The sequence below is a fragment of the Kordia periserrulae genome (assembly GCF_003054265.1).
Lineage (GTDB): Bacteria > Bacteroidota > Bacteroidia > Flavobacteriales > Flavobacteriaceae > Kordia > Kordia periserrulae.
Genome location: NZ_QBKT01000004.1, coordinates 461,371 through 505,119, shown reverse-complemented (window position 1 = coordinate 505,119; position 43,749 = coordinate 461,371). Strand labels below are relative to the sequence as shown.

32 protein-coding genes and 1 pseudogene (1 of these 33 only partly in view) are annotated in these 43,749 nt (G+C 36.6%); 18 read left to right on the top strand and 15 right to left on the bottom strand.

Annotation, left to right across the window (positions count from 1 at the left end):
• Positions 1-215: 215 nt before the first annotated feature.
• Positions 216-734, top strand: a complete 519-nt coding sequence (locus tag C8N46_RS11090) for a hypothetical protein (protein ID WP_108114958.1) — start codon at positions 216-218, stop codon at positions 732-734.
• Here C8N46_RS11090 and C8N46_RS11085 read toward each other — a convergent pair.
• From C8N46_RS11085 to C8N46_RS21105, 3 genes and pseudogenes are all read right to left on the bottom strand, one after another.
• A complete protein-coding gene (locus tag C8N46_RS11085) occupies positions 727-951 on the bottom strand; it encodes a DUF6095 family protein (protein ID WP_108114957.1) in 225 nt (74 codons plus the stop codon). The two genes, C8N46_RS11090 and C8N46_RS11085, sit on opposite strands and share 8 nt — an antisense overlap.
• The gene (murQ, locus tag C8N46_RS11080; protein WP_108114956.1) at positions 932-1,753 is read right to left on the bottom strand and encodes an N-acetylmuramic acid 6-phosphate etherase; all 822 of its coding nucleotides are present in this window, start codon (positions 1,751-1,753) and stop codon (positions 932-934) included. The genes C8N46_RS11085 and murQ overlap by 20 nt, the downstream gene beginning before the upstream one ends.
• A 218-nt stretch (positions 1,754-1,971) precedes the next feature.
• Positions 1,972-2,197 (bottom strand): annotated as a pseudogene (locus C8N46_RS21105) (IS982 family transposase); the annotation flags it as partial.
• Between the two features lie 268 nt (positions 2,198-2,465).
• Between C8N46_RS21105 and C8N46_RS11070 the strand changes: the two are divergent.
• Positions 2,466-3,839: an alpha/beta hydrolase gene (locus C8N46_RS11070; protein ID WP_108114955.1), complete on the top strand. Its 1,374-nt coding sequence runs from the start codon at positions 2,466-2,468 to the stop codon at positions 3,837-3,839.
• 118 nt (positions 3,840-3,957) lie between these two features.
• On the opposite strand, the gene C8N46_RS11065 is transcribed toward C8N46_RS11070, so the two are convergent.
• Genes C8N46_RS11065 through C8N46_RS11055 form a run of 3 tightly spaced genes read right to left on the bottom strand, consistent with a single transcriptional unit; the run spans position 3,958 to position 8,111 of the window.
• Entirely contained in the window at positions 3,958-4,935 is a 978-nt protein-coding gene (locus C8N46_RS11065) for a type I phosphomannose isomerase catalytic subunit (RefSeq protein WP_108114954.1), read from the bottom strand.
• Between the two features lie 10 nt (positions 4,936-4,945).
• Positions 4,946-6,523 carry a sulfatase family protein gene (locus tag C8N46_RS11060; protein WP_108114953.1) on the bottom strand — a complete coding sequence of 526 codons (1,578 nt, stop codon included), beginning with the start codon at positions 6,521-6,523 and terminating at the stop codon, positions 4,946-4,948.
• Between the two features lie 7 nt (positions 6,524-6,530).
• Positions 6,531-8,111, bottom strand: a complete 1,581-nt coding sequence (locus tag C8N46_RS11055) for a sulfatase family protein (RefSeq protein ID WP_108114952.1) — start codon at positions 8,109-8,111, stop codon at positions 6,531-6,533.
• 282 nt (positions 8,112-8,393) lie between these two features.
• Here C8N46_RS11055 and C8N46_RS11050 point away from each other — a divergent pair, with 282 nt between their 5' ends.
• The 11 genes from C8N46_RS11050 (at position 8,394) to C8N46_RS11000 (ending at position 28,682) form a co-directional block, all read left to right on the top strand.
• Entirely contained in the window at positions 8,394-9,419 is a 1,026-nt protein-coding gene (locus C8N46_RS11050) for a glycoside hydrolase family 130 protein (protein ID WP_108114951.1), read from the top strand.
• Positions 9,420-9,436: 17 nt separating this feature from the next.
• Entirely contained in the window at positions 9,437-11,065 is a 1,629-nt protein-coding gene (locus C8N46_RS11045) for a sodium:solute symporter (protein WP_108114950.1), read from the top strand.
• A 79-nt stretch (positions 11,066-11,144) separates the two neighbouring features.
• A complete protein-coding gene (locus C8N46_RS11040) occupies positions 11,145-12,677 on the top strand; it encodes a sulfatase family protein (RefSeq protein ID WP_158269136.1) in 1,533 nt (510 codons plus the stop codon).
• Between the two features lie 45 nt (positions 12,678-12,722).
• Positions 12,723-16,526: a hybrid sensor histidine kinase/response regulator transcription factor gene (locus C8N46_RS11035; RefSeq protein WP_108114948.1), complete on the top strand. Its 3,804-nt coding sequence runs from the start codon at positions 12,723-12,725 to the stop codon at positions 16,524-16,526.
• Positions 16,527-16,858: 332 nt separating this feature from the next.
• Positions 16,859-18,088, top strand: coding sequence for a hypothetical protein (locus tag C8N46_RS11030; protein WP_146169801.1), 1,230 nt, complete (start codon positions 16,859-16,861; stop codon positions 18,086-18,088).
• A complete protein-coding gene (locus C8N46_RS11025) occupies positions 18,085-19,320 on the top strand; it encodes a hypothetical protein (RefSeq protein WP_146169800.1) in 1,236 nt (411 codons plus the stop codon). Before C8N46_RS11030 ends, C8N46_RS11025 begins: the two co-directional genes overlap by 4 nt.
• A gap of 4 nt (positions 19,321-19,324) precedes the next feature.
• Positions 19,325-21,766: a T9SS type A sorting domain-containing protein gene (locus C8N46_RS11020; protein ID WP_108114945.1), complete on the top strand. Its 2,442-nt coding sequence runs from the start codon at positions 19,325-19,327 to the stop codon at positions 21,764-21,766.
• A gap of 32 nt (positions 21,767-21,798) precedes the next feature.
• The gene (locus tag C8N46_RS11015; protein ID WP_108114944.1) at positions 21,799-25,014 is read left to right on the top strand and encodes a SusC/RagA family TonB-linked outer membrane protein; all 3,216 of its coding nucleotides are present in this window, start codon (positions 21,799-21,801) and stop codon (positions 25,012-25,014) included.
• 11 nt (positions 25,015-25,025) lie between these two features.
• Entirely contained in the window at positions 25,026-26,609 is a 1,584-nt protein-coding gene (locus C8N46_RS11010) for a RagB/SusD family nutrient uptake outer membrane protein (RefSeq protein ID WP_108114943.1), read from the top strand.
• A 228-nt stretch (positions 26,610-26,837) separates the two neighbouring features.
• On the top strand, positions 26,838-27,170 hold the full coding sequence (locus tag C8N46_RS11005; RefSeq protein ID WP_146169799.1) for a hypothetical protein: 333 nt from the start codon (positions 26,838-26,840) through the stop codon (positions 27,168-27,170).
• A gap of 18 nt (positions 27,171-27,188) precedes the next feature.
• Complete coding sequence (locus C8N46_RS11000) at positions 27,189-28,682, top strand: T9SS type A sorting domain-containing protein (RefSeq protein ID WP_108114941.1); 1,494 nt, start codon at positions 27,189-27,191, stop codon at positions 28,680-28,682.
• 234 nt (positions 28,683-28,916) lie between these two features.
• Here the strand turns inward: C8N46_RS11000 and C8N46_RS10995 are convergent, their stop codons facing one another.
• From C8N46_RS10995 to C8N46_RS10960, 7 genes are all read right to left on the bottom strand, one after another.
• On the bottom strand, positions 28,917-31,145 hold the full coding sequence (locus C8N46_RS10995) for an NADP-dependent isocitrate dehydrogenase (protein ID WP_108114940.1): 2,229 nt from the start codon (positions 31,143-31,145) through the stop codon (positions 28,917-28,919).
• 738 nt (positions 31,146-31,883) lie between these two features.
• Positions 31,884-32,237: a 50S ribosomal protein L19 gene (gene rplS, locus C8N46_RS10990; RefSeq protein WP_108114939.1), complete on the bottom strand. Its 354-nt coding sequence runs from the start codon at positions 32,235-32,237 to the stop codon at positions 31,884-31,886.
• 268 nt (positions 32,238-32,505) lie between these two features.
• Positions 32,506-32,700, bottom strand: a complete 195-nt coding sequence (locus C8N46_RS10980; protein ID WP_108114937.1) for a hypothetical protein — start codon at positions 32,698-32,700, stop codon at positions 32,506-32,508.
• Positions 32,701-33,085: 385 nt separating this feature from the next.
• On the bottom strand, positions 33,086-33,763 hold the full coding sequence (gene trmD, locus C8N46_RS10975) for a tRNA (guanosine(37)-N1)-methyltransferase TrmD (protein ID WP_108114936.1): 678 nt from the start codon (positions 33,761-33,763) through the stop codon (positions 33,086-33,088).
• Positions 33,763-34,374 carry a tRNA (guanine-N1)-methyltransferase gene (locus C8N46_RS10970; RefSeq protein WP_108114935.1) on the bottom strand — a complete coding sequence of 204 codons (612 nt, stop codon included), beginning with the start codon at positions 34,372-34,374 and terminating at the stop codon, positions 33,763-33,765. Before C8N46_RS10970 ends, trmD begins: the two co-directional genes overlap by 1 nt.
• Positions 34,375-34,507: 133 nt before the next feature.
• Entirely contained in the window at positions 34,508-35,956 is a 1,449-nt protein-coding gene (locus C8N46_RS10965; RefSeq protein ID WP_108114934.1) for a glyceraldehyde-3-phosphate dehydrogenase, read from the bottom strand.
• A gap of 563 nt (positions 35,957-36,519) precedes the next feature.
• Positions 36,520-37,941 (bottom strand): S1C family serine protease, encoded by a 1,422-nt coding sequence (locus tag C8N46_RS10960; protein WP_108114933.1) that lies wholly within the window; start codon positions 37,939-37,941, stop codon positions 36,520-36,522.
• Positions 37,942-38,112: 171 nt separating this feature from the next.
• On the opposite strand from C8N46_RS10960, the gene dapF reads away from it, so the two are divergent.
• The 5 genes from dapF to C8N46_RS10935 all read left to right on the top strand — a co-directional run bounded on the left by dapF (position 38,113) and on the right by C8N46_RS10935 (position 41,599).
• Positions 38,113-38,892, top strand: a complete 780-nt coding sequence (gene dapF, locus C8N46_RS10955; RefSeq protein ID WP_108114932.1) for a diaminopimelate epimerase — start codon at positions 38,113-38,115, stop codon at positions 38,890-38,892.
• Positions 38,886-39,407, top strand: a complete 522-nt coding sequence (locus C8N46_RS10950; protein ID WP_108114931.1) for a GNAT family N-acetyltransferase — start codon at positions 38,886-38,888, stop codon at positions 39,405-39,407. Before dapF ends, C8N46_RS10950 begins: the two co-directional genes overlap by 7 nt.
• On the top strand, positions 39,408-39,923 hold the full coding sequence (locus tag C8N46_RS10945) for an endolytic transglycosylase MltG (protein WP_108114930.1): 516 nt from the start codon (positions 39,408-39,410) through the stop codon (positions 39,921-39,923).
• Positions 39,924-39,937: 14 nt separating this feature from the next.
• A complete protein-coding gene (locus tag C8N46_RS10940) occupies positions 39,938-40,846 on the top strand; it encodes a DUF2279 domain-containing protein (RefSeq protein WP_108114929.1) in 909 nt (302 codons plus the stop codon).
• Positions 40,847-40,954: 108 nt separating this feature from the next.
• Positions 40,955-41,599 (top strand): hypothetical protein, encoded by a 645-nt coding sequence (locus C8N46_RS10935; RefSeq protein WP_108114928.1) that lies wholly within the window; start codon positions 40,955-40,957, stop codon positions 41,597-41,599.
• A 137-nt stretch (positions 41,600-41,736) separates the two neighbouring features.
• On the opposite strand, the gene C8N46_RS10930 is transcribed toward C8N46_RS10935, so the two are convergent.
• Together C8N46_RS10930 and C8N46_RS10925 are read right to left on the bottom strand one after the other, a co-directional pair.
• Positions 41,737-42,450: an SAM-dependent methyltransferase gene (locus C8N46_RS10930; RefSeq protein ID WP_108114927.1), complete on the bottom strand. Its 714-nt coding sequence runs from the start codon at positions 42,448-42,450 to the stop codon at positions 41,737-41,739.
• A gap of 31 nt (positions 42,451-42,481) precedes the next feature.
• Positions 42,482-43,749: the 3' portion of a PQQ-dependent sugar dehydrogenase gene (locus tag C8N46_RS10925; RefSeq protein WP_108114926.1), read on the bottom strand. 124 nt of this gene lie beyond the right edge of the window; the window shows 1,268 of its 1,392 coding nt (coding positions 125-1,392); its start codon lies off the right edge, out of view; its stop codon occupies positions 42,482-42,484.

Below are 43,749 nucleotides of genomic sequence, written 5' to 3'. Positions count from 1 at the left end.
GCAGATGGTACTGCAGCAATGTGGGAGAGTATGTCGCCGCCTTTTTTAATTAAGTCCTTACTTTTTAAAGTAAGGACTTTTTTTATACCTGAAATTTACCTTCTTAAGTAAAACAACATCTTCAAGCTTTCTTATAAAAAGCAATATTACACCATCTTTTTTTTAGATTTATTATTATACATTTTTTAGTATATTGATAGTATTAAATTCCACTCATGAATACTGTTATTGTAGATTCTTTATTAATCACCCTTAGTACATCTAAAAAATTATTGAATGAATTGACAGCTGCACCCTATAGCTGTAAAGAAGTAGCTCCTTACTATTCTAGTATAGGAACACATATTCGGCATGTTTTGGATTTTTATACTTGTATTTTTAAAGGCTTGGATAGAAAGTATGTCGATTTAACTTCGAGAGGACGTAACCAAAGGATTGAGAATGATCGCAATTGTGCTATTTCAGAAATAGAACTTATTGAAAATCATCTTAGAACGTTATATTCAGCGGATTTAAACGAATTAATTACGGTAGAAGATGATTTAGGAAATGGGGTGATTACAATCGATTATACTTTAGGAGCTTTGTTAGCCCAAGCAAATAGTCATACTATTCATCATTATGCCATAATTGCTTATATTTTAGATGGTTTGGGAGTTGATATTCAAGATGAAAATTTTGGTTATAACCCAACGACACCAGCTCAAAGAATTGAACATACAAAGGCTAGTTGAACATAGCATCCATTATTTTTTTGATACCTCTAAAACCTAGAAATATTGCCATTGCTGCAATCAACAATCCTACTATTAACACAGGAATATAGTAAGGATGTGATTGGTTTTTGAAAGCGGAATTTATAATTATAGGACCCGCAAACATACAAAATAATGAACCAGCCATTAATTTTATTCCTTTTATTAATACGTCTTTATTGGTTCTTTTTGTCATAATTTGTGATTGCTTTTCGAACGTTTTTATACTTATTTAGTAATTCTTCAGCAGTTTCTAAAGAGACTTGCAGCTCAGACATAATCATTTTAACACCTCTTTCTACAAGTTTGTGATTGCTTAACTGCATATCAACCATTTTATTTCCCTTTACTTTTCCAAGTTGAATCATCGTGGCTGTGGAAATCATGTTGAGCACTAATTTTTGCGCGGTTCCAGCTTTCATGCGAGAACTTCCTGTGACGAATTCAGAACCAACGATGACTTCTACAGGATGTTTTGCAGCCTTAGATAATGGACTGTTGTGATTGCACGTGATGCAGCCCGTAAGTATGTTCTTTTGATTACAGTGTTTGAGCGCTCCAATGACATACGGAGTAGTTCCAGAAGCGGCGATACCTATGACCGTGTCTTTTTCAGAAATATTGTATTTTTGAAGGTCTTTCCAGCCTTGTTCAGTATCATCTTCAGCAAATTCTACTGCTTTTCTAATAGCGGAGTCACCTCCTGCAATCAATCCAACTACCAACTCATGAGAAACACCAAATGTTGGTGGACATTCGGAAGCATCTACAATTCCTAGTCGTCCGCTGGTTCCTGCACCAATGTAGAATAATCGTCCGCCATTTTTCATTCTTGACACTATTTGAGTAACAAGCTTTTCAATAGCGGGAATCGCTTTTTCAACCGCGAGCGGAACTGTTTTGTCTTCGCTATTGATGTTGGTCAGCAATTCAGATACGCTCATTTTTTCCAAGTGATTGTATTTCGAATCTTGCTCAGTTGTTTTGATGAATTCCATACTACAAAAATACAGTATTTCGCTTAGAAACGGAATGGTTTTTTCGCGTTAGTGATAGCAGCATTGTTGGAGCTCCTCGCTTTGACTTTTTAGAGTGATTTTTATTGGAATTATTGATAATCTAATTTGAAGAGAGCGACTTCGGATAGTTATACTGTGGCTTCCGCTATGGATGATTTGTTTTACTAGCACAATATTCTTTTTAGCTGTTCTTTTCAAATTTTACTTCGTGAGCTTCTAGCTAGTTTACAAATTTCCAAGAATTGGTTTTTTTTTGAAGATATTTTTTAAAATTAAAAAGTCTTCGGAGTCTTCTATTTAGAAACTTCACTTAATTTTAGAAGTTAAACCTGCCGCAACCAGTTCTAAATTGCGAAATTTTGGTTTACGGATTTGGTGTGAGTAATCCAACTTAGGTTCTATACTTTTTAAAACTTCTAGGATTTTATCGTAATTTGCTTGAAAGTTGTGTAAATTGAATTATTATATGGTAATTACATTTTATTGCCTTTAAGCAGTTTGCACAACTTTTTCTAAATGTACAATAGGTTTAACAATAAATACATGTACAAACTTTTGCATTGGTATGTAGAAAAGGACTGAATTGTATCATCTTTCAAAAAAACTTTTGAGAAAGTAATAATCTCAACGCAAAATCCAACACTACTATAAATGCTTATAACAAGCTGAAAAATGGAAAAAATATTTTAATATGAAGAAAAACAGACTATGTCTTACATGTATTATTGTTTTACTATTTATCGGTTTGGCATCCGCACAAAATTATAGGGAGATTAAAGCAGAAGCTATCGAATACAAAAAAATAGATACCATTAGTTTAAAACTTCATATATACAAACCGTTTAATTTTAATCCGAATACAACATATAAGTGCATTGTTTTTTTTCACGGCGGCGGTTGGAGTAGCGGAAATCACAAGGCTTTTAAAAAACATGCGCAATACTTGGCTTCAAGAGGATTGATTGCTATTTCAGCTGATTATAGAATACATAATAAACATAAAACCACACCTTTTGATGCATTAGAAGACGCCAAATCTGCTATTCGGTTTGTGAGAAAACATTCAAAATCACTTCATATTGATCCTAAAATGATTGCCGCTGGAGGTGGATCGGCAGGTGGACATTTAGCAGCTGCTTGCGGAACTATTGAAGGTTTGGAAGGACAAAACGAAGATTTGAGTATTAGTTCCAAACCGAATGCGTTGGTATTGTACAATCCTGTATATGACAACAGTAAAAATGGATTTGGTTATCGCAGAATGCAAGGAAGACACCTTGAAATTTCACCATTGCATAATATCTCAAAAGGTGCGCCACCAACCATTGTATTTTTTGGAACAGAAGATAAAACCACCCCCGTTGCATCTTCAAAAGCGTATGAAAAACGTATGAAAGAAGTAGGCAGTCGATGTGACTTATTTTTGTATGAAGGACAAGAACATACGTTTTTTAACAATGGAAGATATTTTGTAGAAACATTGCGAGAAACAGATGCTTTTCTAGAATCCTTAGGATATTTACAAGGCAAACCAACAGTTACGCTGAAAAAAGAACTCTCTATAGGAACCGATTTGGTTGACAAACAAAAAGTATACTACCTAAAAACAAAAAGTGATTTTTCAAAGATTACAAAGTCAGAAAAAAACGGAACATTGCAATTTTTAGTAGAAACCATTAAAGAGCCTAAATTCATTGAAAACTATGCAACGAGTATTCCCATTGAAAAGGACAATTATCCCAAAGGAACCGTTTTTTTACTTTCGTATGATGCCAAAACCGTTTCCGCAAGTTCAAAAACAGAGGAAGCAAAAATCTTCTGGTCAATCAAAGAGTTGCAATTGTATAAAGGAAAAAATATAGCCTCTACGCAAAGTATTTCTTCTGAATGGAAAACCTATTATATTCCTATGGAAGCCAAAGAATCTATTAAGAAAGAAGATTTAGGAATCGTCATGCAATATGGGTTTCGTCCGCAATCTTTCCTAATCAAAAACATCAAATTTAGAGTCTTTCCGCAGGGAACAAAACTTAGAGAACTTCCAAGAACAGAAAAAAATCTGTAAGAATGTTACATAACGAACGCAGATAAATCAACGAATTGAAGTAATTCGGAAAGAAAATCTAGAGAAAGTAACACAGATTATACAAAATCACGTAAAGCGATTTGACGTCGCCAACGAATTACTCATAAAACACTTCTATAATCTCTGAAGATTCGGTTGTTTTTAAATGCACGTGTTTAAGAGCAGCAGGCAATAAGATACTTTGTCCTTTTAAAATAGTGATTTCATGGTTGCCCGCAGTAATGCTGATGTTTCCTTTGGTACAAATATAAATCACGAAGGAGTCAATGGCTGTGTAATCTCGATTTAGTGTATCTTCTAAAAATAAAATATTCGTTTTAAAGTAAGGAGTATGGACAAGCGTATTCACTGCATCAACAGATTTTTCATAGCTAGTTTTGTAACTGTCGTGCGCAACAAAGTCAATCACATCGGTGGCTAAATCATTGTGAAGTTCACGAGTTTCTCCGGTTGCTTTATCCACACGATTGTAATCATAAATACGATAAGTAACATCGGAGGTTTGTTGTATTTCAGCTAAAAGTACACCAGCACCAATCGCATGCACTCTTCCCGTTGGAATGTAAAACGTGTCGCCAGCCGTGACTTGTAGCGTATTCAATAATTCCAACACATTCCCTTTCGAAAGTGCTTTTGAGTAATTGAACTTATCTGTTGTTTTCTTAAAACCCACAATGATTTCTGCATTTTCGTCAGCATCCATCACATACCACATTTCGTTTTTTCCAAAAGAATCGTGACGTTCTTTGGCTATGGAATCGTGCGGATGTACTTGTATGGAAAGCGGGGTTTTTGCATCGATGAATTTAATCAGAAGCGGAAATTCTTCGCCAAATTTGTCAAATACAGCCTGTCCTAAAAAATCACCACCAAATGTTTTAATTAATTTTTTAAGCGTATATCCTTGTAGCTGTCCGTTGATGACGTTGGTTTCATCGCCTTCTACATCAGATATTTCCCAAGATTCACCAATACTTTGTGCATCATAGTTTTTATTGAGGACAGTTTTTAGCTTTTCGCCGCCCCACATTCTATATTTATATAAAGGCTGAAATTGTAATGGATAAAAAGTCATCTTTTTAGTATTAGTCTTCTGCAACATTGAAGAGTTTGGAATTGTTTTTTGTACTGCCTAAGTGATTTTTTCCACGTTTCCACTTGATGGTTTTACTTCTAATTGTAGCTGCTTCAACTTCACTTTTCATCCAATTATTTAAAAAAGAAACATTCTCTTTTTCATTAAAAGCAGCTAATGTATAATCATTGGTTTGCATCATGTGTTGTTGCAATGCTGTTCTGTGTATTTCAATGATTTCTTTATAGTCTGGATGATTAATAAGATTATGTAGCGCATTTGGATCTTTTTCATAATCGTAAAATTCTTCGACAGAACGATACAACCAAAAATTAAAACGCTTTTTGACTGCTTCATCGGTTGTTGCTAGTTTTTTCATTTGTTTATACGTAAGCTGATGCGTTGATGCCGATATAAATTTGTATTCACCAGTAGCCCAAGGATTAAATATATAACCATAGCGTTTGGAGATTGCCGTACGAGATGGTCTTGGAATGCCGCCAGCGTTTTCGTCGTACTGACCAAAAACATAGGTGCTTTCTTTGTTTTCTTCGTCTGTTTTCAACGCTCTTAAAAACGAATTTCCAGTCATCTCAGACGGTTTTGAAATTCCTGTAATATCTAATAATGTTGGAGCAATGTCAATGGCAGAAACCAAACTGTTTTTATTAACGAATGGTTTGAGTTGCTTTGGCCACGAAACAATCAAAGGTGTTTTTAAACCATTTTGATATACGGTTGATTTGGCGTACGGAAATGGCATACCATGATCTGATAAAAGGATGACAATGGTATTGTCAAAATCTTTGTTTGTTTTCAGCACTTTTAATACTTCACCAACACAATCATCACCACGCTTCACAGAGTTGTAATAATTAAGGATTTGTTGTTTGATTTTTGGTGTTTCTGGTAAAAATTCAGGCACGGTCACTTCATTCAATCCATAAATTGTAGAAGGTGGACAGTTGTCGAATCCTTGCTTTTTGGATATATCATCATTAAAAAAGGGTTTGTGCGGATCGGCAATATTGAGCACACAATAATAAGGTTTATTTGTTTGACGAGCATTTTTTAGAAAGCCTTCAAATTCGTCACCATACACCGTCGCACAACGTTTTTTATCGCCAGTAAAACTACTGTGCGTATCCCAAAAAGCATCATAATCTGGATGTATGCTGGTGTCCGATTTTTTATTAAGAACACCTGTGTAGTATCCATTTTCTTTCAGTAATACAGATAACGTATTTATGGTGTTTTCAACAAAGAAAAAGCCACGCATGCCAGATTGATGCGGATACAAACCTGTTTGAATCACCACACGTGATGGCGAACAGTTTGGCGCTTGTACATACGCGTTTTGAAACATTACTCCAGAAGTTGCCAATTTGTCAATATGAGGTGTTATGTTAGGAATATCGCCACCATGTATAGCAGGTGAATTCCAGTTCATATCATCCAAGGTAATAAGTAAAATGTTGGGTTGACTTTGCTCTTTTTTGGCTGTTTCCGTGCTGCTGCTTTGGTTTGTGTTCTTTGAACTATTGCACGCTATCAACGTTAACAAAAGAAATAATCGTATGATTTTCATAGTGTGGTTATTTGTCTTTAGTACCCGATTCGAGGCCACCAAAATTGGTATCAGATATGTTTCGTAATTCTTCAACAGTCATCGTGTTTCCATACGCTGTTTTTAGTGCTTTTAATTGTTCTTTTAATGTTGTGATGAGCGACGTATGTGCTTCAGAATGTATCAAATTGTTCATTTCCTGCGGATCTTCTTGTAAATCATACAATTCCCACACATCTATATCATAGTAAAAATGAATAAGCTTATAGCGTTCAGTTCTAATACCATAATGCGGTTGCACGTGATGCCACTTAGGATATTCGTAATAATGATAATACATAGATTGTCGCCAGTTTTCAACAGTTTCTCCCATGAGCAACGGTGTAAAACTTTTTCCTTGTACATCTTGAGGGATTTCAGTTTTCGTAAGCTCTAAGAGCGTTGGTGCAATGTCAATATTAGATATGATATCATCCACGACAGTGTTGGGTTTAATCTTGCCAGGATATTTTATGATAAAAGGCATACGCATGGACTCTTCGTACATCCATCGTTTGTCAAACCATCCATGTTCCCCCAAAAAGAAACCTTGATCTGAAGCATAAATCACAATGGTATTTTCCTCTAAATTGTGATCTTTCAAGTATTGAAGCACGCGTCCAATATTATCATCTACTGAACGTATAGTTGCCAAATAATCTTTTATATAGCGTTGATATTTCCAACGTCGTAACGCTTCTCCTTTTAGCGTGTCGTTTGGAGTTGCTATTTGTCTTGGTTTATTTCCGTAATCGAGCCATTTCCTCAATTCTTTTTTGTCTAAATCTTCTGGTGTTGCTAATTTGAGATCGCGTCGATTTAGATAATCCATCGTCATGTGCGTGTTTCCTGCTGTTTGCTCTCGACCTTCGTACATATCGTTGAAAGTTTCGGGAAATGGTAGCGTTTCATCTTCAAATAAATCTACATACTTAGTATCAGGAGCCCATTCTCTATGTGGAGCTTTGTATTGGAGCATAAGGCAGAAAGGCTCCTGATTATTTTTATTGTCTAACCACTGCAATGCAAAATCTGTCGTAATATTGGTTGCGTACCCTTCTTCTTTGACTTCAGTTCCGTTTTCACTATACGTCGGATTCCAATACACGCCTTGTTCACCATGATCAATATGATATTTATAATAATCAAAACCTTTGGGTTCTGAGGCTAAATGCCACTTGCCAACAAGAGCCGTTGTATAACCGTTTTCTTGTAAAGCTTTTGGATAACTCCATTGCGTATTGTCAAAATGGCCGCCTCTGTAATTTTTATAATATCCATTTACATGACTATACTTTCCCGTAAGAATGGCAGCGCGACTCGGACCGCAAATAGCATTAGTGCTAAATGCATTGCGTAGAATAGCGCCTTCTTTTGCAATACGATCAATATTGGGAGTCGGAGAAATATCTTTAAAACGATCATTATAAGCCGTAATAGCCTGCGTAGCATGATCGTCTGTAAAAATAAAAACGATGTTGGGCTTTTCTATTGCAGTCTTTTGTTGCTGTTTTTTACAAGACATCAAACTAATGATTGCAAAAAGACATAAAATTTGCTTGACAGGCATAAGGGATAATTTTTAAAGTTTAACTATGTAAATTTTGTTTTCAGGTTACATATAATCGTCAACAATTTCGAAAATAAAATTTTAATTCTGTTGTTGGGTTGATTTATTGAGCAAAAAAGTAGGGGAATTGTTCATCGTAAGATTCGCTGTGAAATTCAACCGAAAATCTATTGTTTTATAACTGTCTGACCATAATTTTTAGTAGAATGACCAAATTTAAAACCCCTTTTTTTTTAGTTAGGATTATCATTGGGTTTTTATAACTAATCATGATTTTAGATAATGAAACTAAAAAAATTTGAAGGTAACCCTATTCTCAGCCCCAACCCAAAAAATGATTGGGAAAATCTTGTAGTGTGCAATCCGGGTGTATTTTACGACGAAGGAAAATTTTATATGTTATACCGCGCTGCTGGTGACGATGAAGCACATATTATAAGATTTGGACTTGCCATAAGCGACGATGGATATCACTTTGAACGTATGAGCGATAAACCTGTACTCGGACCTAGTGAAGAAGGACCAGATATGGGATGTATTGAAGATGCCAGAATTGTGAAGTTTGATGATTATTATTATGTAACCTATGCTTTTAGACCATTTCCTCCAGGACAATACTGGAAATTTGCGCACGACGAGGTATTGACCGAAGATCATGGAGCGCATGCACCTCACTTCATCAAAAAGAACATGGCAAATTCCGCTTTAGCGATGACAAAAGACTTTAAAAACTGGCTTAAACTTGGACGTATCACCGACTCAAACCTTGATGATAGAGACGTCATCTTATTTCCCGAAAAAATAAACGGTAAGTACGCAATGCTGCATCGTCCGAAAGAGTGGATTGGTGAACACTATGGTGTCAAAAACCCTGCAGTTTGGATTCGTTTTAGCGATGACATGCTTGTATGGAATGAACCTAGCCATTTGTTGATTGATGGAATTGACGGTGGTTGGGAAGAAAAAGTAGGAGGTAGTACGCCACCACTTAAAACCGACAAAGGTTGGTTGGTGTTATACCACGGTGTAGAAAAGGGAGGTTTAGGATATTACAGAGTTGGTGCGGTGATGTTAGATAATGATGATCCTACCAAAGTCATTGGACGAACAAAAGATTACATCATGGAGCCAGAATTCGATTATGAGATTGAAGGCTATTATAAAGGCTGTGTATTTCCTACCGGAAATATGATTGTTGACGATACACTATACGTATACTATGGAGGTGCCGATAAATATATAGGATTGGCTACTTGCAATGTAAACGAACTGATAGAATTTACATTGAGCGAGGCTCAAAACTCTTAACTAAAAACCAACAAACTATGCAATCAGGAAATTTTATAACAGAAGGCCCAAGTTGGGTAAATGGTCTCTCGTGGGCCGATATACTAATTATTGTCTTATACTTTTTGTTTGTTGTATACCTTGGGATACGATATAGTAAAAGTAAAGATGAAAAATCGTATTTCTTAGCGGGAAGAGGCATGACGTGGCCCGTAATAGGATTTTCGCTATTTGCAGCAAGTATTTCAAGTTCTACCTTAATTGGTCAGGCAGGCGATGCGTACAGTACAGGAATAGCGGTATTCAATTACAACCTTGTGTCGGTAGTCGTTATGATATTTTTTGCATGGTTTATACTGCCGTTTTACATCAAATCAAAGATATTTACGATTCCCGAATTTTTGGAAAAACGATTCAACGTTGCCTCTCGTTACTATTTTTCTGCCATTACCATCATCGTTAATATTTTTCTGGATGCAGCAGGTTCGCTTTACGCGGCTGCGATTGTTATGAAATTAGTATTTCCAGAGGTTTCTATCTTTACCTTATCTGTAATATTTGCCGTTATAGTGGCGGCATATACCATTCCTGGTGGATTGTCGGCAGCAATTCGGGTAGATTTAATGCAAGGAATCTTTCTATTGGTCGGCTCAATCGTGCTTACGCTGTATGCTACCTATAATGGCGGCGCAGCGTACGTAAAACAACTTTTAGTAGAAGGAGATATTTTAATGAAATTGGTTCGCCCTATGGAAGATTCTTCCGTGCCTTGGTTGGGTGCGTTGGTAGGAATTCCGATTTTAGGCTTATTTTTCTGGGGAAACAATCAACAATTGGTACAACGTGTTTTAACTGCCAAAAACCTAGATGAAGGTAGAAAAGGAGTGTTGTTGGTAGGTTTTCTAACGGTATTGACCTTATTCGTTATCATCATTCCTGGGATTATGGCGATTGACCTATTTCCAGGATTGTCAAAACCAGATATGGTCTATCCGAACCTTATCATGGAATTACTGCCTAATGTGCTTATTGGCTTTATGATGGCGGCGATGGTAGCGGCACTTACATCATCGTTAAGCGGATTGTTAAATTCTGTGGCAACACTTTTCACGATGGATTTTTACGATAAAATGGTACCGCACAGTACTTCAAAAAAGAAGGTGAGAGTTGGTAAAATAGCGTCCATAACAGTATTAGTCATTGCCGTATTTTGGGCACCACAAATTGGAAAACAGTTTGGTACATTGCTCAAATATTACCAAGAAATGCTTTCAATCATGGCTCCGCCAATCGTGGCAGCTTTCATTTTAGGTATTTTTTGGAAACGAACCAATGCCGTAGGCGCTTTTTCTGGTTTAATGGCAGGAATCGCCTTAGGAATTGGCAATATCATATATTCTGTACAAGTTGGACACTCTATTTTTGGAGATATTCACTTTTTGCTTACCGTTCCGTTCTACTTTTTATGGAGCTTATTAGTGATGGTTCTAGTGAGTTTGGCAACCAAAAAGCCACCACTTGAAAAAACAGAAGGATTGGTGTTTTCTGTGAGTGAATTTAAAAAAGAAACGGCGAGTTTAAAAAGTGTTCCGCTATTGAAAAGTTACCGATTTTGGTCTCTTGCGCTGCTTGTGTTTTGTTTCATCACATTAATTATGTACTGGTAAACCTATAACTATGAAATATGTATCTTTTACATTACTTATAATTTCGACTTTTATTTTGACAAGTTGTAAAAATAAAAATGTGGAAACACCTCGAAAAAAACAACCTAATTTTCTGTTTATTTTGGTAGACGATCAACCTTTTGATGCTTTGGAAGACAGCGGACGCTATCCGTTCCTAAAAACGCCCAACATGCAGCGACTGATTAATGAAGGTGCAAAGTTTGAAAACTACTATGTAACGCAATCCATCTGTTCGCCTTCGAGAGCAAGCTTCTTAACAGGAACCTATCCGCACATTCATGGCGTAAATCAAAATAACAAACATGTAGATCCTAATTGGAAAGATTTTCAACCGTACAATGCACACCTTCAAATCGCAGGTTATCAAACGGCGCACGTCGGTAAAATACACATGGCGCATTACAGAAACGAACAGCATATCAGACCTGGTTTTGATTATTGGTTTAGTTTTATTGGACAAGGAGAGTATTTCGATCCTATGGTAAACGACAACGGAAAAGAATATCAAGAAAAAGGCTATATGACTGATATTCTTACGGACAAAGCAATCACGTGGCTCAAAGAAAAAAGAGATCCTACCAAACCTTTCAGCTTAAATTTGTGGCATAAAGCCGTTCACGAAGATCATTCGCCCGCACCGAGACATAACAAAATTTTTAAAAACGATTCCTTACCAACGCCGCCGTACAATCAGCACTTGGAGAATTTTGCGGGCAAACCTGAATGGCAACGTTTAAAAGCGTGGGATCACAAGTGGAAAGAATACATTCCGTCAGATACATTGGCACCAAAACCGTGGCCGATCAAAGGCTATAAGTTCAAAAAACTATTAGAATGCTTACTTGCGGTAGATGAGTCGTTAGGAGAAGTATTGGCTACCTTAGAAGAAATGGGAGAACTAGACAATACCGTGATTATTTACAGTAGTGACAACGGTTATTTTATGGGCGAACACGGATATTGGGACAAACGTATTGCGTATGAAAACTCAATGAAAATTCCGATGTTGATACGATATCCGGAAAAAATTAAGCCAGGCACAAAGATTGCTTCGAATGCACTAAATATTGATTTGGCACCTACAATTTTAGAACTTGCAGGAATCGAAAAGCCAAGCTATATGCAAGGAGAAAGTATGGTAAATCTATTAGCAGGCACTGAGCAAAACTGGCGAGATGCTTTTATGTTTGAATATTATGTGGATGATGAATATCCGTACGCAGGACCTAATATGCTGGCGATAAAAAATGACAAATACAAGCTTGTGGATGCCTTTTTGGAAGATGATATTGACGAGTTGTACAATCTTGAAAACGATCCAGGTGAAATGAACAATTTAATAAATGACCCTGAATATGATGCGATTGAAGCACAACTTCGTAAGGAATTGGAAGCACTTAAACTAAAATACAAGTACAACACGGATAGAGATTGGTGGTTAAAAACACAAGTGCCTTCAGCAAAAAAGAAAAAACTGGAAGAAGAAAACTTTTCGTACACTTCTATTGATTGCTTACTTTCCGAAGCTCGAGAAAACACAAAAAAGAATTCTAAAAAGATGCAGAAGCATGTGGAACAACCTCATAATTAAAAGTTATTAAGTGTCCCATTCAAAAAAAAACAATATTTTTAAAACATGATAAAATATTATGCAAATAAGTATTGGTTTTCCCTCATACTTCTTATCAGTCTTACGGCATATAGTCAGCAAATAAAACGTATTGACCCGAAACAAGAATTCATAGATGCAACGGTAAATACCATCGAAAAAGACAGTCTTGGCTATCTTTGGATAGGCACGGAGCAAGGTTTAAAAAAGTATGCTGGAACAGCCTTAAAAAATTACGAGTTTCCCAATAACGAAGACATTGTTGGTAGAGGAATTGTTGCCATTAAAAATATAAAAGGCGAATTGTATCTCATAAGTCATAACGGAACTCTATTTAAATATGAGTATGAATATGACACCTTTACAACACTCTTTACCCTGCAAGGCGCTACTTTTTTATCATTCGACAAAATTACGGACGAGCAACTTATCATTGGTTTGGCTTCTGGCTTTATAATCTATGATTTAGCGAACAATACTGCATCCGAAATTCTTCATAAAGACATTATTCTAAATAAAACAGTTCGATTTTACGACGGAAAAATTTATTCAGGAACCTCTAAAGGTTTTTTCAGTTTTACGTACAATCAATCTTCAAAAACACTAACCGTAGAGAAAAAAATTATCACCGAGCAAGATATTATTCACTTTACAATTGACAAGCAAGGAAGATGTTGGATTGGGACGGAAGTTGGTGGGTTGTTCATATTACAGCATGACGAACTGACGCAAAAAACACTTTCCAAAATAGAAAACAAAACCTATGCAATCCGAAAAATAGCTTTTGATACCTACAACAAAGTTTTAGTCGCGGTAGACCGATTGGGACTTTTTGTGTTGGATGAAGACGGAAACGTAATTAAAAATTATACGCACGAAGCCGATAATGACAACTCACTTACGCAAAATGGTATTTACGAAATTTATGTAGACGACACCAATGCGTATTGGTTGGGAATACAAGATGGCGGACTGAATATCGTGTATGAAAAAGACAGTGTTTTTTCGAATATCTTTCACATCAGAGATAATAATAATAGTATCAGTAACAACTCTATCAGAGCGATTTACGAAGGAGCAGATGACGCGTTGTGGTTTGGGACTGAAAATGGCGTGAGCAAATTGAAAGAAGGAAATTGGGTAAACTACAACAAAAACCCAAAACTGTATAATACCGCTGTATTGGCAATCAATAGTTTCAAAGATCAATTAGTGTTAGGAACGTATGGCGAAGGAATTCTGGCACTGAATGATGATGTTGTCACTGAAGTCAAATTGAGCGAAAAACTTCCGTTAGATTTCGTCTTTCATATCAACAAGTTTAAAAATGATCTTTGGATTGGTGCGAGTGACGGCCCATTGTCACACTACAAAGATGGTCAGTTATTAAACAACTATCCAATGGGCGTGGAGCGCTTTGTCGTTGAAGGATTTGACGATATTGTATACGTAGCATCTAGTGCTGGATTGTTTGAAATCAACAATCGTAATGCGAGCTTTCGACGTTTGGCAAAAGACATTTTTAACTCTTCCAACGAATGTTATCATTTGAATTTTGACAGATTAAACAACTGTATTTGGATTGGCACTAAAAAAGGACTTTACAAATTCAATCTCCGTACAGAAACAGTGGAAGCAATCGGAGAAAAATTCAGATCGCAGATACGAACGGTATTTTCAATTCAAAGAGACAATCAAAATAATTTGTATCTATCGTGTCTGTCTGGACTTTGGCGATACGATATTAAAAAAGAGATTTTTAGAAAATTTGACAGTAACGACGGACTTCTTATCGAACGTTTTGGTTTTGGAGCAACCGCACTTTTAAAAGACGGACGCATTGCGTTTGGCGGCCCAAAAGGAGCTACCATATTCAATCCGTTGAATTTAGAACTAGACCAACCGATTCAAAATATACACATCAAAAATTTTACAATCAATGGAAAGGAGCCAGATTCCACTTTACTGGCAAAAAACATAAACTATACGAAAACCTTGCAATTGCCGTATGACAACAATTCCATTTCGTTCAATTTTGAAGCGTTAAAATTTCACGGCGCAACGCGTAATTTGTTTGAATGGCAATTGAAAGGCTATGATGAAAACGTACGGTATAGTTACACAGACGAAAAAATCACCTATTCCAATCTTGAACCTGGTGATTATGTGCTTACCTATAGTGGTTACAACGCTGATGGTGTAAAATCAGATACAAAAACCATCAGCATCAACATCAAAAAACCGTTTTGGAAAACCTATCTCGCGTACGCTATTTACATTCTCACCTTTTTCACAATTGGGTATTTAATGTATAGAGTTTCAGAAGCGAACAATCGCAAAAAATTCAACGAGAATAAGATTAAATTCTTTGTCGATGTAGCTCATGACATTAGAACGCCAGTTTCGCTCATTCAACTTTTAGTACAACAATTACACACACAAGAAAATACGGAAGAATCGCTAAAACTGATTGAACGCAACAGCCAAAACTTGAACGAATATGTTACGCAATTGCTAGATTTTCAGAAAATAGACAACAAACAGCTAAAACTCAACATTAGTGAAATTGATTTAAAAGATTGTTTGGCAAAAATAACCAGCGATTTCACTCCAATTTTAAACGAAAAACAAATTACACTTCAGCTCAAAGTCAAACATCTCTCAGTTTGGTTTGATGTGCCAAAAATGCGCCGTATTTTTTACAATATCATCTCCAACGCAATCAAATATACCGGAGAAGGCGGTCAAATTACGATTAGTTCTTTTTTGGATGATAAAAACTTAAAAATATCGTTTAAAGACAACGGAATTGGAATTCCAGAAAAACAGCTAGACCTTATCTTTAAGCGCTTTACCAGAGGAACCAATGTATCTAACAAAGGAATACCTGGTACGGGAATAGGATTGATGCTTTCCAAAAAAATTGTAGAATTACACGGCGGAAAAATACTTCTTGAAAGCAAAGAAAACGAAGGCTCTATCTTTACCGTAGTGCTTCCTAATGGAAAAGAAAGTTACAACAGTGAAGATATCATTCATGAAAAATCTGTAGGTGAAGAAACAAAAGATATTGATCAATTTATAGCGAAAAACAAGCTCATTTTATTGGTAGAAGACAACGATGAACTTCGACAAGCGGTAAAAACGACACTGCAAGACAACTTTACCATCATTGAAGCCACAAACGGAAAAGAAGGGTTGTTAAAAGCACTGTCAAAAAATCCAGATTTAATCATTACAGACATCATGATGCCTGTGATGGACGGAAAAGAGCTTTGTAAACTGTTGAAAAGCAACTTCAAAACGAGTCACATTCCTGTCATTATGCTCACGGCACTTGCCGATATGGAAGATAAAATAAAAGGATTGGAAACAGGTGCAGATTCTTATGTAGAAAAACCACTCAACGTAGACATTTTAAAAGCAACCATCAAAAACCTCATCAATTCTAGAGAAAATGTAAGGCAAATTTTGGGCGATGAAGAAGTCACCAAAAATCTAACACCTGACGAACGTTTTCTATCGGAAGTCATAGATTCTATCAAAGACAACATTACCAACAAAGATTTTTCTATTGATACGCTTTGCGAAATGATGGGATTGAGTCGTTCCAACCTATTTAGAAAGCTGAAAGGACTCATACAAATGTCGCCTTCGGATTTAATTTTGAAGATAAAGCTCGACAAAGCAGAAGAATTGATGAAACAGAAGCGATTCACTCGTATTTCAGACATTGCCTACGAATCTGGATTTCACGACCCTAAATATTTCAGTACTTTATTTAAAAAGCATTACAACAAAACACCCAAAGAATTCATAGATAGTTTGTAAATAGCAAACATACGTCTTGTAATGGAGGTGTAGCTTCTTCTTTTTTAAATTGTATCAGAAAAGTTATATAAAATTCCTGTTGCCTTCACAAAACATAAGAACTATTTTTAAAAACCCCTAAAACAAAAATTGTCGCTTTGCATTCCCAATCCCAGTAAAATCAGGTATTGACTATATTTTCAACCTTGTTGATTTGCTTACAAACCCAATTGTAAGCTTTATTGATGATATTGGAGTATTCTTTTAAGTTACAAATTATGAACAAGCCATTTTTCATACGTATTTCTTTTTTTCTGTGCCTTTGCTTAGGAATGTATTCTTGTAAAAAAGCGATGTCGCAGTCAAAATCAGATGTAGCTGTTACGAACCTCAATGAGCCGCGTACCGACATTACTCAGTTTAATTATGTCATCGGAACCCAAACAGTAGGCTCAAAATATAAGTTTACTGAAGAAACCATGCTTGTGGAAACGGCAAAGCAAATCAAAAGTATGGGTTCTAATTTGCTTAAATTTTCCATGCATCCGCGGTATTGTACAGAAAATTACGGACTTCCAAAAAACGATGCAATCAATTCCTTGACAAAGTTGGCAACTTTAGAACCTTCTGTAAAAGCAGTATTGGACATGGATTTTACCTATTATCATATTTGGGTATACGGTTTCTCTCAATACACAGAAGAACCTATTGGTGAAAAAGATGATACAGCACAGATTAAGTTTATTAATGGATATTCAAAAACATATCAGGACGCACTGTATAAAGAAATTTATGACCTCACGACACATTTATTAAAAACCTATAACAATACAGGAAAAACATTTTATCTTGGGAATTGGGAAGGTGATTGGCACTTGCGTTCAGATTACGATCGTACAAAACCTGCCAACTTAAAAACACTGGAAGGCATGACCGCTTGGGCACAGACAAGACAAAAAGCGATTGACGATGCCAAAAGAGATACCAAACACAACAACGTACAAGTATATCATTATATAGAAGTGAATTTGGTGCGTAAATCTTTAGAAGAGCCTAACTATGTATCTGTAACCAACAACATCCTTGGTGCTGTAAATCCAGATTATGTGTCGTATTCTTCTTACGATGCGACAAATCCGTACAAAACAGAAAAAGCACTAAAAAAGAACTTACAAAAATCATTAGACTACTTAGAAAGTAAATTAGCTCCAAAACCAAACTTACCTAGCGGGAAACGTGTTTGGATTGGCGAATATGGCAATCAGAGCATTAAATTTTCGGATGAAATGCAAAATCGTCGTTCTATTTGGACAATCAAAGCAGCGTTGGAATGGGGAACGCCGTTCATTCTATACTGGGAAATGTACAACAACGAAATTAAAGCAAAAACAGGCGAGCAAATAGGCTATTGGTTGATTACAGACAAAGGAAAAAAACAACCTATTTGGCATACACATTACAACTTTTACAAAGAAACAAATGCTTTTTTACAGCAATATGTAGAGAAATATCAGCAATTACCAAGCTTTGACACGTTTCAAAAAGCAGCTTTACAATTCAACAGTTTAAAAACCCAAAAATGATGAAATATATAATTGCATGTATCTGTTTTTGTGTGGCGAGTCTAAGTTTTGGACAAAAGAAATTTGATGGCGAACTATTTCCGCTGGAAGATTACAATGTTGTCTTGGGAACGAATAGTTTCTACACAAAATATCAGCATACGGACGATACCAAAATCATCGAACAAGCCAAACAAACAAGAGCGCTGGGTTCTAACATTTTGAAAATATCGGTCTCTAAAAAAGTGTTGAAAGATTACGGAATTAAAAATGAAGACGTATACGACATGATGGACGTGATTGATTTAATTCCTGATTATGATCAAGTCTTTCAAATGGATTTCAAATACTACTTTATGTGGTTTCACACAGCTACTGGAATCAAGTGGAAAAAAGGCATCAGCAAGGCACAAGAAGACATGTTGTACAAAGAAATGTACGATTTCACAAAACACCTTTTAACTACTTACAACAATACTGGAAAAACCTTCTTCATTGGAAATTGGGAAGGTGATTGGCTGTTACATCCGCAGATGAAAAAGAAGTCCATTCCTTCACAAGAAGATGTACAAAACATGACCAAGTGGTTGCAAATAAGAGCGCGTGCCATCAATGATGCCAAACGTACCATTGCTTATGAAAACGTGCAATTGTATTACTATGTTGAGGTAAATTTGGCGGTAAAAGGTATGGAAGGCAATACGTGCGTCACCAAAGATATCTTGCCACATGTAGATGCTGACTTTGTATCGTATTCTAGTTATGAATCTAGCAAGAAAAAAGATTACGAAACCAACAAAGCATCGCTTACCAACGTGCTCAATTACATTGAATCACAACTCAAACCGAAAGAAGGCTTGCCTTTTAAAAGACGTGTGTTTATTGGCGAATATGGCGGTCACGCTTTTGATGATAAGCCAGAAACATTTCTAAGACAATTCAACAATGTAAAAGACATTATGCAAATTTCGTTGGAATTGGATTTGCCGTTTGTGTTGCATTGGCAACTATATAACAACGAATACCGAAAAGACGGCGCTTCCAAAAATATGTCTTTAATCAATGAAAAAGGCGAAAAAATGCCCGTGTTTTACCTTCATCACAACTATTATAAAGCCATCAACTCATATCTAAAGTCGTACAAAGCGGAACACCAAACCTATCCAGATCGGGAAACTTTTACGAAAGAAGCCTTACGTGTTTTAGACACGGTATATAAAGATGTATTAAAAAGTCATTTTAACAAAATATAAAAGAATGAACATTTCGAACCTAAAATATCTGACGTTGAGCATTCTGTTGAGCTGTATCACTGCACAAGCGCAATTACCTTTACTAAGTGATCAAACTATTGACTTTACCAATGCAGTATCTACAATAAATAGCGGAAACTGGAGCAATCCTGCGATTTGGAGCAATGGTATGGTACCGTCGTCATCAACGCATGTAATCATTGAAAACGGGCATACGGTATATATTGACATACAAGGCGCAAGTTCTGGTCAAATTGTAGACCTTTGCGAAAACCTTTTCGTGAAGCAAGACGCTGTGTTACAAATGGGACACAACACAGCCAATTTTGCAAAAGATTTAAGAATCAACGGAAGCATTTTATGTAATGGAACATTTTCAGCAGGAAGAAATCTCCCAAGTGGCAGTGGCGATGGGGCTATTTATAGCTTTAACAGTCGTATCTTCTTAAATCTTACACAAGCAACAACCTATGTGTCAGGTTCAGGATATTTCAATCCGAAAGCATTGAGCATTGCAAGTAATTCAGGTGAAAAAGATTTGATTATTGATCATTATAACATTGTTATTGATGAAAACTTTGCGATAAAATCCAACAATCGCGTCAATGCGACCATTAAAGAATATGCATACCTCAATATTAAAAATACACTAGGATTAACAGGAAGTACCTACGATTTTAGCTCTCCAACAGCAAAATCTAGCCTAATTATTGAAGGTGTAGTTGTGGCAGGAAACGTGAGTCTTTTTACTAAAAATACAACGCTTGGAGAATTTACCTCACTTACCATACGAAACAGAGGAAGTCTGTTCCCTCAAACAATCAATCAAGGTGTATTGAACGTGACTTCAGAAGCAGGCGGTTTCAATCTCACTCTTGAAAATGGCGGATTGTTTAAATTATGGAAAGAAGCCTACTTTAGCAATCTTACGTCCAACAATCCAAACTTCACCTTTACCAATAACGGCGGAACACTAAAGCAACATTACATTTATACGACACCGACAAAAGCGCAAATCACGTCTAGAATTGACGCATACGATCCAAATTTGGGCGCAGATGTAAGTCAAATACAAGATATTTTTGGTTTTTCTCACATTGCAGGATGGTACAACTTTACCACCAGACCGTATTTGCTAGAAGGATTGGATTATTATAGAAATTTTGGTTCTACTGCAGTAAAAACCACACTTACCTCAGTAAATGGCAGAATGTACAACGCGTATCATTTCAACCATTCGTGGCCAAATTTTCAAAACTTAAAAGAAGTGGCAGAGCATGAGTACATTGATTCACTCTTTAAAAGAACACACATAAAAACGCATACGTTTTGGACAACACCTAAAAATCAATCGCATTACAAAAACGGTCCTGACTTTGATCATGACAAATACTTAGAGCAAGAACAGCAATATTACGATTTAACCATGCATTTACTGAGTACATATGGTACAATGGACAAAAAGTTTGTGTATCAAAACTGGGAAGGCGATTGGATGCTTAGAGGCGAAGGTGTTGCTTGGGAAAATGACGCGTCTCTTATTCCGGATGATGTGGATTGGAGCATTGAAGGTATGGCGCGAATGTTCAGAGCTAGACAACGCGGTACAGAACGCGCCAGAAATCAATTTTCCAGTAGCAACGCAAAAGTATATCATGCTATCGAATTCAATAAACTATGGAAAAATGGACAAACCATGATGTATTACAACGTGCCTTCAGTTTTAGGAGATGTGGTTCCGAAAGTGCGTATCGATTTAACTTCTTGGTCTGCGTATGACAGCAATTGGACAAATACCAACAATCCTGTAGGACATCTTATGTGGAAAGGGATTCATATTGCAGACTATTACACAACCTCTACGGGCGCCATTCAAAGCGGAATACCTGTGCAAATTGGAGAATTTGCGCATAATGAAAATCCACCGTATACGAGTTTGACTGAACCCGATATCAGAAACAATTATGGACGATATATTGGACTCGCTTTAGACTTAGGCATTCAAAACTTTTATCTATGGAATTTATATTGTTCTGGTCAACAAGGTGCACCAAATGGTTTTACTTGGGAAAAAGACACACAATATGACGACAGCTTTTTATACCAATGGATGGACGGTAAATGGATGCTAGAGCCTAACGGCTCAATGGGCTATGCTGCTACGTTCTTGATGGAGCAATGGTCTGCTTTGTTATCTACATCTGAAAAAGATTTCAATACTGATACACATATTTTTCCAAATCCTGCAAAAGATAGTATTTCAATCACTTCAAAAACCGTCATTGATAAGGTTGAAATTTACAATCTTCAAGGAAAACGTATACATACCTATCAAGTAGAATTACACCAAAACATCAACATTCAAAACCTTGCAAAAGGAATGTATATAGTGCGATTGAAAGATATTCATAACAATTTCAGCACACACAAACTAGTCAAAAAATAACTCCTAAATAACCAACTAAAGCATATCCGAACATGAAACATCTAATTTATTTACTTCTCATACTGCCAATGACACTAGTAGCACAAGAGCTTACGATAAGTGGTACTGTGAATGAGGCAGAAACGAACATTACGCTACCAGGCGTGTCGGTTTACATTAAAGGATCATCCAAAGGTGTTACTACCGATTTCTCTGGAAAATATGAAATCAAAGCCAACAAAGGCGATGTCTTAGTATTCTCATTCATAGGAAAACAAACACAAGAAGTAACTGTTGACAAATCAGCAGTAATAAACATTACGCTACAACCTGATGTCACTCAATTAGATGCAGTAACCATCAGTACAGGATATTTTGATGTCAACAAAAGAGACCTTTCGGGGAGTATTGCGCAAGTTACTTCTGAAACATTAGAAAAAAACAGAACCCAGACTGTTGAGCAATTATTGCAAGGACAAGTAGCAGGTGTTGTCGTAACCGAAAATGGCGAACCTGGCGGCGGTATTTCCATCGCTATCAGAGGAACGAACTCTTTTCTTGGAGGAACACAACCGTTGTATATTGTAGATGGTTTGCCTGTCGATCCTTTGGAAGATGCACAAGGAAATGGTGCGTCGGGACAATCGCAAAACTCGTTGAGCTTTCTCAATCCAAACGACATTGAAAAAGTTGAAGTGTTAAAAGATGCTGCTGCCACTGCGGTGTATGGAGCAAGAGGAGCCAATGGAGTCGTACTCATTACGACCAAAACAGGAGGGAAATCTGATGGAAGAGACAATCTTACGGTAACCATTGATAACTTCATCACAACCACGACCAATAAATTAGATGTGATGAATGGACCAACGTTTGAACGTTATATGAATCAAAGAGCCATCAATCAATTGTATGTAGACATTACAAATCCAGCAAACAATACTAATCCTTTTGATGGAACGCAAGACTTAACCATTGCAAACTATCCGCAACTAGATGGTTTTACCATTCCTTTTCCAGTTTCAACAGGCGTGGATACAGACTGGCAAGATGCAATATACAGACAAGCGTATTCAAGAGCGTACAATCTGTCGTACAGAGGCGGAAATGACAAAGGGAACTTTCTTGTGAGCTTAGGTCTTCAAGATACAGAAGGAGTCATCATAAACACCAACAATAGAAGAATTACACTCAACGTAAACGGACAAAGAAAAGCGTTTGATGGCAAAATAGATATCTTCTCGAAAACGAATATCGCCTACAACAAAGGAAATGCTTCTTCGGTAGGAAATGGCGAAATCTTTTTACAACGTGGTGTGGTATCGCAAGCGTTGCAATTTCAACCAATCTTTAGTTTATTAGAGCCAGGACAAGACGATTCTGTATATGCAGATTTGAATGAAGGAACTCCGATATCCAATCCGTTTACCTTAGCAAGAGATGTGACCGACTTGAAAGAATCCTATAATTTCATCCAGAATATAGGAGTAACGGCTAAAATTACACCCAAATTAACAGGAATCGTTCGAGGAGCGTTCAATTTCCAAAAAAGTTCTAGAGATATTTACTATCCAACCTCGACAACACGTGGACGAAACAACAACGGAGAAGCTTCACAAGCCACAAGAGAATACAGAAAACTGTACGGTGAAGTGAATTTAAGATATCGCAACAGATTTGGAAAACACCGAATTGACGCAGTTGCTATTGGAACGGTAGAAGAAGCAAGAATTCGAACAATGTTCAACAGAGCATTTGGTTTTGGAAGTGATGCATTTCAATTTTACGATTTAAGCGCGGCTACCGATATTCTGCCACCAGAATCTAGATTCATCAACAGCAGATTACTATCAGGAATCTTTAGACTTGGCTACAATTACAAACGACGTTATTACTTAGACCTCAATGCCAGAGTAGATGCATCTTCAAAATTAGCCGAAGGAAATAAAGCACGTTTTTTTGGTTCTGCAGCATTCTCATGGAGAATTTCAGACGAGAAATTTTTAAAAGATTCCAAAACCATATCTGACCTTAAATTTAGATTGTCGTATGGTAGAGTTGGAAACGATGCTATTCCGCCTTTTCAATCTTTATCGCTTGGAGAAGCCATCCGATACAACTTTAACGGACAAATTACTACGGGAATTATAGAAACCAACCTTCCAAACCCGAACCTTAAATGGGAAATCACAGATCAATTCAACGCAGGTTTGGATGTAGGTTTAAAAGATAACAAAGTCAGAGTTACGGTGGATACGTATTATAAATTGACCAGTGATTTGTTACAAAATGTAATACTTGCGCCATCTAATGGTTTTGTGAGGATTATAGACAATTTTGGCGAAGTTGAAAACTACGGTTTAGAAATTGCGCTCAATGCAAACATCATCAATACAGATACATTTCAGTGGGATTTCGGAACGAACTTTTCATTGAATAGAAACAATTTAAAAAGCTTAAACTCAAACTTAGACTTTCAACTAGGACCGAACGTAGGTTTTGCACAAACCAATCCAATCTTATTCAGAACAGGAAGTCCATTGGGCATTTTTTGGGGTGCGCAAACTGATGGAATCTATGAAAGTTGGGAAGAAGCCAATGCTAGTGGAATTGCTGGTGCAGCGCCAGGCGAAATACGATATGTAAATAATTCTGTAGATGTTGATACAAACGGTCAGCCATTGCCAAATCAAGAAATAAACTTTGACGATTATGTGCAAATTGGAGACCCGAATCCTGATTTTACCATAGCAATCAATAATACCTTCAAATATGGTAATTGGGATTTGACAACTTTAATAACAGGACAAAAAGGAGGCGACATTTTTTGGGTAGATGCGTGGCCAATTACAGGAAATCAAAACTCTAGAAACGGACTTACTTCTGCGTTTGAAGATTCGTGGACAGCACCACTTGGTGTGGATGGAAACGGAGACGTATTCTTCGATCCTAATTTGGGCAATACTACTGGCGTTGGGAATCCTGCGCCACTAATCAATGCTGGTCCAAGAGCGATTCCATCCGATAGAAACATTTACGACGGCTCGTTTATACGACTAAAAAACGTGAATTTAGGATATACCTTCAACTTTAAAAAAGGAACCAAATTAAGACTTTACATTACAGGTCAAAATTTAATCACAATTACCGATTATCCTGGATACGACCCAGAAGTGACAACATTTAATAAAGACCCGCAACGTAGAGGTGTCGATTTTGGCGGTTACCCTGGCGTACAAACCTATTCATTCGGATTAAACTTTAACTACTAAAACTTGCTACAATGAAAAACATACATATCTCCAACCTAAAAATAACATTCATACTACTTGTAAGTAGCATCACTTTTTCGAGTTGTGAATACCTAGAAGAAGAGCCATTAACGCAAATAAATATTGACGAGTTTTATCAAAATGAATCGGATGCTTTAGCTGGATTGTCTGGAGCGTATGCGCAGCTCAAAAGTCAGAATGGATACTACCGACAGCAGTTTTTATCAAATTTGCATGCAGCGTCCGATCAAGGACCATCAAGTTTTAATCACGGAGATTTTAGAAGAGGAACTATCACCTCCGCTGAACCGCTAATTGAGCGAACTTGGATTGACATTTATGCGTGTATTAAAGATGCAAACAACGTGATTGCTAGAGTTCCAGAGGTACCACAAATGGATGAAGAATTACGATTGAGAATTATAGGAGAAGCTCGCTTTTTAAGAGCCTTAAACTATTTCAATTTGGTGAGATGTTATGGCGAAGTACCATTGCGAACCACTCCTGTGACCTCTGGTGAAGAAGGCTTACCGCTTTCTCCTTTGGAAGATATTTACAACGTTATTATTGCAGATTTAGAATTTGCTGCTCAGCATTGTTGGGGCTTTAACGAAGTGAGAAACGGTACAACGAACGAAGTAGGAAGAGTGACCAAAGCTGCTGCCCATGCGATGCTTGCCAAAGTGTATGTGCAAATGGCGTCATCGTTACGAACAGCGCAAGCAGGTGTTGAAGGTAATTCAAACTATTTAGTGCTTTCAAACACACCATCATTTTATTATCAAAAAGCAATTGATGAAGCAAACGCAACGCTTCAAGAGCCGTATTATGCGTTAACAACTAATCTTCAAGAGTATCAAAGTATTTTTGAAGCCACCAATGGAAACAATCCTGAAATGTTATTCGAAATTCAAGGCGCTTCTATTGCAGGACAAGGAACAGCGGTTTCTAACTTGTATAGTCCAAGAAACGCTGGTCTTAGTGGCGGTGGTTTTGGAGGAGTTAACAGATTTCGTCCTGCGTTTGTGAACAATAGTATTGATAAATTTGATCCTCGCTACGCGGATATTGTCATCAATTCATATCAAGATGAAACATTCACATACCAACTGGGTTCAGGCTTAACAGGTTATATGCGCACAAGATTATCAGATGGAACTACGGTAGGAAATTTATTTGTAACCTTCACAGGAAAATATATTGACACCGATGCGACCACTGAATATACAAGTCAGCAAAACTGGCATGTCATAAGATTGGCAGATGTATACTTGCTTCGCGCAGAAGCGTTAGCAGAACTCAATCAAAATCCTGCCTTAGCCAATCCAGATATTAATGCACTACGAAATCGAGTAGGATTGGGCGATGTGGATTATTCAGGACTCACAATGGAAGATTTCCGCGAAGAGCTTTTAAGAGAACGCGGTGTTGAATTGCACATGGAAGGACATCGCTTTTTCGATTTAACTCGTTTAGGTGTGTATGATGAATATTGCAGAATTGCTTGGGGAAATACTGTTGGTGCAAGAGGACCAGAAGATTACACATGGCCTGTACCACTTATTGAAGTTTCGTCAAATCCTAACATTGATTAAGTCTATTGCTTTTTAACTTAAGAATACGATGTTTTACGAATTACGATTTACTGTGGTAATATATCTTATCATGTTCAAAAGAAATAAAATGACATGTAAAAATCTCTTAAAAACCTTGTAAATACTATTCTGGTCAGATTTTATACCTCTACGATTTATAGTTAAACCGTTAGTTTATCGATACTCGTTAATTTCAACTCATAGAAAATTCAAATCAACGAACATATTATGAAAACACTTAAAACGATATGCTTAGTTCTTTTTTTGATGGGATTCACATCTGCAATCGCACAAAATCCAGAAAAAAAAGCACAAAAATTTACAGATAATATCACAAAAGTGCTCAATCTTACTGCGGAAGAATCTAAAGGAGTTTACGAAATTCAATTAGAAAAATTCAGCACAGCAAAAAAGATAAGAAAAATGTATGCAGATCAGCCTGAGATAAAAAAAGAAAAGCTAAAAGCTAATGGAAAAAACACCTACAATAAAATGAAAAACTTATTGGGAAAAGAAAAAATGAAAGCTTGGAATGCTTATAAAAAATCAAAACGCAACTAACTATAAAAACCAACGATTATGAAACAAATAACTACGCTTTTACTTTTTATATTTTGTTCTAGTTTGGGATATGCTCAAACAGTAAATATACAGGGAAATCCCTATGGAGGCAATCCTTATGTCACCATTCAAGCAGCTGTTGATGCTTCTACAAATCCGTCAGATGTCATTCTTATAACAGGCGTTCATACAGAATCGGTAACCATTCAAAAAAGCCTCACACTCAGAGGAACCGATCCTACAATCGATATCATACAAGCTGCTGCAGCTCCTGCCTCAGACGGTACGGGAACGCGTGTACTAAGTTTGGATGAAGGAAACTTTAACATAAGTGTTGAAAACTTAGGGATTCGTCATGGTAATATCTCCGACAATGGTGGCGGTATTTTTGTTGATAAAGTAACTGGCTCAGTGACACTTTCAAACCTCATCATAGAAAACAATTACTGTACAAATAATGGTGGCGGAATTGGTCTTGCAGGAACGGTGGCAACTATTATTGGCTGTACCATACAAAATAATACGTCAACTCAAGATGGAGGTGCAATATTAGCAGCACCAAACAATGCTTCCAACCTTAATAGTGTGATAGATATTGAACAGTCTCTGATAGATTCCAATACAGGTCGTAACGGAGGTGCTATATACATTAATGGAAATCCTAACTTTGGAAACGATTGGTTAATAGATGTAAATATCACAAATACGACAGTTTCAAACAATACAGCTACCAGTGCTTCTGGCGGAAATGGCGGCGGTGCTATATTTTCAGCATCTAGACCGTGGACTGTAAATAATACAATTGGTAATATAACGCTCAAATTAGTACATGCTACTTTTTATGGTAACTCGCATGCAGCACTAAATAAATCTGGAATTCAATTCGGCTCTGCAGCAGTGACCAACTTTAGTATTTATAATTCTATCGTAGTATATACGGACGATATCGCGACTAAAGCGATTAACTTTGCCAATTCGAATACAACGGATGTTGTAAACTCAATCTTAGGTGGATTGAACGCTGCTCCCACTGCAATTATTGATGATGTTGCAAAAAATAATGAAAAAGGAAGAACCGCTACGTTTGCAGGAATCACAACTGGCTTAACAGATCAAGGTGGTGACACTCTTGTATTTGCTATTGATGGAAACAGTACGGCAGATGATTTCTGTACAGCAACAACAGGGATAACGCTGCCTTCAGTAGATCAAAGAGGATATTCAAGAGAAGGTGTTGTAGATGCAGGTGCTTTTGAATTCGGCGGAACCTTAGGTACGTCAGACAGAACCCTTACTCAAATAAAAGTATTTCCTAATCCTTCTTCTAATGTAGTGTATATTACTGGTATCAATAACATTGAAAGTGTCAAAATCTATTCAATGCTAGGTCAATTACAAAAAGAAGTGTATAGTTTATCGACAATTCCAGTGTCAGACCTATCAGCAGGAACGTATTTGATGCGTATTGAATCAAATGGTACAAAGACGACAAAGCGATTGCTAATAAACTAATAGTAACGCTTTGCATTACAAAAAATATTGATATTCCATCATTGAAGAATGTAGGCACATATCACTTTTTCCTTAGAACTATCGAATATACTGGTATTGGTGCTACTACCAATGCCAGTATATTTTAAACAACACTCAAATTTCAAATGTAAAAGTTGCTGCTTTTGGTTGCTTTGCTAAATAAAAAAAGCTCCTTGTTCTCAAGGAGCTTTTTCGTTAGGTTATGTGTTTGTTTTATGAAATTGAATTCAAAATTGCGTTGAACGTTTCGCTTGGACGCATTGCTTTTGACGTTAATTCGTCGCTTGGCATGTAGTAGCCGCCGATATCCATTGGCGAACCTTGCGCATCATTCAATTCTTTGATAATTTTTTCTTCGTTTTCCGCTAATTGTGCAGCAATAGGAGTGAAGTGAGCTTTTAATTCTGCATCTTTGTCTTGTGCAGCCAATGCTTGCGCCCAATATAAGGCTAAGTAGAAGTGACTTCCTCTATTATCTAGTTCATTTACTTTGCGTGAAGGGGATTTTTTGTTTTCTAAGAACTTGTCCGTCGCATCATCCAAGGTTTCCGAGAGAATGATTGCTTTTTCATTGTCATAATTTGTTCCTAGATGCTCTAGTGAAACGGCTAATGCTAGGAATTCACCTAAGGAATCCCAGCGTAAATGTCCTTCTTCCGTGAATTGTTGCACGTGTTTTGGAGCCGATCCACCAGCGCCTGTTTCAAACAATCCGCCGCCATTCATTAGTGGTACAATCGATAACATTTTTGCACTGGTTCCTAATTCTAAAATCGGGAATAAATCCGTTAGGTAATCGCGCAATACGTTTCCGGTAACTGAAATGGTATTTTCTCCTTTTTTGATACGCTCTAGCGTGAATTGTGTTGCTTCTGCTAATGGTAGAATGCGAATATCTAATCCTTCTGTATCGTGATCTTTTAGGTATAGATTTACTTTTTTAATCAATTCAGCATCGTGTGCTCTTTCTGCATCTAGCCAGAAAACTGTTGGCCAACCTGTTGCGGCAGCTCTGTTTACAGCAAGTTTTACCCAGTCGCGAATTGGTGCATCTTTTACTTGGCACATTCTCCAAATATCACCAGTTTCAACAACATGTTCTGTCAATACGTTTCCTGCTACATCTACAATGCGAACAGTTCCATCGGCTGGAATTTCAAACGTTTTGTCGTGCGAACCGTATTCTTCTGCTTTTTGCGCCATTAGTCCAACATTTGGCACAGTTCCCATCGTTGTTGGGTCAAATGCGCCGTGTTTTTTGCAGAAATCAATCGTAACCTCGTATAGTGCAGCGTAACTGCTATCAGGAATGACCGCTTTTGTATCTTGTCTTTTTCCGTCTGCGTTCCACATTTTTCCTGAGTCGCGAATCATTGCTGGCATAGAAGCATCAATAATCACATCACTTGGTACGTGTAAGTTGGTAATTCCTTTGTCGGAGTTTACCATTGCGATATCTGGACCATTTTCCATCGCCACCGCAATATCGCCGACAATTTCTGCTTTCTTATCTGGAGATAATTCTTCAAGATTGTTTAATAAGTTTCCAAAACCATTGTTGACATCAACACCAATTTCTTCAAAAGTAGCTTGGTGTTTTTCGAATAAATCTGCAAAATATACACGAACGGCATGTCCAAAAATAATTGGATCGCTCACTTTCATCATGGTAGCTTTCATGTGTAGTGAAAACAAAATGCCTTTGTCTTTTGTATCCGCAATTTCTCTTTCTAGAAAAGATAATAATGCTTTTTTGCTCATTACCGTAGCATCAATGACTTCACCTTCCAATAACGGAATTCCTTCTTTTAAAATCGTTTTATTTCCGTTGCTGTCTGTATGCTCAATATTTACAGTGGTAGCATTTTTGATAGTTACTGATTTTTCATTTGAGCGGAAATCTCCAGCACTCATAGTTGCTACATGCGTTTCAGAGTCGGGCGACCATGCGCCCATACGGTGAGGATTTTTCTTTGCGTAGTTTTTTACGGCTTTTGGCGCTCTACGATCGGAGTTTCCTTCGCGTAATACAGGATTTACCGCAGAACCTTTTACTTTGTTATAGCTTGCTAAAATAGCTTTTTCTTCATCGGTTTTAGGCTCTTCTGGATAATTCGGAATGGCAAACCCTTTGGCTTGTAATTCGGAAATAGTGGCTTTTAATTGCGGAACAGAAGCACTGATATTTGGTAGTTTGATGATGTTTGCTTCTGGTTTTTTTGCCAATTCTCCCAATTCTGCTAATGCATCAGAAACGCGTTGCTCTGGCGTTAAATATTCAGAGAAATTTGCTAAAACTCTTCCTGCTAAAGAAATATCTTTTGTTTCAATGTCGATGCCTGATGACGCAGTGTATGCTTTTACAATGGGTAGTAAGGAATGTGTTGCTAATGCTGGTGCTTCATCAGTTTTCGTGTAGATAATCTTTGTTGATTTTGCCATATTGTATGTTGAATATAATTTGAAGTAATTTTTACGAAAGGCAAATATACAAAATGAAGTGAAAATTAGGTAATGATTGACCGTGTAGAATAGGAAGTTAGGTGTATTTTTTATATAACAAAAGCCATATCATTGTAATTGCTTACCTTGATATGGCTTTTTTGAAATGTGTTTTACGAAATGAATTCCCAATTTCTTAGCTAATCCATTATGCAAACCAACACTTCAGGGTTGAAATAAGCTTTTACGTTATGGCATTTTACCTAAATTAAAAACTTACTTCTGTTGTTTTTTTAACATACCTACTTGTACATGTCTACTTTCGTGATGTGTCCTTTTACATGATTCAGAACTCTTTGCAGAATCTTTTGTCATGCAACACTTTATTCGCATCTTAGCAATGCCAATAAGTTTCGGCGTCATTCCTTGAGTCTGTGATAGCGAACTACCTCAGAAATAGAATTCCATTTTCCTCCATGAATGTTTGTACCCAAATATCATTTTCGGAAAACCTATTAAAATAACAACTATTTAGAACGTTCTTTCGAATTCACAGAAAATGATTTGCACCTTTTTTTGTTAATTCTTTTATAAATGTAGTATAAGTTTTTGAAAAAACAAGAAATATAACAAATTAGAAATCAACAAAATATAAACCATAGTTATGAACAATTGTGCATAACTAAAAAAAGTCCTGCATAATTGCAGGACTTTTTGTAAGTATATTTTCGAAAGATTTTATTTGAATCTTCTTTCTTTGATTCTTGCTTTCTTTCCAGTAAGACCTCTAAAGTAGAAAATACGTGCTCTACGAACTTTTCCTCTTTTGTTTACTTCGATTCTTTGTAATGCTGGTAAATTGATAGGGAAAATACGCTCAACTCCAACAGTTCCTGACATTTTTCTGATAGTAAATGTTTCAGAAGAACCAGAACCTCTACGCTGAATTACAACACCTCTAAAGAACTGTGTACGTGTTTTTTCTCCTTCTCGGATTTCATAATACACAGTGATAGTATCTCCTGCACCAAACTCAGGAAAATCTTTTTTTGCTACAAATTCGTCTTGTACAAATTTAATTAAAGCTTCCATTTTAAACTTTTTATATAGATTAATTCAAATCAACATGCACGTCTATCGCCAGAGGTTAATCCAAAATTGAGTGCAAAAATACGTATTTATTGCAAATGTACAAGTGTGTATTTATAAAATTGTGTTTTTTTTTTAATCAAAAAAAGGATGAGTGCTTGATTTTGAAAGTTTTTTTTCAAATTTAAAGAATCGTAATAGTCATAAAATATAAAGTCATCCAAAGATGCGAAATGGTTTCTGGATGACTTTACATAGCAATTGAACTTTTTTAGCAATTTGCACATGTTGGTTGTACAGGACCTTGATACACTGTAGAAATGCAAGTATCAGAATAACACCAAGCAACACTTATAGTTGTAATGCTCAGAATGCTTTCTTCTCGTCCTCCATACGCTTTGAACTGTGCTAAACTTGAAATTGATTTTTTGTTTAAATGCAACGACTTTAGATTTCTTTTTTTCATGATTATGATTTAAATGAAGTTAATAAGCTTTCAAAGTAGGTAAACTCAGAAGCTTTAAAAACTAAAGTATCTTCAAATTCATAAATGCAGAGTAGAAGTTTTGAATTTAGAAATGTAAAATGTAAAACTGCAAAATTTTAAATGTAAAAGTATGTTTACCCAACAAATGAAGTTTATATGTTTATAAGTTGAGAAGTTTAAGTTTTGAAATACTAAATAGTGTAAACAAGTTAACCAGCAACCATGTTAAAAAGTTATGAGTGACAAATCAACGAATAACGAATAACGAAGTTAAAAATGTAAAGCTCAAAATATAAAACGAAAAAGTATTTCCCTAACACCAAACACCAAACACCCAAAACCCAACACCCAACACCCAAAAAACCTATTCCCCCAACAAATCTGGACGTAATTTTTTAGTACGTTTATACGCTTCTTCTTCGCGCCAAGCTTCTATTTTTGGAAAATTTCCTGATAATAAGACTTCTGGTACTTCCCAATCGTTGTATTTTGCAGGTCTGGTATATACAGGTGGCGCTAATAAGTTGTCTTGAAACGAATCGGTTAGGGCAGAAGTTTCGTTGCCCAACACACCAGGAATTAATCGAATGACTGCATCACACAAAACCGCCGCGCCCAATTCTCCTCCCGAAAGGACATAATCGCCAATAGAAATTTCTCTAGTAATAAAATGATCGCGCACACGCTGATCAACACCTTTGTAATGTCCGCACAAAATGATGATGTTTCCTTTTAACGAAAGTTCATTCGCAATGCTTTGATTGAGCGTTTTGCCATCAGGTGTCATATAAATTACTTCATCGTAATCGCGTTGCGATTTTAAGTCAGAAATACAACGATCTATCGGGCCAACCATCATCACCATACCTGCACCACCGCCAAATTGATAATCGTCAATCGATTTGTAATTATCGGTAGCGTAATCGCGTAAATTGTGCAGATGAATCTCCACAATACCTTTATCAACTGCCCTTTTTAAAATAGAAGCTTCAAAAGGACTTTTTAACAAATCGGGAACTACGGAAATGATATCAATTCGCATTACTTACTCAGGTTAGCTTTGTTTTTGTTTAGTTCATCTTGCAACTTTCTACGGACTTGTTGCTCGCGCTCTAAGGCACGTTTTCTGTGCTCTTCAAATTCTTCTTCTATTTCAGCGAGTTTTGCTTTTGCTTCTTTGGTAATAGCGTTGCTCGATTTGAATCGGTACGCAAAAAACAACCATAAAATTGTCAACACACCAATAATTCCCCACATGAGCGATTGGTATGTGCTTTTGCTCAATTGCAAACCTAACAGAGAAATACTATCTTTTTCATTGTTTAAGTCTGTAATTTCTTGTTTTACAGTAGCTAAGTCAGCTTTTAACTGTTCAATTTCTGTTTGTTGCGAAGCTACTTTAGCTACTTCCGCTACAAAATCTTTTCTGATTTCTTGGATGGAATCGGCTACATTTTTTTGCAATTCTTCAATCCAAACACGCTTTACGACTTTGTAGTTTTGATACTTGTTAGAATTGTTAAGAATAAATTCAAATTGCTCCGAAATCGGTCCTTCTTGCAATTTTAAATTGGCATTTTTAGCTACATTTTGCGCATTGGCAAACATAGAAAAACTAAGTACGAATACTATAAATAGTTGTTTCACTTTCATCTTCTTTTCAGGTATTAATAAGAGTTGACAAATAAACGAAGATATTTTTATTTATTGTGTGAATTTGGAAGAGATTTACCAACAAAAAAAGAGTCTCAAACTTGAGACTCTTTTCTATACATATTTTCATCGATTAATAATACGTATAGCGTCTTACTTTTGAGATGTATTTTGCCAATCGCATTACTTGATGCGAATAGCCGTATTCGTTGTCATACCAAACATATAAAATAATGTTTTTTCCGTCTTCGCGAACAATAGTAGCTTTGCTGTCAAAGATAGATGGTGCCGAAGAACCAACGATGTCAGAAGATACCAATTCGTCGCTCAATTCGTATTTAATTTGCTCAACCAAATCACCTTCTAGTGCATATTTTTTTAAAATCGTGTTGACGCCTTCTAAAGAAGTTGCATTCTCTATTTCCAAGTTCAAAATAGCCAATGAACCATTCGGAACAGGCACACGAATCGCGTTTGAGGTTAGTTTTCCTTCCAATGCAGGCAATGCTTTTGAAACGGCACTTCCAGCACCAGTTTCTGTAATTACCATATTCAAAGCGGCAGCTCTACCACGACGGTATTTTTTGTGCATATTGTCTACCAAATTTTGATCGTTGGTATAGGCATGAATGGTTTCTAAGTGTCCATGACGCAAGCCGAAAGAATCTTCAATAACTTTTAAAACTGGCGTAATCGCATTAGTCGTACAAGAAGCGGCAGACCAAACTTTTACTTCATCAGGATTGTGCTCTTTATGATTTACACCATATACAATATTTGGAACACCTTTTCCTGGCGCTGTCAGCAATACTTTGTCAGCTCCGTTTGGAACTAAATGTCTTTCCAACGCTTCTTTATCTCTAAAAGCGCCTGTATTATCGATGATGAGTGCATCTTTAATTCCGTATTCCGTATAATCAATTTCTTCTGGTCCGTTTGCTGAAATGATATGAACCGTAGTTCCATTGATGATTAACGCTGAATTTTCAACATCAATACCTACCGTTCCTGGGAAATCTCCATGAACTGAATCGTTGCGTAATAGAGAAGCTCTTTTTTCTAAAACCGTTTTATCCACTTTTCCACGAGTTACAATCGCGCGTAAGCGTAATTGACTTCCGCGTCCTGTGCGTGTCATCAATTCTCTAGCAAGCAAACGACCAATACGTCCAAAACCATATAAAACCACGTCTTTTGGCGTGATTTCAGAAGTATTTTTAGCATCGTTTAATTTGTCAACCACAAACGAAGTTGCGTTGGCGTACTGATTGTCTTCTAAATGATACTCGTACGTCAATTTTCCGATATCAATCTTAGATGGTGGCAAATCAATCTTTGCAATGGCTTGTGCGATTTCTACCGTATCAAAAATGGAGATCGGTTTTTGCACAAATTGACCAGCATATTCGTGAAGATTCAAAATTTCACTTACATTTCTGTCAATGAGTTGATTTCTAAAAAGAACAAGCTCGATAGATTTATCGTACCATAAATCGCTTACATTCTTAATAAATTCAACAGTAGCACGGCGTCTATCCGCTTGAAAAGTGAGTTCCTTTTCGTAAATTTCATTAAAACTCATAGTCTTACGTTTGTGTAGTTGTGTTTACAAATTTTGCGCAAAAGTATATAATTTCAAACGTTTTCGTAAATAAATAAAAAAGTTTTTTTATTGCGCTTACAATAATATGATAAAAACTATTCTTTGTGTGACAGCTATTAAAAATAAGAAACTCAGAAACGTCACTGCGAGGAGTTTACGACGTGGCAGTCTTGTTATCAAAATAGAATTACTTAATCATACGTGAGTTTGACATAAAAATTAATGGAGTTTTTTTCTTTTCCGCAGTGTAGCAAGGATTTTTCGTTAAAAATTTCTGAAGCCTTGGAAGAAATTTAGAAAAATTCATGCGGTTTTGGTTTTCTCCTTAAAGAGAAAATCAAAAACACCTCTGGAAAAGTGCCCTTTCTTTTGTTTCTTTTCTTTGGGCAAGCAAAGAATAAGAAAATAGACAACAGATTTTTAGCTTTTTAAATATTTATTTCGTTGAGGAGAAACAATTTCTATTTGAATAAATTGTCAAATAAAAAAAGCGAGGCACGTTAACAGTGTCTCGCTTTTCTAACATATAGAGATGGCACTTTTTATCTGTTGTAGATAAAACGCTCGTATTGTCCGTTGGTGCTTCTAAATGTTAGGGTTCGGATTTTGTCTTCACCATATTTTTCTATAAAAGCTTGTAAGGCTTGCGCAGATTGCACTTTGCTGCCATTCACTTCTAATAAAATATATCCAGGCGTGATGCCTATATCGCTAATATCATCAGAACTTTCCGTTACCAATAAACCGTATTCCAATCCGTATTTAGCAGCTTCACTAGCGCTCAAACTTTTTAGCTGCATATCTTTTAATTTAACAGTTACAGGCTTTTCCTTGGTTAAGGAAACAGGAAATGTTTTGTAGTCGTCATTGCGCAATACGGTAACATTTACAACATCTCCAGGACGTTTAGAACTTAAATAGCCCGATAAGTCTGAGAATTTAGAAATTTCCACATCATCCAATTTCTTGATGATATCTCCGCTTTCAATTCCTGCCAAACCTGCGCCTGATTTTTCATCCACATCCACAACATACACACCATCAACTTCATTTAAGCCATTTTCAATCGCATATTTAGAATTTCTTTTTAACGGATATATTCCTAGCAATCCTTTTTGAACATCGCCAAATTCTAATAAATCGGTTACAATTTTTTGTGCAATATTACTTGGTACGGCAAACGCATATCCAATATACGAACCAGTTTGAGAAGTAATTGCCGTGTTGATTCCAATCAATTCACCATTGGTATTCACTAAAGCACCACCAGAGTTTCCAGGGTTGACTGCAGCATCGGTTTGAATGAACGATTGACGTAAATTATCACCTTCGTCCAAATCTCTTCCTTTGGCACTAATAATTCCCGCAGTAACGGTAGAGGTTAAGTTAAACGGATTTCCAACCGCCAACACCCACTCGCCAATTTTTGCGTTGTCAGAATCACCAAAAGAAATATACGGCAACTCTTCGTCAGCTTCAATCTTTAACAACGCAATATCCATGCTTGGATCGGTTCCAATAAGGGAAGCTTCGTAACTTTTGTTATTGTTAAGTGTGACTTGAATTTCGTTGGAACCTTTAATAACGTGATTGTTCGTAACAATGTGTCCATCTGGTGAAATAATCACGCCTGAACCTGTTCCAATCTGTGTTTGTGGTCGCCCAGTACCATTGTATAAATCCCAAATACTTCTCGGGGCAACAGTGGTAATTTTGTTTTTAACGTGAACTACAGCATTCACCGTTTTTTCTGCAGCATACGTAAAATCAATTCCTGCAGTTGCTGCTTCTGAGGATTTGTTTTTTGTTGGAGTATTGATAAAGTTCGTAGGAACGTACGATGTTTTTTCAAAAAGGGAAGCTTGTTCAACTTTTTCAGGGGATTCTGAAAAGAATTTATAAGCTCCAATACTAATGACGCCGCCTAGAACAGAAACCAATAGTAAACTTGCAAATTTTTTCATATCTATTTTTAGTTTTTGTTTGTTTTTTTGTGATAATTCTTAGTGTTTATGTCGTTTTTTAACACTTAAAATTACATATTTATTGTGGTCACTTTTTAACTTTAACGACACTTTAACAACGAAGAAAAATCAATACTTTATTTGTATTTTTGTCGGTAGCAAACAGATGTAATGAAACTATCTTTTTACAAATATCAAGGAACAGGAAATGATTTTGTGCTCATTGATAATCGACAACATATTTTTTCCAAAAATGATACCAAACTTGTTCGGCAGTTGTGTGACCGTAAATTTGGAATCGGCGCTGATGGTTTGATTCTTTTAGAAAATGACGATGCGCACGATTTCAAAATGGTCTATTACAATTCGGATGGAAACGAAAGCACCATGTGTGGCAATGGCGGTAGATGTATCGTGGCTTTCGCGAATTTTCTCGGTATCATCAATCGTGAAACGACGTTCGTTGCTATAGATGGAACACATTATGCAACCATTGAAGGCGATGTTGTCAATTTGCAGATGCAAGAGGTAACTGAAATCGAAACGCATGCAGATTATGTATTTTTAGATACAGGTTCGCCGCATCATGTCACTTTTTCAGAAAATATCAGTCAAATTGACATAAAAACGGAAGGCGCTGCAATTCGCTATGGCGCGCCGTATTTTGAAGAAGGTGCCAATGTGAATTTTGTAAAAAAGCTTTCAGATGCTGAATTTAGAGTGCGAACCTACGAAAGAGGCGTTGAAGACGAAACACTTTCGTGTGGTACGGGCGTTACCGCTGTTGCGCTGGCAATGCATCATCTCAAAGAAACTGCATCAACTCATGTTGTTTTGCAAGTAGAAGGTGGCATGTTGGAAGTTTCTTTTGAACGCGTAGGCACTTCATATAAAAACATCTTTCTTAAAGGAAAAGCAACACAAGTATTTAAAGGAGAAATTTTATGCTAACACTTACAGGCGAAAAATTACATTTACGCGCTTTAGAGCCCGAAGATTTGGATTTTATCTACGATATCGAAAACGACGAAACTATCTGGGAAATTAGTGCGACACAAACTCCGTATTCACGATTTTTAATCAAGCAATATTTGGAAAATGCACATTTGGATATTTACGAAGCCAAGCAATTGCGCTTGGTGATGATGAGTCACAACAAAGAAACGATTGGTTTGATTGATTTGTTCGATTTTGATCCTAAAAACAAACGTGTTGGTGTCGGATTGCTTATCGCGAAAAGCGAATTCCGACACAAAGGATATGGCAAAGAAGCACTAGAGTTGGTTTGTAATTATGCTTTTAAACACTTGCAAGTACATCAACTGTATGCAAACATTGACGAAGAAAACGCTGCAAGCATCAAACTTTTTGAAACTGCGGGTTTTCAACAAATCGGCGTGAAAAAAGACTGGAATTTTGTCAATGGCAACTTCAAAAATGAATTATTATATCAAAAACTTAGCTAAATGTATATTCGAAGTATTATTGTTGGAATTTTAATTATTGGAATTCTCATTGGTGGCTATTTTATGTATAACATTACACAAACTATTTTTAAACCAATTACAGCGTTTAACAATGAAGTTGCCTATATAAATCTTCCATCCGATGCTAAATTTAACGATGTTGTTGCCGAATTAGAACCTTTGGTAAATGATATTGAATCTTTTACAACCTTGGCAAAAAAAGTTGGATATATTGATCGTGTAAAAGGAGGGAAGTACGTTATTCAAAAAGGAATGAATAGCAACGATATTATCAAAGTGCTCATTGCCAATAGTACTTGGGTAGATGTAATAGTTCCAGCCAATAAGACAGCGGAAGAATTAGCGCAAAACATTTCCAATCAAATAGAGGCAACGGAAGATGAATTGTATGAAATATTGAAAGATTCAGTAACAGTAACGCCTGGCACCTACGCAATGCCTTGGAATACTTCTGCACAAGAATTTATTGCAAAAGTGCAATCTTCTTCTAAATAATAAAGCGCAACTGCATGAAGAACCGCTATAGTGTATTCCTTTTTCTTTTTTGTGTAAATTTTCTTTTCGGACAATTAGCACCACCAGATTTTTTACAAGCGTCAGACACTTTACACAAACCACGACGTAATTTTGTAGTGATTACCGAAGCTTCACTGGCAACGGCAACACTTGTTGGTTTGGACAGAATTTGGTATGCCGATTTTGAGCGTTCTTCGTTTCGTTTTATCAATGACAACAATGAATGGTTGCAAATGGACAAAGCAGGACATGTATTTGCCGCATATTATGTTGGAAACATTGGCGCAGAAGTGCTAGATTGGGCGGGCGTTTCTAAAAAAGATCAGCTCATTTATGGGGCAACGCTCGGATTTGGCTTTTTAACTGCCGTAGAAGTCATGGATGGCTTTTCAGCAGAATGGGGAGCTTCTTGGGGAGATGTGCTCGCAAATGGACTCGGAACAGGCTTATACGTCGGACAAGAGTTATTGTGGGATGAACAACGCATCAAACTAAAGTATTCTTTTCATCGAACACGTTTTGCGGAAGTTCGTCCAAGCAAATTGGGAAGTGGCTTTTTGGAAGAAAGTCTCAAAGATTACAACGGACAAACCTACTGGCTCAGTGCCAATATTCATTCGTTCTTTAAACAGAAAAAAATACCCAAATGGCTTAACGTTGCTTTTGGGTACGGCGCTGAGAATTTAGTGGCAGGAACGACCACAACACAACGCGAAATTTTACCCGAACTACAACGTTTTCGGCAGTTTTATCTCAGTATTGACGTCGATTTGACCAAAATAGAAACAAAATCGAAGTTTTTAAAGAGTGTTTTTAGCGTTATAAACTTTATTAAAATTCCGGCTCCAACATTGGAAATCAATAGTTTAGGTAAAGTCAGGTTCCATTACATCTACTTTTAACGCTATTTTAACATAAAAATTTGGTTTTTAAAAAATGTGTCGTATATTTGCACGCTGAAATTTTAAGCAGAATTCTTGAATTTGTAAGTCTTAAAGAAATCAATTTTTATGGTAAAAAAAGCAATAAAATTTTCAATTTTAGTAGCTGTTTTGACATTTATAAGTTTAGGTTTCACTTCAAAAAAAGAAGCCAACGTTCTTAAAAATACAAGTAAAAAAAATACCAAGTCATCTGAACTTTTTACAGTAAACCCCACAGATGACAGCTCCTTCCAAGAAGCACCAATTCCGTTTACAGGACAAAGTTATTTGGGCTTTAAAGAAGCAGTAGCATTCAAAGAATCTCAGGGAAATTACTTTGTGGTAAATACCTTAGGTTATCTCGGAAAGTACCAATTTGGAAAAGCAACGTTAGAAATGATCGGAATTTACAATCCGCAAGCATTCTTAAACAATCCAAAACTACAAGAGAAAGCCTTTGAAGCAAATGCCTCAAGAAATAAGTGGATTCTTCGAAAAGACATTCAACGCTCCGTAGGAAAGCAAATCAACGGTGTTATTGTGACTGAGTCAGGAATTTTGGCAGCAGCACATTTAGCAGGTCCTGGAAGCGTAAAAAAGTACCTTAGAAGTGGCGGAAAACAAGGGTTTTCAGACGCGTATGGTACCACAGTGAAATATTATATGAAGCGATTTGCTGGATATGATGTTTCCTCTATCAAAGCCAATAGAAAAGCAAAAGCGAGAGTGTAAACTCAAAACTTAGTAAACATTATAAAAAAAGACCTCAGTATAGCAATATGCTGAGGTTTTTTAGTTTAGAAGTTTATGTGTTTATTAGTTTAACGTGTCTAAAATCTAGTAGCGAAGCGATCTAATATCTAAAAGCGTTAGCGATCTATCACAAACATCGTTGGGCGTTTGTGTAAACTTATTTCCCTTCTTTTCCACTCGTTAATCGTCATGGTTTTGATAAATTCTGTGGGAAGCGTTACATCGCAGGCAACACATAAGCGCGTATTTCCTTGAAGTATCGCGGTCAAATCCGTCATAAGCTTGTCATTTCTATACGGAGTTTCCATAAATGCTTGCGATTGCTGCAAATCTCCAGCACGTTTTTCCAATTGTTTGATAGCGCGTTTGCGTTCGTCTTTATCAATAGGAAGATAACCGTTAAATGCAAAATTTTGTCCGTTCATGCCAGAAGCCATAATTGCCATTAAAATAGACGATGGACCAACTAACGGAACCACTCGAATTCCTTCACGATGCGCAATTTTCACAATCTCTGAACCTGGGTCGGCAACACCAGGACAGCCAGCTTCAGATAATAAACCTACATTTTTTCCTTGATAAATAGCTTCCAAAAAAGCAGGCAATTCTTGTTCTTGTGTGTATTTGTTCAGTACATACAATTCTAGCAAGGGTTGTGCTTTTTTAGGTGTTATCTTTTTAATAAAGTGGCGTGCTGTTTTTTCATTCTCAACAATAAAATGATTGGTGTCTTCTATCACTTTTTTTACAGATAATGGAAGTACTTCTAATGGCTCGGTATCGCCTAAGGTAGTGGGAATTAAGTACAAAATTCCGTTTGGAGGTTGCATATGTTTAAAGTTTGTTTATTTACAAATAAAACTAATTTTTGACTAATTTATGATAAGAAACCGTATCATTGTTTGAAATTAATTGCACAATGTAGATTCCTTTTGCGAGTTGATTGGTGCTAATTTTTTGATGTTCTTGGGTGATTTTTGTAGATGAAATAAATCTTCCGCTAAGCGAAAACACTATAACTTCCTGTACCTGAGAAGCATTAGTTTGATTGTTAATTTGGAAATACGCTTTCGCGGGATTGGGAAAAATAGCATACTTCGATGCGAGTGAATTTTCGTTAATACTCAGCGTTGGATCGTATATTTTATAAATTTCGCCATTCAATCCTGCAGCATATAATTCTTTATTTACATCTTCACCAAAAGTGGAAATGTTTGGAGAAAAGCCAGAACTTGTCAAAGATAAATTCCACGTATTTCCTGCTGCGGGCACTAGCATTCCCAATTCATTGCTACAAAAATCAGCAAAAATATACCATCCTTGAAAGTTTGGATACATGCTTCCTCTGTATCGATAACCACCTGTAATGGAGCAACGAAAAGGAGATCCTCCATAATTATATTCGCCAACGGGAAATGTAATGCTAGAAGCTGCTGGACAACCTGTAGTATCAAAAGTGGCATTTCCTTCATAACATTTCCAACCAAAATTATATCCTGAATTCACAATGGGAACATTGTTAATTTCTTCGCGATTGCTTTGTCCAACATCGCCAATCCAAAGTTCACCGTTATCACTGTCAAAAGACATTTTCCACGGATTTCGAAGTCCATACGACCAAATTTCATCCAATCCTGCGGGATTTCCCACAAATGGATTCGTAGCAGGAATCGTATATCCTGTAGCGCCGCTGACATCAATTCGCATAATTTTCCCTAAGAGCGATTGCAAGTTTTGTGCGTAATTCTGCGGATCGCCCGCACTTCCGCCGTCACCTAACGCAATATATAACAATCCATCAGTACCAAAAGCTATTGAACCGCCATTGTGATTGGAATATGGTTGCGAAATAGTTAGTAGAATTTCTTCAGACGTAGCATCTGCAATATCAGGATTGGATGTAGTGGTAAAACGTGCAATCATGGTATTACCACTATTATTGATATAATTCACATAAAAACGATTGTTGGTAGCGTAATCTGGATCGAAAGCCAAGCCGAGTAAGCCTTGTTCGTTTCCCGAAGAGTTGACGCGTGCGTCAATGTCTAAAAAAGGTGTTGCGTTGGTAGTTCCGTCTGCATTTAAAATTTTAATCAAACCATCTTGTTCTACAATAAATAATCGTGAAT

What these genes read in the sequence shown, in the direction of transcription:
- C8N46_RS10980 (WP_108114937.1), bottom strand. Translation starts at nt 32,700, where the DNA reads ATGAAAAAAAGAAATCTAAAGTCGTTGCATTTAAACAAAAAATCAATT.
- C8N46_RS11060 (WP_108114953.1), bottom strand. Translation starts at nt 6,523, where the DNA reads ATGAAAATCATACGATTATTTCTTTTGTTAACGTTGATAGCGTGCAAT.
- C8N46_RS10945 (WP_108114930.1), top strand. Translation starts at nt 39,408, where the DNA reads ATGTATATTCGAAGTATTATTGTTGGAATTTTAATTATTGGAATTCTC.
- dapF (WP_108114932.1), top strand. Translation starts at nt 38,113, where the DNA reads ATGAAACTATCTTTTTACAAATATCAAGGAACAGGAAATGATTTTGTG.
- C8N46_RS11045 (WP_108114950.1), top strand. Translation starts at nt 9,437, where the DNA reads ATGCAATCAGGAAATTTTATAACAGAAGGCCCAAGTTGGGTAAATGGT.
- C8N46_RS11005 (WP_146169799.1), top strand. Translation starts at nt 26,838, where the DNA reads ATGAAAACACTTAAAACGATATGCTTAGTTCTTTTTTTGATGGGATTC.
- C8N46_RS11085 (WP_108114957.1), bottom strand. Translation starts at nt 951, where the DNA reads ATGACAAAAAGAACCAATAAAGACGTATTAATAAAAGGAATAAAATTA.
- C8N46_RS10965 (WP_108114934.1), bottom strand. Translation starts at nt 35,956, where the DNA reads ATGAGTTTTAATGAAATTTACGAAAAGGAACTCACTTTTCAAGCGGAT.
- C8N46_RS10960 (WP_108114933.1), bottom strand. Translation starts at nt 37,941, where the DNA reads ATGAAAAAATTTGCAAGTTTACTATTGGTTTCTGTTCTAGGCGGCGTC.
- C8N46_RS10930 (WP_108114927.1), bottom strand. Translation starts at nt 42,450, where the DNA reads ATGCAACCTCCAAACGGAATTTTGTACTTAATTCCCACTACCTTAGGC.
- trmD (WP_108114936.1), bottom strand. Translation starts at nt 33,763, where the DNA reads ATGCGAATTGATATCATTTCCGTAGTTCCCGATTTGTTAAAAAGTCCT.
- C8N46_RS11015 (WP_108114944.1), top strand. Translation starts at nt 21,799, where the DNA reads ATGAAACATCTAATTTATTTACTTCTCATACTGCCAATGACACTAGTA.
- C8N46_RS11020 (WP_108114945.1), top strand. Translation starts at nt 19,325, where the DNA reads ATGAACATTTCGAACCTAAAATATCTGACGTTGAGCATTCTGTTGAGC.
- C8N46_RS11030 (WP_146169801.1), top strand. Translation starts at nt 16,859, where the DNA reads ATGTCGCAGTCAAAATCAGATGTAGCTGTTACGAACCTCAATGAGCCG.
- C8N46_RS11000 (WP_108114941.1), top strand. Translation starts at nt 27,189, where the DNA reads ATGAAACAAATAACTACGCTTTTACTTTTTATATTTTGTTCTAGTTTG.
- C8N46_RS11035 (WP_108114948.1), top strand. Translation starts at nt 12,723, where the DNA reads ATGATAAAATATTATGCAAATAAGTATTGGTTTTCCCTCATACTTCTT.
- C8N46_RS10935 (WP_108114928.1), top strand. Translation starts at nt 40,955, where the DNA reads ATGGTAAAAAAAGCAATAAAATTTTCAATTTTAGTAGCTGTTTTGACA.
- C8N46_RS11055 (WP_108114952.1), bottom strand. Translation starts at nt 8,111, where the DNA reads ATGCCTGTCAAGCAAATTTTATGTCTTTTTGCAATCATTAGTTTGATG.
- C8N46_RS11065 (WP_108114954.1), bottom strand. Translation starts at nt 4,935, where the DNA reads ATGACTTTTTATCCATTACAATTTCAGCCTTTATATAAATATAGAATG.
- C8N46_RS11070 (WP_108114955.1), top strand. Translation starts at nt 2,466, where the DNA reads ATGAAGAAAAACAGACTATGTCTTACATGTATTATTGTTTTACTATTT.
- C8N46_RS10940 (WP_108114929.1), top strand. Translation starts at nt 39,938, where the DNA reads ATGAAGAACCGCTATAGTGTATTCCTTTTTCTTTTTTGTGTAAATTTT.
- C8N46_RS11025 (WP_146169800.1), top strand. Translation starts at nt 18,085, where the DNA reads ATGATGAAATATATAATTGCATGTATCTGTTTTTGTGTGGCGAGTCTA.
- rplS (WP_108114939.1), bottom strand. Translation starts at nt 32,237, where the DNA reads ATGGAAGCTTTAATTAAATTTGTACAAGACGAATTTGTAGCAAAAAAA.
- C8N46_RS10950 (WP_108114931.1), top strand. Translation starts at nt 38,886, where the DNA reads ATGCTAACACTTACAGGCGAAAAATTACATTTACGCGCTTTAGAGCCC.
- C8N46_RS10970 (WP_108114935.1), bottom strand. Translation starts at nt 34,374, where the DNA reads ATGAAAGTGAAACAACTATTTATAGTATTCGTACTTAGTTTTTCTATG.
- C8N46_RS11090 (WP_108114958.1), top strand. Translation starts at nt 216, where the DNA reads ATGAATACTGTTATTGTAGATTCTTTATTAATCACCCTTAGTACATCT.
- murQ (WP_108114956.1), bottom strand. Translation starts at nt 1,753, where the DNA reads ATGGAATTCATCAAAACAACTGAGCAAGATTCGAAATACAATCACTTG.
- C8N46_RS11050 (WP_108114951.1), top strand. Translation starts at nt 8,394, where the DNA reads ATGAAACTAAAAAAATTTGAAGGTAACCCTATTCTCAGCCCCAACCCA.
- C8N46_RS11010 (WP_108114943.1), top strand. Translation starts at nt 25,026, where the DNA reads ATGAAAAACATACATATCTCCAACCTAAAAATAACATTCATACTACTT.
- C8N46_RS10995 (WP_108114940.1), bottom strand. Translation starts at nt 31,145, where the DNA reads ATGGCAAAATCAACAAAGATTATCTACACGAAAACTGATGAAGCACCA.